At 73.9% G+C, this 46312-nt stretch carries 51 protein-coding genes and 5 pseudogenes (1 of these 56 only partly in view); 25 read left to right on the top strand and 31 right to left on the bottom strand.

The window, feature by feature from the left end:
• The 3 genes from QE405_RS20830 to QE405_RS20820 form a co-directional block, all read right to left on the bottom strand.
• Positions 1-963: alkaline phosphatase D family protein (locus tag QE405_RS20830; protein WP_307205380.1), on the bottom strand; the 963-nt coding region annotated here is incomplete at its 3' end.
• A gap of 134 nt (positions 964-1097) precedes the next feature.
• Positions 1098-1988 (bottom strand): diaminopimelate epimerase, encoded by an 891-nt coding sequence (gene dapF, locus QE405_RS20825; protein WP_307205374.1) that lies wholly within the window; start codon positions 1986-1988, stop codon positions 1098-1100.
• Positions 1989-2091: 103 nt separating this feature from the next.
• Positions 2092-2703, bottom strand: a complete 612-nt coding sequence (locus QE405_RS20820; RefSeq protein WP_307205356.1) for a TetR/AcrR family transcriptional regulator — start codon at positions 2701-2703, stop codon at positions 2092-2094.
• A gap of 68 nt (positions 2704-2771) precedes the next feature.
• Between QE405_RS20820 and QE405_RS20815 the strand changes: the two genes are divergently transcribed.
• The 4 genes from QE405_RS20815 to QE405_RS20800 all read left to right on the top strand — a co-directional run bounded on the left by QE405_RS20815 (position 2772) and on the right by QE405_RS20800 (position 4901).
• Positions 2772-3662, top strand: a complete 891-nt coding sequence (locus QE405_RS20815; RefSeq protein WP_307205349.1) for a sterol desaturase family protein — start codon at positions 2772-2774, stop codon at positions 3660-3662.
• Between the two features lie 137 nt (positions 3663-3799).
• Positions 3800-3922: a hypothetical protein gene (locus QE405_RS20810; protein ID WP_307205345.1), complete on the top strand. Its 123-nt coding sequence runs from the start codon at positions 3800-3802 to the stop codon at positions 3920-3922.
• On the top strand, positions 3919-4170 hold the full coding sequence (locus QE405_RS20805; RefSeq protein ID WP_307205338.1) for a hypothetical protein: 252 nt from the start codon (positions 3919-3921) through the stop codon (positions 4168-4170). Before QE405_RS20810 ends, QE405_RS20805 begins: the two co-directional genes overlap by 4 nt.
• Positions 4171-4301: 131 nt before the next feature.
• Complete coding sequence (locus tag QE405_RS20800; protein WP_307205334.1) at positions 4302-4901, top strand: hypothetical protein; 600 nt, start codon at positions 4302-4304, stop codon at positions 4899-4901.
• A 152-nt stretch (positions 4902-5053) separates the two neighbouring features.
• Here QE405_RS20800 and QE405_RS20795 read toward each other — a convergent pair whose 3' ends face one another.
• Both QE405_RS20795 and miaA read right to left on the bottom strand, forming a co-directional pair.
• Positions 5054-5623 carry a dihydrofolate reductase family protein gene (locus QE405_RS20795; RefSeq protein WP_307205329.1) on the bottom strand — a complete coding sequence of 190 codons (570 nt, stop codon included), beginning with the start codon at positions 5621-5623 and terminating at the stop codon, positions 5054-5056.
• Entirely contained in the window at positions 5620-6552 is a 933-nt protein-coding gene (miaA, locus tag QE405_RS20790) for a tRNA (adenosine(37)-N6)-dimethylallyltransferase MiaA (protein ID WP_307205322.1), read from the bottom strand. Before miaA ends, QE405_RS20795 begins: the two co-directional genes overlap by 4 nt.
• A 73-nt stretch (positions 6553-6625) precedes the next feature.
• On the opposite strand from miaA, the gene QE405_RS20785 reads away from it, so the two are divergent.
• From QE405_RS20785 to QE405_RS20760, 6 genes are all read left to right on the top strand, one after another.
• Entirely contained in the window at positions 6626-6892 is a 267-nt protein-coding gene (locus QE405_RS20785) for an antitoxin (RefSeq protein WP_307205317.1), read from the top strand.
• The gene (locus QE405_RS20780; RefSeq protein WP_307205314.1) at positions 6889-7440 is read left to right on the top strand and encodes an NUDIX domain-containing protein; all 552 of its coding nucleotides are present in this window, start codon (positions 6889-6891) and stop codon (positions 7438-7440) included. Before QE405_RS20785 ends, QE405_RS20780 begins: the two co-directional genes overlap by 4 nt.
• 47 nt (positions 7441-7487) lie before the next feature.
• Entirely contained in the window at positions 7488-7751 is a 264-nt protein-coding gene (locus QE405_RS20775) for a hypothetical protein (protein WP_307205313.1), read from the top strand.
• 58 nt (positions 7752-7809) lie between these two features.
• Positions 7810-8553 (top strand): GntR family transcriptional regulator, encoded by a 744-nt coding sequence (locus tag QE405_RS20770; RefSeq protein WP_307205311.1) that lies wholly within the window; start codon positions 7810-7812, stop codon positions 8551-8553.
• A gap of 95 nt (positions 8554-8648) precedes the next feature.
• A complete protein-coding gene (locus QE405_RS20765) occupies positions 8649-10199 on the top strand; it encodes an NCS1 family nucleobase:cation symporter-1 (RefSeq protein ID WP_307205309.1) in 1551 nt (516 codons plus the stop codon).
• Complete coding sequence (locus QE405_RS20760; protein ID WP_307205307.1) at positions 10196-10927, top strand: aspartate/glutamate racemase family protein; 732 nt, start codon at positions 10196-10198, stop codon at positions 10925-10927. The genes QE405_RS20765 and QE405_RS20760 overlap by 4 nt, the downstream gene beginning before the upstream one ends.
• Here QE405_RS20760 and QE405_RS20755 read toward each other — a convergent pair.
• Genes QE405_RS20755 through QE405_RS20735 form a run of 5 tightly spaced genes read right to left on the bottom strand, consistent with a single transcriptional unit; the run spans position 10903 to position 16788 of the window.
• The gene (locus QE405_RS20755) at positions 10903-12096 is read right to left on the bottom strand and encodes a 4-hydroxybenzoate 3-monooxygenase (RefSeq protein ID WP_307205305.1); all 1194 of its coding nucleotides are present in this window, start codon (positions 12094-12096) and stop codon (positions 10903-10905) included. The genes QE405_RS20760 and QE405_RS20755 overlap by 25 nt on opposite strands.
• Positions 12093-12986, bottom strand: a complete 894-nt coding sequence (locus QE405_RS20750) for a TIGR03619 family F420-dependent LLM class oxidoreductase (RefSeq protein WP_307205303.1) — start codon at positions 12984-12986, stop codon at positions 12093-12095. The genes QE405_RS20755 and QE405_RS20750 overlap by 4 nt, the downstream gene beginning before the upstream one ends.
• A 4-nt stretch (positions 12987-12990) precedes the next feature.
• Positions 12991-14052 carry an ABC transporter permease gene (locus QE405_RS20745; RefSeq protein WP_307205301.1) on the bottom strand — a complete coding sequence of 354 codons (1062 nt, stop codon included), beginning with the start codon at positions 14050-14052 and terminating at the stop codon, positions 12991-12993.
• Positions 14045-15688 (bottom strand): sugar ABC transporter ATP-binding protein, encoded by a 1644-nt coding sequence (locus QE405_RS20740; RefSeq protein WP_307205299.1) that lies wholly within the window; start codon positions 15686-15688, stop codon positions 14045-14047. The genes QE405_RS20745 and QE405_RS20740 overlap by 8 nt, the downstream gene beginning before the upstream one ends.
• Positions 15688-16788, bottom strand: coding sequence for a sugar ABC transporter substrate-binding protein (locus QE405_RS20735; protein WP_307205297.1), 1101 nt, complete (start codon positions 16786-16788; stop codon positions 15688-15690). Before QE405_RS20735 ends, QE405_RS20740 begins: the two co-directional genes overlap by 1 nt.
• Positions 16789-17138: 350 nt before the next feature.
• Between QE405_RS20735 and QE405_RS20730 the strand changes: the two genes are divergently transcribed.
• From QE405_RS20730 to QE405_RS20710, 5 genes and pseudogenes are all read left to right on the top strand, one after another.
• Positions 17139-17906, top strand: coding sequence for an SDR family NAD(P)-dependent oxidoreductase (locus tag QE405_RS20730; RefSeq protein WP_307205295.1), 768 nt, complete (start codon positions 17139-17141; stop codon positions 17904-17906).
• 133 nt (positions 17907-18039) lie between these two features.
• Positions 18040-19188 (top strand): serine hydrolase domain-containing protein, encoded by a 1149-nt coding sequence (locus tag QE405_RS20725; RefSeq protein WP_307205293.1) that lies wholly within the window; start codon positions 18040-18042, stop codon positions 19186-19188.
• Positions 19189-19191: 3 nt separating this feature from the next.
• A pseudogene (locus tag QE405_RS20720) lies at positions 19192-19335 on the top strand (SDR family NAD(P)-dependent oxidoreductase); the annotation flags it as partial.
• A 40-nt stretch (positions 19336-19375) separates the two neighbouring features.
• Positions 19376-20107 carry an SDR family oxidoreductase gene (locus QE405_RS20715; protein ID WP_307205974.1) on the top strand — a complete coding sequence of 244 codons (732 nt, stop codon included), beginning with the start codon at positions 19376-19378 and terminating at the stop codon, positions 20105-20107.
• A 10-nt stretch (positions 20108-20117) separates the two neighbouring features.
• Entirely contained in the window at positions 20118-20888 is a 771-nt protein-coding gene (locus tag QE405_RS20710) for an IclR family transcriptional regulator (RefSeq protein ID WP_307205291.1), read from the top strand.
• A 16-nt stretch (positions 20889-20904) separates the two neighbouring features.
• Here QE405_RS20710 and miaB read toward each other — a convergent pair whose 3' ends face one another.
• Positions 20905-22416: a tRNA (N6-isopentenyl adenosine(37)-C2)-methylthiotransferase MiaB gene (gene miaB / locus QE405_RS20705; protein ID WP_307205289.1), complete on the bottom strand. Its 1512-nt coding sequence runs from the start codon at positions 22414-22416 to the stop codon at positions 20905-20907.
• Positions 22417-22566: 150 nt separating this feature from the next.
• On the opposite strand from miaB, the gene QE405_RS20700 reads away from it, so the two are divergent.
• The 4 genes from QE405_RS20700 to QE405_RS20685 all read left to right on the top strand — a co-directional run bounded on the left by QE405_RS20700 (position 22567) and on the right by QE405_RS20685 (position 25986).
• The gene (locus QE405_RS20700; RefSeq protein WP_373459476.1) at positions 22567-23343 is read left to right on the top strand and encodes an amino acid ABC transporter ATP-binding protein; all 777 of its coding nucleotides are present in this window, start codon (positions 22567-22569) and stop codon (positions 23341-23343) included.
• Between the two features lie 102 nt (positions 23344-23445).
• Entirely contained in the window at positions 23446-24351 is a 906-nt protein-coding gene (locus tag QE405_RS20695) for a transporter substrate-binding domain-containing protein (RefSeq protein ID WP_307205287.1), read from the top strand.
• Between the two features lie 88 nt (positions 24352-24439).
• Positions 24440-25138 (top strand): amino acid ABC transporter permease, encoded by a 699-nt coding sequence (locus QE405_RS20690; protein WP_307205283.1) that lies wholly within the window; start codon positions 24440-24442, stop codon positions 25136-25138.
• The gene (locus QE405_RS20685; protein ID WP_307205280.1) at positions 25135-25986 is read left to right on the top strand and encodes an amino acid ABC transporter permease; all 852 of its coding nucleotides are present in this window, start codon (positions 25135-25137) and stop codon (positions 25984-25986) included. Before QE405_RS20690 ends, QE405_RS20685 begins: the two co-directional genes overlap by 4 nt.
• 28 nt (positions 25987-26014) lie before the next feature.
• Here the strand turns inward: QE405_RS20685 and QE405_RS20680 are convergent, their stop codons facing one another.
• From QE405_RS20680 to QE405_RS20670, 3 genes and pseudogenes are all read right to left on the bottom strand, one after another.
• A complete protein-coding gene (locus QE405_RS20680; RefSeq protein WP_307205266.1) occupies positions 26015-26494 on the bottom strand; it encodes a hotdog fold domain-containing protein in 480 nt (159 codons plus the stop codon).
• A 10-nt stretch (positions 26495-26504) separates the two neighbouring features.
• Complete coding sequence (locus QE405_RS20675; protein WP_307205982.1) at positions 26505-26846, bottom strand: hypothetical protein; 342 nt, start codon at positions 26844-26846, stop codon at positions 26505-26507.
• Between the two features lie 52 nt (positions 26847-26898).
• Positions 26899-27315, bottom strand: a pseudogene (locus tag QE405_RS20670) (methyltransferase domain-containing protein); the annotation flags it as partial.
• A 64-nt stretch (positions 27316-27379) separates the two neighbouring features.
• Between QE405_RS20670 and QE405_RS20665 the strand changes: the two are divergent.
• Positions 27380-27865, top strand: a complete 486-nt coding sequence (locus QE405_RS20665) for a MarR family winged helix-turn-helix transcriptional regulator (RefSeq protein WP_307205259.1) — start codon at positions 27380-27382, stop codon at positions 27863-27865.
• Between the two features lie 325 nt (positions 27866-28190).
• On the opposite strand, the gene QE405_RS20660 is transcribed toward QE405_RS20665, so the two are convergent.
• From QE405_RS20660 to rsmI, 8 genes and pseudogenes are all read right to left on the bottom strand, one after another.
• Positions 28191-29993 (bottom strand): ABC-F family ATP-binding cassette domain-containing protein, encoded by a 1803-nt coding sequence (locus QE405_RS20660; RefSeq protein WP_307205252.1) that lies wholly within the window; start codon positions 29991-29993, stop codon positions 28191-28193.
• Positions 29993-30946 carry a 4-(cytidine 5'-diphospho)-2-C-methyl-D-erythritol kinase gene (locus QE405_RS20655; protein ID WP_307205250.1) on the bottom strand — a complete coding sequence of 318 codons (954 nt, stop codon included), beginning with the start codon at positions 30944-30946 and terminating at the stop codon, positions 29993-29995. Before QE405_RS20655 ends, QE405_RS20660 begins: the two co-directional genes overlap by 1 nt.
• Complete coding sequence (gene rsmA, locus QE405_RS20650; protein WP_307205248.1) at positions 30943-31872, bottom strand: 16S rRNA (adenine(1518)-N(6)/adenine(1519)-N(6))-dimethyltransferase RsmA; 930 nt, start codon at positions 31870-31872, stop codon at positions 30943-30945. Before rsmA ends, QE405_RS20655 begins: the two co-directional genes overlap by 4 nt.
• A gap of 107 nt (positions 31873-31979) precedes the next feature.
• Positions 31980-32219, bottom strand: a pseudogene (locus QE405_RS21045) (transglycosylase family protein); the annotation flags it as partial.
• Positions 32220-32324: 105 nt separating this feature from the next.
• Positions 32325-33038: pseudogene (locus QE405_RS21040) on the bottom strand (ubiquitin-like domain-containing protein); the annotation flags it as partial.
• Between the two features lie 462 nt (positions 33039-33500).
• Positions 33501-34418: a TatD family hydrolase gene (locus QE405_RS20640; protein ID WP_307205244.1), complete on the bottom strand. Its 918-nt coding sequence runs from the start codon at positions 34416-34418 to the stop codon at positions 33501-33503.
• The gene (locus tag QE405_RS20635; protein ID WP_307205242.1) at positions 34415-35269 is read right to left on the bottom strand and encodes an alpha/beta fold hydrolase; all 855 of its coding nucleotides are present in this window, start codon (positions 35267-35269) and stop codon (positions 34415-34417) included. The genes QE405_RS20640 and QE405_RS20635 overlap by 4 nt, the downstream gene beginning before the upstream one ends.
• A 34-nt stretch (positions 35270-35303) precedes the next feature.
• Positions 35304-36150 (bottom strand): annotated as a pseudogene (gene rsmI, locus QE405_RS20630) (16S rRNA (cytidine(1402)-2'-O)-methyltransferase).
• Positions 36151-36174: 24 nt separating this feature from the next.
• Here rsmI and QE405_RS20625 point away from each other — a divergent pair.
• Positions 36175-37908: a dolichyl-phosphate-mannose--protein mannosyltransferase gene (locus QE405_RS20625; RefSeq protein ID WP_307205240.1), complete on the top strand. Its 1734-nt coding sequence runs from the start codon at positions 36175-36177 to the stop codon at positions 37906-37908.
• A 58-nt stretch (positions 37909-37966) separates the two neighbouring features.
• Here the strand turns inward: QE405_RS20625 and QE405_RS20620 are convergent, their stop codons facing one another.
• Entirely contained in the window at positions 37967-39007 is a 1041-nt protein-coding gene (locus QE405_RS20620) for an SDR family NAD(P)-dependent oxidoreductase (protein ID WP_307205238.1), read from the bottom strand.
• 119 nt (positions 39008-39126) lie between these two features.
• On the opposite strand from QE405_RS20620, the gene QE405_RS20615 reads away from it, so the two are divergent.
• Positions 39127-39537 carry a pyridoxamine 5'-phosphate oxidase family protein gene (locus QE405_RS20615; protein WP_307205236.1) on the top strand — a complete coding sequence of 137 codons (411 nt, stop codon included), beginning with the start codon at positions 39127-39129 and terminating at the stop codon, positions 39535-39537.
• Between the two features lie 94 nt (positions 39538-39631).
• Here QE405_RS20615 and QE405_RS20610 read toward each other — a convergent pair whose 3' ends face one another.
• A complete protein-coding gene (locus tag QE405_RS20610; protein ID WP_307205234.1) occupies positions 39632-40168 on the bottom strand; it encodes a Dps family protein in 537 nt (178 codons plus the stop codon).
• 100 nt (positions 40169-40268) lie between these two features.
• A complete protein-coding gene (locus tag QE405_RS20605; protein WP_307205232.1) occupies positions 40269-40868 on the bottom strand; it encodes a TetR/AcrR family transcriptional regulator in 600 nt (199 codons plus the stop codon).
• Positions 40869-41034: 166 nt separating this feature from the next.
• On the opposite strand from QE405_RS20605, the gene QE405_RS20600 reads away from it, so the two are divergent.
• On the top strand, positions 41035-42312 hold the full coding sequence (locus QE405_RS20600; RefSeq protein WP_444939693.1) for an MFS transporter: 1278 nt from the start codon (positions 41035-41037) through the stop codon (positions 42310-42312).
• A gap of 63 nt (positions 42313-42375) precedes the next feature.
• Positions 42376-42654 (top strand): HU family DNA-binding protein, encoded by a 279-nt coding sequence (locus tag QE405_RS20595; protein WP_307205220.1) that lies wholly within the window; start codon positions 42376-42378, stop codon positions 42652-42654.
• 112 nt (positions 42655-42766) lie between these two features.
• Here QE405_RS20595 and QE405_RS20590 read toward each other — a convergent pair whose 3' ends face one another.
• The 6 genes from QE405_RS20590 to QE405_RS20565 all read right to left on the bottom strand — a co-directional run bounded on the left by QE405_RS20590 (position 42767) and on the right by QE405_RS20565 (position 46095).
• Positions 42767-43339, bottom strand: coding sequence for a hypothetical protein (locus QE405_RS20590; protein ID WP_307205205.1), 573 nt, complete (start codon positions 43337-43339; stop codon positions 42767-42769).
• A gap of 117 nt (positions 43340-43456) precedes the next feature.
• Positions 43457-44245, bottom strand: coding sequence for an enoyl-CoA hydratase/isomerase family protein (locus QE405_RS20585; protein ID WP_307205196.1), 789 nt, complete (start codon positions 44243-44245; stop codon positions 43457-43459).
• 96 nt (positions 44246-44341) lie between these two features.
• On the bottom strand, positions 44342-44464 hold the full coding sequence (gene ykgO / locus QE405_RS20580) for a type B 50S ribosomal protein L36 (protein WP_023645249.1): 123 nt from the start codon (positions 44462-44464) through the stop codon (positions 44342-44344).
• A 25-nt stretch (positions 44465-44489) separates the two neighbouring features.
• Positions 44490-44681 (bottom strand): 50S ribosomal protein L32, encoded by a 192-nt coding sequence (rpmF, locus tag QE405_RS20575; protein WP_307205185.1) that lies wholly within the window; start codon positions 44679-44681, stop codon positions 44490-44492.
• A gap of 35 nt (positions 44682-44716) precedes the next feature.
• A complete protein-coding gene (locus tag QE405_RS20570; RefSeq protein ID WP_307205184.1) occupies positions 44717-45820 on the bottom strand; it encodes a CobW family GTP-binding protein in 1104 nt (367 codons plus the stop codon).
• Entirely contained in the window at positions 45817-46095 is a 279-nt protein-coding gene (locus QE405_RS20565) for a type B 50S ribosomal protein L31 (protein WP_307205963.1), read from the bottom strand. Before QE405_RS20565 ends, QE405_RS20570 begins: the two co-directional genes overlap by 4 nt.
• Positions 46096-46159: 64 nt before the next feature.
• Between QE405_RS20565 and rpmB the strand changes: the two genes are divergently transcribed.
• A protein-coding gene (gene rpmB, locus QE405_RS20560) for a 50S ribosomal protein L28 (protein WP_307205181.1) crosses the window boundary here: on the top strand, positions 46160-46312 show its 5' portion. 84 nt of this gene lie beyond the right edge of the window; only the first 153 of its 237 coding nucleotides appear in the window; its start codon is at positions 46160-46162; its stop codon lies off the right edge, out of view.

Here is a 46312-nt window from a genome sequence, read left to right as displayed (position 1 = left end):
CGCGCCGCGGGGCACCTTGCGGTAGAGCCCCTTCTCGGCGAAGCCGGTCGAGCCGCGGCCGAGGAGGTGGGCCTCGCCGATCGGCATGTACTCCTGGAACGCCTGGCGACCCATCCGCGCGAGCACGTCGACGCGGCGCTCGTCGGTGTAGCGGAACGTCGTCGTCTCGTCGTTCAGGATCTCGCCGGGGTACCAGTTGTTCGTCGTCTCGTGGTCGTCCCACTGGGAGATCACGGGCGTGGTGGCGTGCAGGCGCCGCACGTTCTCGTCGAGCAGGACATAGCGGTAGCGCCCGCGGAACTCCGCCAGGGTCTGCGCGGGCCGCTGCACGTGCTCCGTCACCACGTTGCGCCACACCGACCCGTCGACCTCCACCATCGTGTCGGTGATCGGCTCGTCGGCGTAGATGTTGTCGCCGCAGTGGATGAAGACGTCGGGGCGGAGGTCGGCGACCGCGCCGTACGCGAAGAGCCCGCCGGCGTCGGGACTGATGCCGTAGCCCTGCCCGCAGGTGTCGCCCGACCACGCGAAGGTCGTGCGGGCCGGGGTGGCCGACGGTGTGGTGAAGCTGACGTGCGTCGGGTCGCTCTCCGTGCCGTCGGGGCCGGCGAACCAGAGGTCGGCCTCGTAGTCGCGGCCCGGCTCGAGGCCGGCGAGGGAGACCCGGGCGGTGAAGTCGGTGTCCGCGGTGCCGGCCGGACCGACCCGGGTGCCGATCACGCGCCCGCCGCTGCGCAGGCGCACCTGGAGCTGGCCCGGCGCCTCGCCGCGCGCCCAGAGCACCCCCGACGTCGGCGTCACGTCACCGGTCTGCGCGTGGGTGAGGGCGTCGCGGCTGCGCACGAGCCCGGGGGTGCTGCGCGGCACCGGCCGGCTCGTGACCCGCGCCTGCACCGCGTCGCCGTCGATGGGCGGCCGCCCGAGGAGCACACCTCCCGCCACACCACCGCCCAGGGCGAGCACGCCCCGACGCTTGACGACCGACTGCCCGAGAAGCCGTGACCTCGACACGACCGGCAGCCCACCGGCCGGGGGTGAACCCCGGGTGTCGCGGGGACCTCACCGCCCCGGCGGACGGCTGAACGCCCCTCGCGGGCTCAGCCCAGCGCCGTGAAGCCCTCGGCGACGATCTCCGCGGGACCGGTCAGCACGACGTCGCCGGCGGGGGTCCACGTGAGGTCGAGCTCGCCGCCCGGCACGTCGACGCGGTAGACGACGGGCTCGGCCGGCGGCGTGCCGTCGGCCGGCACGGCGCCGTCGGCCAGCGCGCTCGCGACCATCACCGCGGCCGCACCGGTGCCGCACGACAGCGTCTCCCCCGAGCCGCGCTCGTGGACCCGCATCGCCACGTGCCGCTCGCCGCGGCGCACGACGAACTCGACGTTGACGCCGGTCGGGTAGACCTCCGCGTCGTACGCCGGCTCGCTCAGCAGCGACCCCGCCTCCGCGAGGTCGTCGACGAACGCGACCGCGTGCGGGTTGCCCATGTCGACGCCCGTGGTCGGCAGCGTCGCGCCGGTGTCGCGGACGGTCACCTCCGACGCGGGCAGGGGGCGGGGCGCGCCCACCGAGGCGCTGATCCGCCCGTCCGGCTCCACCGCGACGGAGAGCACGCCGGCCCGGGTGGCGATCCGGAGGGGCGTCGTGGCGTCCGCACCCTCGCGGTCGACGAGCCAGCGGGCGAAGACGCGGATGCCGTTGCCGCACATCTCGGCGATCGAGCCGTCGGCGTTGCGGTAGTCCATGAACCACTCCGCCTCGTCCCGCGCCGCCACCGCGGCGGGGTCGGCGGTAGCGGCGGTGCGCACGACCCGGAGGATCCCATCGCCGCCGATCCCGGCCCGGCGGTCGGTCAGCCGCTGCACGCCCGCGGCGTCGATGTCCTCGTGCCGGTCGCCCTCGGCGTCCGGGAGGATGACGAAGTCGTTCTGGGTGCCGTGGCCCTTGGCGAAGGGGTACGGCGCGTGCGAGCGGGTCACGGCGCCCATGGTCCCACGGGCCCGGGGGTCGGACCAGCGAGGTGCGCGGCCACGCGACGTCCCGCTCGTGCAGCCCGTCCCGGTCCTTCTCCCGCGCCGCCGGCGGTCGCGCTCAGCGCACGCCGAGGAGTGCCCCGACCACCCGTTCGGCGCGGGCGACGACCGCGGCGCCGTCCTCGTCGGGGTGGTCGGCCCACCAGCGCATGACGGTGTCGAGGATGCCCACCCACACCTGCACCATGAGGTCAAGGTCGGCCGGGTCCGCGTCGCCCGCGAGGCGCAGCATCTCCCCCACGCCCTCGACCGCCCGCTCGTGGAGGCGAGCGGTGTGGCGGCGACCGACCTCGGCGGCCGGACCGGTGGTCGGGGCCGTCGGGTCGAAGAGCACCCGCCACAGGTGGGGCCGACCGTCCAGCGCGGCGGCCAGGCCGGCCACCGTGAGGAGGCCGCGCTCGAGCCCGACGGCCCCGAGGGCGGCACTGCGCTCGACCTCGTCGGCGACGACGGCTCCGGCGAGGTCGACGCACGCGGCGTACAGGCCCTCCTTGGAGCCGAAGTAGCTGTAGACCATCGGCTTCGAGATCCCCGCCCCCCGGGCGATGACCGCGACGGAGGCGGCGGCGTAGCCGACGCGACCCAGCTCGGCGAGGGCGACCTCGAGGATCTGGGCCTCGCGCTCGGCCCGCGGCACGCCCTTGGTGCCGGTGCGCGGAGCGGACGTCATGCCGCCACCCTAGCCACCGGAACTGACCCGGGGGTAAGTTACCTCGAGGTCATATCCCGGAGGTGGCAATGCAGGACGTGCTGGACCCCCTGAAGAACCCCGTCACGTGGGCGGCGCCGTTCTTCGTGCTGACGATCCTCGTGGAGCTGGCGGCGCTGCGCTGGCTCGACCACGACGACAACGTGACGGGCTACGCCCTCAAGGACGCCCGCACGTCGATCTCGATGGGCGTCGTCTCGCTCGTCTTCCTCACGCTGTTCAAGGTCGTCTCGTTCGTCGGCTTCGTCGCGGTCTACGCCTACGTGGCGCCGTTCCACCTGCCGACGGACACGTGGTGGTACTGGGTGCTCGTCGTGCTCGGCGTCGACCTCGGGTACTACGGGCACCACCGCTTCAGCCACCGCGTGCGCATCGCCTGGGCCGGCCACCAGGCCCACCACTCCAGCGAGTTCATGAACTTCGGCACGGCGCTGCGCCAGAAGTGGAACCCCTGGTTCGAGTTCTTCTTCTGGCTCCCGCTGCCGCTGCTCGGGTTCGCGCCGTGGACGTTGTACGTCGCGTTCGGCCTCAACCTCGTCTACCAGTTCTACGTGCACACCGAGCTGGTCGGGAAGCTGCCGCGGCCGGTCGAGCTCGTGATGAACACGCCGTCCCACCACCGGGTGCACCACGGCTCCGACCCCGAGTACCTCGACAAGAACTACGGCGGCATCCTCATCGTCTGGGACCGGCTGTTCGGCACGTTCGCCGAGGAGCACCGGCGCCCGCGCTACGGGCTCACCACCAAGGTCGAGACGTTCGACCTGCTCGAGCTGCAGTACGGGCACTACCGGGAGATCTGGGCCGACGTGCGCGGCGCCCGCACGTGGCGCGAGCGGTGGGGGTACGTCGCGGGACCGCCCGGCTGGACCCCCGAGCACGGCACGCCGACGGCGGCCGAGCGGGCGGCGCAGCCGTAGTCGGCGCACGACGGCACCGTGGAGGAGCCGCGGTGAAGGCTTGCTTCGCCTGCCGACGACGAGCCGACCTGCCTACTCTCAGGGTTCGACGACGGTTCCCGTGAAGCCGCCGGGGGGGTGGGATCAGGGAGGCCGAGGTGTTCGTTCTGAGCCTGCTGCTCGAGGGCGTGATGCGTGACCGGGCGGACACCGTTGTCGCACTGATCCTGGTGCCCGTCGTGTTCCCGGCGATCTCGACCTGGAAGGGGACCAGGACATGAGCAGCTGGAAGCCACCGCCGATGTGGAGCCCGGGCCGCGAGTGGGTCCGACTCCAGATCCTCGTCCTCACGAGCGCACTCGCCTTCACGCTCGGTGTCGCCCTCCTGTGCCTCGTGACCGGTCGGGGCGGCAGGGCGCTGCAGCTCTTCGCCTTCTGCGTCATATTCGTACCTGGTCTGCTGATCTCCTGGCAGCAGTGGCGCAGTCTTCCGACGAGGCCGTCCGATCAGCGCGGCCGTGAGGCGTGACCGAACCCGCCCCCGTGTGGTTCACGTACGGCGCCGCCGCATGACCCCGTGAGGAACCGGCTCAGGCTCACACCGCGTCGTACGGACGAGTTCGACCCCACGTCCGCACGACCCCGGGAGACGAAGAGGCCATGAGCGACCGACACCCAGCCGACGATCCACCGATCGCTCCGGGACGTCCGCACGGGACCGTGGCCGCAGGTGCCCCGGTCACCGCCGGGGACACCTCTCGACGCTGGCACCGCTCGGTGTGGGTGGGGGCCCTGGCCACCGCTCTCGTCGTGGCCGGCGGGGCGATCGCACTCCGGGTCGTCGACCTCGGAAGCACTCGCGACGGAGCTGCCGATGGCGCTGCCGACCGCACCACTACGGCCCGACCCGGCGCGGGGGCGACGTACGCGCTCACGGTGCGCACCGCGGTGGTGACCGACGCCCCGATCGCGTACGACGAGGGTGCGCTGATCAAGATCGCTCTCGATCCGACGACACCAGGGGTCGCGACGCCCCGGCACCGGGGCCCAGCCGATGTGGATTCACCCGCTGCCTGGACCGACCTGGCTGCTGGTTCGTACGTCATGACCGTCGCGACGCGGCCCTGCCACGGCAACTGCAGCATGCTCGACCCCGCGATGGACGCCTGCCACAGCACCGTGGACCTCGATGCGGACGCCGAGGTGCTCGTGTCCATCGAGTGGGGCCGTCCCTGCGTCATCGCCGAGTCGGGTCCGTAGCCCGTCGGGTGGCCGAGCGGGCGGCCCAGCCGTAGGCCGGGGTTCACGACAGCGGAGAACGGGTCCCAGAACCGGCCCCGGAGGCCCTCCAGGCTCACGTTCTCCGCCCGGGGCGTCCTCCACAGGCCGCCCAGGCTTGCCCGCCCGCCCCGTCAGCGCACGACGTCGTACGTCGCGACGACGAAGTCGCGGTTGCGTCCGGTCTCGCGCAGCGCGAGCTCGAGCCGTCGCGGCAGCACGGGGGCGCCCGACCCGAGCGTGCACGGCGCGTAGGAGAGCACGACGTGGTCGAGCAGCCCCAGGTCGGCGACCCGGCCCGCGAGCTCGCCACCACCGACGACCCAGACCCCCGTGCGTGCGAGGGCCGCCGCGGCGGCCACGGCCTCGACGTGCACGGCGCGCAGGGCGGCGTCGTCGTCCGCGGCCACGAAGCGGATGTCCGCGCCCGCCCACGCCTCGGGCCGTCCCGCGGCCAGCTCGTCGCCCCGGTGCGTCAGGACCCAGGTCGGCACCGCGTAGGACCACGGCTCTCCCCCGCCGTGCTCGACGAGCCACCCGTAGGTGGACGCACCCATGAGCAGCGCCCCCACGTCGGCCAGGAACGCGGCGTTGCTCCCCACCCCGTCGGGGTCGATGTCCCGGCTCAGCAGCCAGTCGAGCGCGTGGTCCTCGGTGGCGATGAAGCCGTCGAGGCTGGACGCGGTGTAGTAGGTGGTGGTCACGGTGCCGTCCTCCCGTCGAGCGCCCGCACCGCGGCGACCGCGCGGTCCACCCGGTCGGGCGCGTCCCAGTCGACCCACGCGATCCGCGGGTCCTTGCCGAACCACGACTCCTGGCGCCGCGCGAAGCGGCGGGTCGCGATGATCGTGCGCTCCCGGGCCTCCGCCTCGGTGAGCTCGCCGGCGAGGTGCGCCGCGACCTCCCGGTAGCCGATCGCCCGCGCCGCCGTCAGCCCCTCACCGAGGCCCGCGGCCAGCAGCCGCTCCACCTCCGCGACCAACCCGGCGGCGAACATCAGGTCCACCCGCAGCGCGATGCGGGCGTCGAGCGTCGGGCGGTCGATGCGCACCCCGACCTGCACCGACCGGTCGTCGACGTACTCCAGCACCGGCAGCGACGCGCTGAACGGCCGGCCGGTCAGCTCGACCACCTCGAGCGCGCGCACGACCCGCCGCCCGTTCTCCGGGAGGATGCCCGCGGCCGCCTCGGGGTCGACCTCGGCCAGCCGCGCGTGGAGCGCCGCGGACCCGACCCGGGCGAGCTCCGCGTCGTACGCGGCCCGCAGGGCGGGGTCCGTCCCCGGGAAGTCGAAGCGGTCGAGCACCGCCCGCGTGTAGAGCGCCGACCCGCCGACGAGCACCGGCACCCGCCCACGCGACCGGATCTCGGCGATCACCTCGCGCGCCTGCCCCTGGAACGTCGCGACGCTGGCCGGCTCGGTGACGTCGAGGAGGTCCATCAGGTGGTGCGGGACGCCCCGCCGCTCGGCCACGGGGAGCTTCGCGGTGCCGACGTCCATGCCGCGGTAGAGCTGCATCGCGTCGGTGTTGACCACCTCGCCGCCCAGCCGCTCGGCGAGCGCGAGGGACAGCTCGGTCTTGCCGGCGGCCGTGGGGCCGACGACGGCGACGATCGGCGGGCGTTCGCTCACCCTGGCTATCCTTCCAGCCACCGCTCCTGACCACCGACAGCTGTCCCGGAGACCCCGGGCGAGGAGGCACCAGATGGGATTCAGCGACAAGCTCAAGGGCGTGCTGGGCCAGGCCCGCACCCAGGCGTCGAGCGCCGTCGACAAGCACGGCGACAAGATCACCGGCGGCATCGACAAGGCCGCGGCGTTCGCCGACAAGAAGACCAAGGGCAAGTACTCGGACAAGATCGCCAAGGGCACCGTCAAGGCCAAGGAGGGCCTCGAGAAGCTCGACGGCAAGAACGACGGCGACACCGGCCCCGCGGGCCCCACGGGCACCGGCCCCCGCACCCCCCGGTGACGACGAGCGCCCCGGACACGATCCGGGGCCGCTTCGCGGTGGTCCCCGCGGCGTACGTCGTGTGCGTGCGCCCGGGGGCTCCCGACGGCTCCGGCGCGGTCGAGGTGCTGCTGCAGCTGCGCAGCGGCACCGGCTTCATGGACGACCACTGGGCCGCCGGGGCGGCGGGGCACGTCGAGAAGGGCGAGACCGCGTACGACGCGGCGCGGCGCGAGGCGGCCGAGGAGCTCGGCATCGACCCCGAGCTGACCTTCCTCACGACGATGCAGCGGCGCGCCCCCGGCCCCGCGGTGTCGCCGGCCATCGACGAGCGCGTCGACTTCTTCTTCGCCGCCACCGCGTGGGCCGGCGAGCCGCGGGTGATGGAGGGCGCGAAGTGCGCCGACCTGCGCTGGTTCCCCCTCGACGCGCTGCCCGACCCGGTGGTGCCCCACGAGCTGACGGTGCTGCAGGCGCTCGCCGCGTCGCCCGCGGGCTCGGACGTGGGGCGGCTGGCTACGGTGGGCGCTGGGCTCGCGCCGTACACCACGTTCGGCTTCGAGGCCTGAGCCCGACACTGCGACGACCCACCCCCACGCCCCGAGGAGGAGCCCCGATGAGCGACCCCGGACCCCAGCCCGAGCCCACCATCGAGCCCGCCGAGCCCAACCCGGGCGGTCCCGACGCGGCGCCGGGCGACCGCTACGAGAGCGCCGAGCCGCTGGTGGCCGACCCCGACCCCGAGCTCAACCCGGGGGTCGAGGACCACCTGCCCGACGAGGTCACCGCGCCCGACGACAAGCAGCAGGAGCCGACCGAGGGCGACGACGACCGCGAGCCGTCCGAGGACGCCGACGCCGAGTCGGAGCCGCCGGCCTGAGCCGGAGGTCCCGTCGCGGCGTAACCGAGCCGCAACACCCGCCTGCGAGCATCGCGGGATGACCCCGCCCGCCGACCGCGCGAGCCACAGCCCGCGGCGGCGCTCGGTCTTCACGTCCCGCCTCACCCGCACCGGGCCCGACGGTCCGGCGCGCGTGCTCGACGACGTGCGCGACGCGATCCTCCGGGGTGACGAGCCGCCGGGCACGGTGATCCCGATCGACGCCGTCGCCCGCTTCTTCGGGGTCAGCACGATCCCGGTGCGGGAGGCGCTCAAGGTGCTCTCGGGCGAGGGACTGGTCGAGCACACGCCCCACGTGGGCTACAGCGTCGCCAAGCTGACCTACCCCGAGTTCCGCGAGCTCTACGACGTGCGGCAGGCGCTGGAGAGCTCCGCGCTCCGCGCCGCCGTGCGGCACGCGACCGAGGACGACGTCGCCCTGGTCTCCTCCGTGCACGCCGAGATGGACGCCGCTCTCGCGGCGCAGGACGAGCGGGCCTACCACCTCGCCTCGCGGCGGTTCCACCTGCTGCTCATCGAGCCGTCGGGAATGCAGCGGCTGGTGCACATGTACGCCGCGGCGTGGAACATGACCGAGCCGGCGCGCCCGATGGCACGGGTGCCGGCGGCCGGGCGCGCGACGTTCGTGCACGACCACGCGGCGATGCTCGCGGCGTACGTCGCGCGTGACGCGGACCTGGTGGTGGCCCGTTCGGACGCTCACTACGACCACCTGCGGGAGGGCATCGCCACGTTCGCCGACGACCCGGACGTCTTCCGGGTGCCGTCGAGCGATATATGACTCCCGTGACACGGCAGTCACCACGACGACGGACCCGCGGAACATCCCGCTCCTAGCGTCCGTGGGCATCACCGCCCACCCGCTCGGAGACACCGATGACCGGTCTCGCGAACAACAAGCTGCCCCATGACGTCGTGGAGGCGGCCGGATACCCACCCGGCGCCGGTGTGCCGGGACGCGACTACGACCCCCGCCTGACGAACGAGGACCTCGCTCCGCTGCAGGACCAGAAGTGGTCCATGTACAACTTCTTCGCCTTCTGGATGAGCGACGTCCACAGTGTCGGCGGCTACGTCACGGCGGGCGCGCTGTTCGCGCTCGGGCTGACGAGCTGGCAGGTCTTCGTGGCCCTCATCGTCGGCATCGTGCTCGTGCAGTTCTTCTGCAACCTGGTCGCGAAGCCGAGCCAGGTCGCGGCGGTGCCCTACCCGGTGATCAGCCGCGCCAGCTTCGGCGTGCTGGGGGCGAACATCCCGGCCATCATCCGGGGCCTCATCGCGGTGGCCTGGTACGGCGTGCAGACCTTCCTCGCGGCCGGCTCCCTCACCATCGTCATCCTCAAGGTGTTCCCCGGCCTCACCGAGCTCGCCACCGACGCCTACTCGTTCCTCGGCCTCTCGCTGCTGGGCTACGTCAGCTTCGCCATCCTCTGGGTGGCCCAGGCGCTCGTGTTCTGGCGAGGCATGGAGTCGATCCGGAAGTTCATCGACTTCTGCGGCCCGGCGGTCTACGTCGCGATGTTCGCGCTCTGCGGCTACATGCTCGTCCGCGCCGACTTCGACATCAGCTTCTCGCTGTCCGACCAGCAGCTCAGCACGGGTGAGCAGGTCACCGCGATGCTCGGCGCGATCGCGCTCGTCGTCTCCTACTTCTCCGGCCCGATGCTGAACTTCGGCGACTTCTCGCGCTACGGCAAGTCGTTCGAGGCCGTGAAGCGCGGCAACTTCTGGGGCCTGCCGGTCAACTTCGTCGTCTTCTCCCTGCTGGTGGTGCTGACGGCGTCGGCGACCATCCCGGTCTTCGGCCAGCTCATCACCGACCCGGTGCACACGGTGGAGGCGATCGACACCTACACCGCGGTGCTGCTCGGCGGTCTCACCTTCGTCATCGCCACGGTCGGCATCAACATCGTCGCGAACTTCATCAGCCCGGCGTTCGACTTCTCCAACGTCGCGCCGCAGAAGATCTCGTGGCGCATGGGCGGCATGATCGCCGCCGTCGGCTCGGTGCTGCTGACCCCGTGGAACTGGTACTCCAACCCCGAGGCCATCTTCTGGACCCTCGGCATCCTCGGCGCGCTCATCGGCCCCCTGTTCGGCATCCTCATCGCCGACTACTACCTGGTGCGCCGGCAGCACGTCGTGGTCGACGACCTCTTCACCCTCGAGCAGGACGGGGCGTACTACTACGCCAAGGGCTACAACCCGGCCGCCGTCATCACGGTCGCGGCGACCGGCGCCGTCGCCGTGCTGTCCGTCGTGGTCCCGAAGCTCACCGGGGTGCTGACCTGGCTGCCCGACTACAGCTGGTTCCTCGGCTGCGGGCTCGGCTTCGTGGTCTACCTGGTCCTGGCCTGGACGTTCGGCGTGAGCGACGCAGCCGCCCGCACGAAGGCCCTCCACGCGGGCGCGGGGACCCCGGCGTGACGCAGCCCGACCTGGTGGTGCAGGTCACGAACCCGAACTCCACGGGCTCGATGACCGACCTGATCGGGCGGAGCGCCCGGGCCGTCGCCGGCCCGGGCGTCTCCGTCGTCGCCGTCGGCTCCCCCGACGGGCCGGCCTGCATCGAGACGGCCGTCGACGAGGTCCACGCCGCGCCGGGGGTGCTGCGGATGGTCGCGGACGGCGAGCTGCGGGGCGTCGACGGGCACGTGATCGCCTGCTTCGGGGACCCCGGCCTCGACGCGGCCCGCCTGGTGGCCCGCGGACCCGTCGTCGGCATCGCGGAGGCCGCCATGCGGTCGGCGACCTTCCTCGGGCGCCGCTTCTCCGTGGTCACCACGGCCGCGACCGCCGTGCCGGGGATCGAGGACCTGGCGTTCCGGTACGGCGTGGCCGGAGCCTGCGCGGGCGTGCACGCCTCCGGCGTCGGCGTGCTGGAGCTGGGGACGGATCCCGCGGCGTACGACCGCGTGCTGGCCGCCGCCCGCGCGGCGGTGGCCGCGGACCGCTCCGACGTGGTGGTGCTCGGGTGCGCCGGGATGGCGGACTGGGCGGCGCGGCTCGGGGAGGACCTCGGCCGGCCCGTCGTCGACGGGGTGGCCGCCGCCGTGGGCACCGTCGTCGCGCTCGTGCGCTCGGGCGCCCCCACGACGGTCGGCGGGAGGGCGGTCGCCGGAGCGTCGCCTCAGCCGTTCGGCCAGCCGGTGTAGCCCTCGGCGAGGTAGGCCGCCCCGTGCGGGGAGGCCACGATGCCGCGCAGCTCACCGAGCTGCCGGAGCTCGTCGAACTCGCTCGCGCCGTCCACCCGGTGCAGCATCGTCGTCATCCAGTAGGAGAAGTGCTGCGCCCGCCAGACCCTGCGCAGGGCCTGGTCGGAGTAGACGTCCAGCGCGTCCTCGTCGCCCTTGCGCAGCGACCGCTCGACCGCCTCGGCGAGCAGGCGCACGTCGGACAGCGCCAGGTTGAGGCCCTTGGCTCCCGTCGGCGGCACCGTGTGGGCGGCGTCGCCGGCGAGGGCGAGGCGTCCGTGCGTCATGGGCGTCTGCACGAAGCTGCGGAAGGGCAGCACGGTGCGCTCGATGACGGGTCCGTGCTGGAGCGGGAAGCCGTCGTGGCCGGCCAGGCGCGCGTCGAGCTCGGCCCAGATCCGGTCGTCCGACCACGCCGCCGCGTCCTCCCCCGGGTCGCACTGGAAGTACATCCGCTGCACGACGTCGGTGCGTTGGCTGATGAGGGCGAAGCCGCGCTCCGAGCGCGCGTAGATCAGCTCCGGCGCGCTCGGCGGGGCCTCCACGAGGACCCCGAACCACGCGAAGGGGTACTCGCGGAAGTGCTGCCGGCGCCCGGCCACGAGCGCCCGGCAGATGCTGCGCGAGCCGTCCGCGCCGACGACGAGGTCGGCGACCACCCGTCGGGGGCGGTCCTCGGCGTCGACGAACGTGACGGTGGGCTCGGGCGCGGGGCCGTCCGTCCCCGACACCGCGGTGTCCCGGACCCCGTAGTGCAGGTCCCCGCCGTCGCGCACGCGCGCCGCGTGCAGGTCGACGAAGACCTCCGTCTGGGGGTAGAGCCAGCAGGAGGCGCCCACGAGCGCGGAGAAGTCGACGCGGTGGCTGAGCCCCCCGAAGCGCAGGTCGATGCCCTCGTGCTCGTGGCCCTCCCGCAGCACCCGGTCGGACACCCCGGAGTCGACGAGGAGGCGGACGCTGTCGCGCTCGAGGATGCCGGCCCGGTGGGTGCCCGCGATGTCCGCGACCCGCCGGTGGTCGACCACGACGCTGTCGATCCCCGCCAGGTGGAGCAGGTGGGACAGCATGAGGCCGGCGGGACCGCCGCCGACGATGGCGACCTCCGTGCGGGTGGTGCTGTGCTCGTTCATGAGGCCCTCGCTGTGGTGGGGGCGGCCTCCCGCGGCGACCCGGCCCGCAGCCCGAGGGCACGAGCGAGGCCCGCCAGGGCCGCCAGGTGGTCGTCGACGGACCGGAGCCCGCGCGACATGGTGTCGACGCTGACGTGCGTGGCGCCTGCGGCCGCCCACGCCCCGATCGCGTCGGCCGTCCGGTGGACGTCGTCGTCCAGCACGAGGCGGCCTTCCATCCCGAGCGCCGCGGGGTCACGTCCCGCGGACTCGGCGGCCCGGTCGACGAGCGCGCGCGCCGCGTCGAGGTCGGGCCCGGGCTGCACCTGCGGCAGCCACCCGTCGCCCAGTCGGCCGATCCGGTCGTACGCCGCGGGGCTCGAGCCCCCGAACCAGATCGGCACCGGCGCCGCGGGACGCGGGCTGAGCCCGACCTCCCGCCCGCCGAGCTCGACGAGCGGCTCGCTCCACAGCGCGCGCAGCAGGCGCACCTGGTCGTCGAGCCGCCGGCCACGGTCGCCGAAGGAGGCGCCCAGGGCGTCGTACTCGGCGCGGTTCCACCCCACGCCCACGCCCAGGCGCAGGCGTCCCCCGCTCAGCAGGGACACCTCCGCTGCCTGCTTCGCGACGAGCGGCGCCTGCCGCTGGGGCAGGACCAGCACGCCGGTGACCAGCTCGAGGCGGCACACGGCCGCCGCGAACCCGAGGAGCACCAGCGGCTCGTGGTAGTCGTTGCCCGCGTCGTACGGCCCCGGCTCGGCGCCCGGCGCCGGCCGCTCGCCGAGCACGTGCTCGTAGGCGAGCACGTGGGCGAACCCGAGGTCGTCGAGCGTCGTCAGGTAGTGCCGCACGACCGCGGGGTCGGTGCCGAGCTCCCGCTGGGGGAGCACCGCCCCCACCCGGATCGTCACGACGTCACCGACGCCGGTTGCGTGCGTAGGCGTCGAGCGCGACCGCACCGACGATGATGAAGCCGGTGATGACGGACTCGACGTTGATGTCGAACCCGCGGGACTGCGAGACGTTGCGGATGATCGCGATGATCAGCAGGCCCACGGCCGTGCGCCACACCGCACCCTCGCCGCCGAAGAGCGACGTGCCGCCGATGACCACCGCCGCGATCGCGTCCAGCGCGATCGTGCTGCCGATGTCGGCCTGGCCGACCTGCAGCCGCGAGGCGATGACGCACCCGGCGACGCCGGCGCACGCACCGACGAGGACGTAGGCGCTGGTCTTGAGCAGGCCGACGGGCAGGCCGGCGAGGCGGGCCGCCTCGGCGTTGCCACCCACCGCGTAGAGCGAGCGGCCGTAGACGGTCCGCGAGAGCACGAACCCGCCCACGAGGAACACCAGGGCCAGCACCAGGATGGCCACCGGGACCCCGGCCACCTTGCCCATGCCCAGCCACTCGAAGCCCGGCTCGTTGTTGAGGATGGGCGACGAGTCGGAGTAGAGGAACGCGGCGCCGCCGAAGACCGAGGCCGTGCCGAGCGTCGCCACGAAGGGGTTGACCTTGAGGACGGTCACGAGCAGCCCGTTGACGAGCCCCGCCGTGGCACCGATGGCGACGGCCAGCACGAAGGCCAGCTCCATCGGCAGGGAGAGGGCGAGCTGGGCGAAGAACACCGAGCAGCCGGCGTAGATCGCCCCGACGCTGAGGTCGAAGCCGCCCGAGATCATCACGAACGTCATGCCGACGGCCACGATGCCGATCGTCGCGTTCTGGGCCAGGACGTTCTGCATGTTGCCCCAGGACGTGAAGCCCGGGTACGTCCACTCGGCCCAGCCGACGAGGAGGACGAGCAGCCAGACCATGCCGTACTTGAAGGCGAGGTCGGAGAAGCTGCGGCGACGCCGGCGGGGGGACGGCGCGGCGCCGTCACCCCCCGAGGGCGCGCCGGTCGAGCCGGCGGTCGGGGGCAGCGCGTCGCCGCCGGTGGACGTGCCGGGGCGCAGGGCGGCGGTCAGGTCAGACATGGGTCTCCTCCACGTGGAATGCGGCGTACAAGATGTCGGCGACGGTGTCCTCGACGCTGCGCGCCGCCAGGTCGATGGGGTGCTCGGCGACCACGCGGCCGCTCGACATGACGAAGACGCGCGTGCAGCTCGTCGCGACCTCCTCGAGCTCGGAGGAGACGAGCAGGACGCCCATGCCCTCCGCGGCCAGGCCCTGCAGGGTCGCGAGGATCTCGGCCTTCGCGCCCACGTCGATGCCGCGGGTCGGCTCGTCGGCGAGCAGGAAGCGGGGGCGTCGGTGTCCCCAGCGGGCCAGCAGCAGCTTCTGCTGGTTGCCCCCGGAGAGGTTGCGCGCCGGCTCGTCGAGGCGGCGCACGTCGAACCCGTAGCCCGCGGCCGACTCCCCGGCCGCACGGCGCATCCGCCGCATCGACACGACCGAGGCGGTCGCGACCGCCCCCAGGTCGGAGAGCGTCACGTTCTCCATCGCCGACATGCCGAGCACGAGCCCCTGGGTCTTGCGGTCCTCGGGCAGCAGGGCGATGCCGTGCCGCAGCGCCTGGCGCACCGTGCGGGGCCAGGGCACCTGGCGCCCGTCGATCCACAGCTCGCCCCGCGCCCGGCGGTCGAGACCGGCGAGGGCGCGGAGCACCGAGGAGCGGCCGGCGCCGACGAGACCGCCGATGCCGACCATCTCGCCGCCGCGGACCTCGAACGAGACGCCCTCCCGCGAGCCGGACACGAAGAGGTCCCGGACCCGCAGCCCCGGCTCCTCCGTCGCGGGCGACGACGAGGTCCGGGCGGCCGCGCCCGCGGGATGCCGCGGTGCGGTCGGGACGAGGGGCGCGGACGCCTCGGCCGTCGTGGCCGCGACCTCGGCGAGGGCGGCCTCGGCCGACCGGCCCAGCATCTCGTCGACGAGGGACTGCTTGGTCCACGTCGATGTCGGTCGGCTGGCCCGCAGCCGGCCGTCGCGGAAGACGGTCACGTCGTCGCTGATCGCCAGCACCTCGTCGAGGGCGTGCGAGACGAAGACCATCGTCACGCCCTGGTCGCGCAGGTCGCGCATGAGGGCGAAGAGGGCCTCGCGCTCGCTCGGGCCGAGCGGCGCGGTCGGCTCGTCGAAGAAGATCACCCGCGCCTCGGCGTCGAGGGCACGCATGATCTCGAGCAGCTGCTGCTGCGCCACCGACAGGTCCCGGGCGATCGCGTCGGGCGGCACGTGGACGCCGAGACGGGCCGAGAGCTCGTCGTACCGGCGCCGCATGGCGCGCTCGTCGAGCAACCCGCCCCGCGAGCGCGGCCGGGAGACGAAGACGTTCGCCATCGCCGTCAGCTGCGGGATGATCGTCAGCTCCTGGTAGATCGCGGCGATGCCGGCCTGGCGCGCCGCGCGGGGGCTGCCGAGGGAGACGCGCTCCCCGAAGACCTCGAACTCGCCCGACGTGGGCTCGATCCGGCCCGCGAGGATGCCGAGCAACGTCGACTTCCCGGCGCCGTTCTGGCCGACCAGCGCGTGCACCGTGCCGGCCGTGATCGTCACGTCGATCCCGGCCAGGGCGACGGCGGCGCCGAACGTGCGGCCCACCCCGTGGGTGCGGATGGCCGCCGCGTGCGCGGTCGCCGGGGCGAGGGTCGAGGCCTCCGGGGTGCCCATCAGGACTCCGGCTCGAAGTCGGCCGCGGTGTCCTCGGTGATCACGAAGAAGCCCGTCTCGGGGTCGGCACCCTCGGGCAGCGGCGCGCCGCTGTTCGGGTAGAAGCGCTCGACCTCCTCGCCCGCGAAGGCCTGGCCCAGGACCTCGACGGCCTTGCGGACGATGGTGCGGGGATACTCCGGCGCGGTGGCCTCGATCGTCCCGGCGGCGAGCTGCTCGAAGGAGTACTCCGACGAGCCCTTGTCGTAGATCTTCACGTCGCCCTGGAGGCCGGCGGCCTCGACCGCCTGCACGGCGCCCTGCGTCAGGGTGACGTACGCCGAGAAGATGATGGTGGCGTCGGGGTGCGCCTGCAGCAGCGAGGTGGCCTTCTCGTTGCCGTCCGGGATCGAGTAGTCGGTGTTCGCCTCGCCGACGATCTCGAGCTCCGGGTGCTCCGCCGTGACCTTCTCGATCGCGGCGTCGAGGTTGATGGTGATGCCGATGTTGTCGGGGCCCTTGAGGACGACCATCTTCTGCTCGCCCGGGTTCTCCGCGATCACGTACTCGAGGTAGTCGGTCCAGTAGTCGACGGTGTCGACGCCGCCCAGGTAGGTGAGCGTGCCGGGCTGCCACAGCTCCTCGCCCTCGTTGGTCGTGCGGCCGCACAGCGCCGTCGTCATCGCGACGACGACGATGTCGTTCTCGGGGGCCACCTGGGAGGCGACGTTGCAGTTGAGGTTCGAGTCGAGCGAGGGCAGCAGGATCGCGTTGTACTGCCCGCCCTGCACGATGTTGGTCAGCGCGTTGAACTGGGTGGTCGGGTCGAACTTCCCGTCGAAGACGGTGTAGGTCGCGCCGTCGATGTCGGCGACCGCGTCCTCGACCTCGTCGATCTGCGCCTGCAGGTAGCTGTTGTTGGTGCCGGGGAGCACCACGGCGATCCGCGGCGGGCCCGAGACGGTGACCGTCTGGTCGCCGAGGTCGATCTCGACCTGCTCGCCACCCGAGGCGGCCGCACCCGTCGTGCCGGGACCGCGGCTGCAGCCGGCGACGAGCGTGCAGGTCGCCAGGACCGCGAGGCCGGCGGCCGCGGGCTTGCGGAGTCGTGCGTGCGTCATCGTGTTGCCTTTCTGGTGGTGGTGCGGGGCCGCCGAGCCACGTCCGGGGGTCGGGCCGGCGGCGCCCGTGGGCCGCAGCACCCCGAGTGCTGAGGGGTCCCGGTGGGCCGGGGGGCCGGCGGCGGCGTGCTGCTGCTGTCGGCCGGGTGAAGGATGGGCAGGCCGCGATCGGCTTGGCACGCGTCCACTTCCGTCTGACGGAAGCCCGGTGTGGCTCCCGTCACGCCCGTCGCCGAAGGTTCGGGGGTCGGCGGCACGACGTCGCCCGACCCTGCACGACGGCCCGCGACACCGCGCGGCACCGAGGCGGGAGACCACCGCGGAGCAGCCGCGAGAAGGAGACCAACGACATGGCCGAGCAGCCGGGGACCGTCGTCGTGACGGGCGCAGCGAGCGGCATCGGAGAGGCGACCGTGCGGCTCCTGCACGCCCGGGGCCACGCCGTCGTGCTCGTCGACCGCGACGCCGCGGGACTCGACCGGGTCGCCGCCGACCTGGGGGGCGACCGGCTCCGCGTCGTCCCGGCGGACGTGGCGGCGGAGGCCGACGTGGCGGCCTACGACCGTGCGGCGGTCGAGGCCTTCGGCCGGTACGACGGCGTGTTCCTCAACGCGGCCGTGCCCGGGCGGTTCGCGAGCCTGGCCGACACCGAGGTCGAGGAGTTCGACCGCGTCGTGGCGGTCGACCTGCGGGGCGTCTTCCTCGGGCTGCGCGCGGCCCTGCGGCACTTCGCCTCGCGTCCCGGGGGCGGTCGGATCGTCACGACCTCCTCGGTCGCCGGGCTCACCGCGGGCACCGGCCTGGCGGCGTACACCGGCGCCAAGCACGGGGTGATCGGCCTGACCCGCGTCGCCGCCGTGGAGGGGGCGCCGCTCGGCGTCCGTGCCAACTGCCTGGCCCCCGGCATGACCGACACCCCCCTCCAGGCGCCCCTCAAGGAGTTCCACGGCGAGAGCGGCGCCGGCGCGATGGTCGCCGGCGTCCCCCTGGGACGCCTCGGCCAGCCGAGCGAGGCGGCCGAGCTGGCGTGCTTCCTCCTCGGCCCCGAGGCCGGCTACCTCACCGGCGCCGTGATCCCGATCGACGGCGGCGCCCTCGCCGCCAGCCCGCTGGGCTGACCCGCCCACCCCACCCCACGTCCGACACGTCCGACACGTCCGACCAGGAGACGACATGACCCTTACCGCACCCCCCGCCGCACCCGACCGGACGCCGCCCGCGAGCCCCGCCCCCCGCGGCACCACCAGCGGCATGAGCAACCGCCAGCTGCACCGCCTGACCTCGGCGATCGAGGCCGACATCGAGCGCGGGCTCTACCACGGCGCCGTCGTGAAGATCGCCCGTCACGGCGAGGTCGTGCTCGACACCGCGCTCGGCAGCACCGACGTCACCGCCGGGCGCCACGCGAGCCGCAGCGACGTGTTCCGCGTGCTCTCGGTGTCGAAGGCGCTGACGAACACCCTCGTCTACAACGCGATCGACCGCGGCCTGCTGTCGTTCAACACCCGCGTCGTCGACGTGATCCCCGAGTTCCTGGGGCACGACCGCTTCCTGGCCGCCAACAAGGAGCGCGTGACCCTCGGTCACCTCCTGACCCACCGCGCCGGGATGGTGGTCACCCCCGAGCCGCTGCCCTACCGCCGCCTCGGCGACCTCAGCGACGTGGTTGCCGCCATCTGCGAGCTGCCCCTGGCCGCCGTGCCCGGCAGCGTCGTCAACTACTCCCCCGCGCTCAACCACGCGCTCATGGGCGAGATGTGCCGCCGGGTCAACGGCGACGCCCGCTTCAGCGACTCGATGCAGCGCGAGGTGCTGGACCCGCTCGGCATGACCGACACCGCCTTCGGCCTGCCCGAGCGGCTCGCGTCCCGGATCGTCCCGATCCGCGCGGTCTTCGGCGAGGAGGGCTGGCTGACGGCCTCCGACCTCGAGATCCTCAACGAGGTGATCGACGGCGACGCCGAGATGCCGTGGGTCGGCTCCGTCACGACCGCGCACGACCTGTTCCTGCTGGCGGAGATGTACCGCCGCAACGGCCTCGACGAGTCCGGCGAGCCGCTGCTCTCGCGGGCCGTGATCGACAAGGTCACCCGGGTGCAGACCGGCGACGAGCCCAACGACCTCTACCGCCGCATCGCGGAGGCTCGCGGCTGGGAGGTCGGCCCGGGCAACCTCGGGTTCGGGTTCGCGCTGTCCGGCACGGGCGTGGCCCCCTCGTTCTTCGGCACGATGACGTCCCCGCGGACCTTCGGCAACTACGGCGCCGGCTCGACGCTCTTCTGGGTCGACCCCGAGAACGACGTCACGTTCGTCTGCCTCACGGCGGGCGCCATGGAGGAGGGCGACAACGTCCTGCGCTTCCAGCGGCTGTCCGACCTCGCGATCTCCGCGGTGGTGTGAGCCGTGCGTGAGCTCGACGGGCGGTCCGCCCTCGTCACCGGGGGCGCGAGCGGCATCGGTCTGGCCATCGCCGCCGCGCTCCTCGGGGAGGGCATGTCCGTGGCGGTCGCCGACCACAGCGAGGAGCACCTCGCCGAGGCCGAGCGCCTCCTCGGCGCGGCGGCGCCCCCGCCCGGGAGCCGTCGTCCTGCACCGGTTGGACGTGACGGACCGTCCCGGCTTCGCCGCGGTCGCGGACCGGGTCGAGGAGCAGCTGGGCGGGATCGACCTGCTGGTCAACAACGCGGGCGTCGGGCTCTCGGCCCCCATGAGCACGGCCGGTTTCGACGACTGGGACCGCATGCTGGCCGTCAACCTGGGCGGCGTCGTGAACGGCGTCGTCACCGTGGTGCCCCGGATCCGGCGCCACGGTCGTGGCGGCCACGTGGTCAACACCGCGTCCATGGCGGGGCTGATCCCGATGCTCGACGCGGGAGGGATCTACACGACGACCAAGTTCGCGGTGCGCGGGCTGAGCGCCTCGCTGCGCCTCGCGCTGGCGCCCGACCGCATCGGCGTCACCTGCCTGTGCCCGGGGCTGACCCGCACCCGCATCCTCGACCCGGTCGGCGGGGCCGACGCCCCGGCAGGTACGCCGACCTTCGACGCCACCCGGGACCCGGTGAACGCCGAGTTCGCGCTCGCGCAGGGGAGCGCCATGGACCCGGCCGTGCTGGCGGCCTGCGTCGTGGACGCCGTCCGCGCGAACGACGCCTACGTCATCGCGCACGCCGAGTTCGACGACGAGCTCGACGCGCTGCACGCCGAGGTGCTCGCCGCGGTGCGGCACGACGTGCCCGTCGCGCCCGGTCGCCGCGCGGTCGAGGAGCGCCGCCGGGCCCTCGTCGACGAGGTCAAAAACAGCATCGCGACCGGGTGATCCTGGCACGATGACCGGTGTGACCCAGGTCTCCTCTCCCCCGGATGCGCCGGGCCGCGGCACCGTCACCATGCGGGCGCTGTCGCTGCTGGGCGCCTTCGACGAGCGCCACCGCCGCCTGACGCTCACGGAGATGGCCGGGCGCGCGGGGCTCCCCGTGCCCACGGCCCACCGGCTGGTGGCGGACCTGGTCGCCTGGGGTGCGCTGACGAGGGACCCCGAGGGCCGCTACGTGGTGGGACGTCGCCTGTGGGACCTCGGGATGCTCTCGCCCGTGCAGCGCGGCCTGCGCGACGTGGCGTCGCCCTACCTGCACGACCTCTACGGGACGACGCGGGCGACCGTGCACCTCGCCGTGCGCGAGCGCCACCACGCGCTCTACCTCGACCGGTTGGCCGGACACTCCTCCGTGCCCGTCGTCAGCTCGGTCGGGGGGCGCCTGCCCCTGCACGCGACCGGGGTCGGCAAGGTGCTGCTCGCGCACGCCCCCGAGCAGGTGCGCGAGGAGGTGATGGCCTCGTTGCAGCGCCTGACCGCCTACACGATCACCCAGCCGGCCCGGCTGCGCACGCAGCTCGACCAGGTGGAGCGCAACGGCTACGCCGTGACCTACGAGGAGATGACGCTCGGCGCATGCTCCCTGGCGGTGCCCGTGCGACGCCACGGCACGGTCGTCGCCTCGATCGGCATCGTGCTGCCGCGCCTCGAGGCCAACCACGCGCGCCACGTCACGGCGCTGGAGGTCACTGCCCGCGGGATCGGGCGCGGGCTCGAGCGCTGAGCGGCGGCTGACCGCCTCAGCGCACCGCGCACGCGTCGACGACGACCGGCAGCGGCGCCGGCTGGCCGACGGTCGGCATGCCGAGCGAGACGCCCGTGGGCGCGGGCGGCTCGGCCGTGCGGCGCTCCCACGCGTCGCCGGCCCGCGTGCGGCGCACCGCCAGCACGGGCCCGTCGGCGACGAGGTGGTGGGGCGCGCCGTACGTGACCTCGACCTCGACCATGTCGCCGGGCCGCGGCACCTGGCCGTCGACGAGCGAGAAGTCGGCGGCGAAGTGCACGAGCCGGTTGTCGGGGGCACGGCCGGACAGGCGGGAGGTCGCGGCGTCCTTGCGGCCCTCGCCCTCGGCGACCATCAGCTGGAGGCGGCGGCCCTCGAGGCGCCGGTTCTCCTCCCACGCGATCTCGTTGACGAGCGCGACGAGGCGCTCGTAGCGCTCCTGCACGACCGCCTTGGGGATCTGGTCCTCCATGGTGGCGGCGGGGGTGCCGGGGCGGGTGGAGTACTGGAACGTGAACGCGCCGGAGAAGCGCGACGCGCGGACCACGTGGAGGGTGTCCTCGAAGTCCGCCTCGGTCTCGCCGGGGAAGCCCACGATGATGTCGGTGGTGATCGCGGCGTCGGGGATCGCGGCGCGGACCCGCTCGATGATGCCGAGGAACTTCCTCTGCCGGTAGGACCGACGCATCGCCTTGAGCACCGTGTCGGAGCCCGACTGCAGCGGCATGTGGAGCGACGGCATGACGTTGGGCGTCTCCGCCATCGCCTCGATGACGTCGTCGGTGAACTCGGCCGGGTGGGGCGAGGTGAACCGCACGCGCTCGAGGCCCTCGATCTCGCCACAGGCCCGCAGCAGTTTCGAGAACGCCTGGCGGTCGCCGAACTCGACGCCGTACGCGTTGACGTTCTGCCCCAGCAGCGTCACCTCGGTGACGCCCTCCGCGACGAGCGCCTCGATCTCGGCGAGCACGTCGCCGGGCCGCCGGTCCTTCTCCTTGCCGCGCAGGCTCGGCACGATGCAGAAGGTGCAGGTGTTGTTGCAGCCGACCGAGATCGACACCCACGCGGCGTAGGCCGACTCCCGCTTCGTCGGCAGCGTCGAGGGGAAGACGTCGAGGCTCTCGAGGATCTCGACCTGCGCCTCCTCCGCCACCCGCGCCCGCTCGAGCAGCACGGGGAGCGACCCGATGTTGTGGGTGCCGAAGACGACGTCGACCCAGGGGGCCTTGCGGGTGATCTCGCCGCGGTCCTTCTGCGCGAGGCAGCCGCCGACGGCGATCTGCATGCCCGGCCGGCGCGCCTTCACCGGCGCGAGGTGGCCGAGGTTGCCGTAGAGCTTGTTGTCGGCGTTCTCCCGCACGGCGCAGGTGTTGAGCACGACGACATCGGCGTCCTCGCCGGCCGGGGCCTTCACCATGCCGGCGTCCTCGAGCAGGCCGGTCAGGCGCTCGGAGTCGTGCACGTTCATCTGGCAGCCGAACGTGCGGACGTCGTAGGTGCGCGGGGCGGGCGTGGCGGTCTCAGGCATGACCGTCCCAGGGTACGGCGCGGAACGGCCCCCCGCCGAGTCGGGAATGCCCGCCGTACCCCGACCTACGGTCACGAATAGATCCCGATTGGCACCAACGGACCAGGGAGACTGGCCCGAAAGGACCATGCGGCACTAGGTTCCCGCGGCATGACGACGCTGGAGAAGGGCCCGGCGCCGGCGGGCCAGGGCGAGCCCCTGGTCGTGCTGTCGGGCGTGCAGAAGTGGTTCGGCCAGCTCCACGTGCTGCAGGACATCGAGCTGACGGTGCACCGCGGCGAGGTCGTCGTGGTCATCGGCCCGTCGGGCTCGGGCAAGTCGACGCTGTGCCGCACCATCAACCGCCTGGAGACGGTCGGCGAGGGCACCATCACGCTCGACGGCCAGCCGCTCCCCCAGGAGGGCAAGGCGCTGGCGAACCTGCGGGCCGAGGTCGGCATGGTGTTCCAGAGCTTCAACCTCTTCGCCCACAAGACCATCCTCGAGAACGTGACGCTGGGCCCCGTCAAGGTGCGCGGCCAGTCGAGGGCCGACGCCGAGCGCAAGGCCCGCGAGCTCCTCGACCGGGTGGGCGTCGGCCACCAGGCGGACAAGTACCCCGCCCAGCTCTCCGGCGGCCAGCAGCAGCGCGTCGCCATCGCCCGCGCGCTGGCGATGGAGCCCAAGGTCATGCTCTTCGACGAGCCGACCTCGGCCCTCGACCCGGAGATGATCAAGGAGGTCCTCGACGTCATGGTCAGCCTCGCGCAGGGCGGCATGACGATGATCGTGGTCACCCACGAGATGGGCTTCGCCCGCACGGCCGCCGACCGCGTCGTGTTCATGGCCGACGGCCAGATCGTCGAGGAGAACACCCCCGAGGAGTTCTTCACCAACCCGCAGAGCGAGCGGGCCCGCGACTTCCTCGGCAAGATCCTCAAGCACTGACCTGCGCCTGACCTGCACCTGACCTGATCCGGCGCATTCCCGCGCCGCGACCCACCCACCGGATCGATCTGCTCCCCACCGAGGGGGAGCGAGGAGGAACAGATGCGACTCAAGAGGATGATGGCCGCGGCTTCGGGCGTGGTGCTCGCCGCGTCCCTGGCCGCCTGTGGCGACGCCGGCAGCGACGACGACGCCGTGGGCGGTGCCGACACCACCGTCGAGGCCGACGACGACTGCGACGGCAAGTTCGAGGAGGGCTCGCGCATGGCCGAGCTCGCCGACGCGGGCGAGATCAACGTGGGCGTGCGCTTCGACCAGCCGGGCCTCGGCTTCAAGGGCACCAACGACGACCTGCCGCGCGGCTTCGACGTCGCGATCGCGAAGCTGCTGATCGCCGACCTGTGCATCGACCCGGACGACACCAGCAAGGTGACCTACGAGGAGACCATCTCCGACAACCGCGAGCCCTACCTGCAGTCGGGCCGCGTCGACCTGGTCGCCGCGTCGTACTCCATCACCGACGCCCGCCGCGAGCTGGTCGGCCAGACGGGTCCCTACTTCGTCACCGGCCAGCAGGTGCTGGTGCCCGAGGACAGCGACGTCGAGTCGATCGAGGACCTCCAGGGCGAGGAGGTCTGCTCGGCGTCCGGCTCGACCTCGCTCGAGAACGTCACCGAGGCCGGCGCGGTCGGCGTCCCCGCGGACACCTACAGCCTCTGCGCCGAGCAGGTCGCGGACGGCACCGTGCCCGCGATGTCGACGGACGGCTCGATCCTGCTGGGCCTCGCGGCGCAGTACGACGGCGCGCTGAAGGTCGTCGGTCCGGAGTTCTCCGAGGAGCGCATCGGCATCGGCTACAGCCTCGAGCGGCCCGAGATGTGCGAGTGGATCAACGGCGTGCTCGAGGAGTCCTTCGAGGACGGCTCGTGGGCGGACGCCTTCGAGGAGACCCTCGGCGCCTCGGGTGCCGAGACCCCCGAGCCCCCGACGCTCGACTCCTGCTCCTGATCCACCTCCCCCCGCGGCCACTGGCCCGGGACGGCGCCCTGCCGTCCCGGGCCGGTGGGCGCCGAGGCCCTGACCCCCGAGGAGCCGCATGACCGCGATCACCGAGAACTACCAGGCGATCGTCATCAGCTTCGTCACCGCGATCCTGCTGTTCGTCGTCTCCGGCATCGGCTCGCTCGTGCTCGGCACCTTCCTGGCCGCCCTGCGGGTGGGACCGGTCGCCGTCATGCGCCGGGCCGCCGGCGTCTACGTCACGTCCGTGCGCAACATCCCGCTGCTGGTCGTGCTGCTGTTCCTCTACTACGCGGGACCGAAGATCGGTGTGACCTTCCGGTTCGTCGACATCGTCGTCCCCACCGGGTGGGGCGACATCCGCATGACCAACGCGTTCGCGACGGCCGTGGTCGGCCTGACGCTCTACACGTCGTGCTTCGTCTGCGAGGCCATCCGCTCCGGCATCAACGCCGTGCCGGTGGGCCAGGCCGAGGCGGCCCGGGCGATCGGCCTGCCGTTCTCCGGCGTCATGCGCCAGGTCGTGCTGCCCCAGGCGTTCCGCGCCGCGCTGCCGCCGCTGGCGAGCACCCAGATCGCCCTGCTGAAGAACACGACGGTGGCGATCGCCATCACGGTGCTCGAGACGGCCTACCAGCTCAAGCAGCTCACCGACGCCAACCCCGGCGACCGGTGGTGGCTGCTCGCCGTGTTCGCCGGCGGCTTCGTGCTGCTCGTCGAGGTCGTGTCCTTCGCCAGCAACCGCATGGAACGACGTTGGAGGGTCGCGCGATGAGCACGAGTGTCCTGTTCGACGCCCCCGGTCCGAAGACCGTCCGGCGGCACCGTCTCTACACGGTCCTGACCGTCGTCGGCCTCCTCGCCCTCCTGGGGCTGGTGGGCTGGCGCCTCGCCTCGAGCGGTCAGCTCGAGGGCGACAAGTGGGAGGTCTTCGTGACCCCCGCCTACCTGGAGCGCATCCTCGTCGACGGCGTCCTCGAGACGCTGAAGATGGCCGCCGGCGGGATCGTGGGCGCCGTGGTGCTCGGCCTCGTGCTCGGCATCGGCAAGCTGTCGGACCACGCCGTCGTGCGGGTCCCGTCGTGGGCGCTCGTGGAGTTCTTCCGCGCGGTCCCCGTGCTGATGCTGATGATCTTCTTCTTCTCGGTCTACGGCATCTACAACGGCGACTCCGGCCCGTTCTGGTGCGTCGTCTGGGCGCTGTCGCTCTACAACGGCGCCGTGCTCGCCGAGGTGTTCCGCGCGGGCATCCTGGCGGTGCCGGCCGGGCAGGCGGAAGCGGCGTACGCCATCGGCATGCGCAAGACCCAGGTCGTCTGGATCATCCTGCTGCCCCAGGCCGTGAGGATCATGATCCCGGCGATCATCAGCCAGTGCGTGGTGACGCTGAAGGACACGAGCCTCGGCTACGCGATCGCGGCGCCGGGCCTGACCGCGCTGGCGCGGCCGCTCTACCTGGAGTTCCAGAACCACGTGCCCGTGTTCCTCGTGATCGCGGCCATCTACCTCGTGCTCAACCTGCTGCTCACCGCGCTGGCCAACGTCGTGCAGCGACGCTTCGTCGGCGAGAAGAAGCAGCTGGAGGTGTCGGCCGTGGGGACGGCCGACCAGCGCACCGTCTGAGCGGTCGCCGGGTGACGCCGGAGGGGCCTCAGCGCTTCTTCGGCGTCACCCAGAGCCGGATCACGCCCTCGATGACGACCTCGCCGTCGGCCCGCACGCCGCGCACGCGCACCGGCAGGTCCGGGTCGTCGCCCGTCCACTGCTCCGGGTCGGTCTCGGCGATGCAGCGGATGTCGCTGTCGGCCTTCGCCGTGTAGGCCACGTCCATCCCCTTGGGGATCCAGCGCTTGTCCGCCGGGATCGTGGCCTCCGCGAGCGCACCCATGGCGGCCTCGAGGCCGTTGCACAGTGCGATCGCGTGCACCGTGCCGATGTGGTTGTGCACGCCGCGCCGCTTCGGGATGAGCAGCTCCGCGTAGTTGGGCCGCAGCTCGGTGAACCGCGGCCGGATAGTCGCGAAGTAGGGCGCCTTCTGCGCGAACGCCAGCGAGAACACCCGCTTCCCCACGACGGACCCGACGACGGGCAGCTGCGTGGTCTGCTTCCAGAGGTTCAGCACGGCGGACATGACGCGAACCTTACTGCTCGGTAACCACGCCGTCCACACGCCGCGCGACGACGAAGACCCGCCGGAACGGGAGCACGACGGCGGGCTCCCCGCCGACCTCCGTGGTGGGGTACGCCGCCCGCAGGAGCTCCCCCAGCTCCGCCCGGAACCGTGCGCGCAGGTCGGGCGGCAGCGCCTCGAGCGTGGGCCGGGCCCCGGTCGAGCCGATCCAGGTCAGCACCGGGTCCACCCCGCGGAGCACGTGCAGGTAGGTGGTCTCCCAGGCGTCGACCTCCGCACCCGCGGCCGCCAGCACGCCGAGGTAGGTGGCGGCGTCGTGCGCCGCCGGGTCGGCCACGCCGGCGGTGAACATGGCGTACGGGCGCGGTCCCCGCCAGCTCGCGCCGCAGCACGTGGCTCGGCTCGTCGACGTTGCCCGGCACCGAGAACGCGAGCGCGCCCCCGGGCGCCACCTGCGCGAGCAGGCCCGGCAGGAGCTCGAGGTGCCCCGGCACCCACTGGTACGTCGCGTTGGAGAGCAGCACGTCGACGGGGGCCGGAGCGGTCCAGGTGCGGACGTCGCCGAGCTCAAAGGAGAGGCCCGGCACGTCGGCGTGGTCGCGCCGGGCGCGCTCGAGCATCTCGGGCGAGGAGTCGACACCGACGACGGTGGCCTCGGGCCAGCGGCGCCCGAGCAGCGCGGTGAGGTTGCCGGGCCCGCACCCGAGGTCGACGACGCGCCGCACCCGATCGGCCTCGACGGCGATGCGGGCCAACAGCTCGCCGTACGGGCGGCCGCGCTCGTCGGCGTAGGTCAGGTAGTCGCTCGGGTCCCAGGCCATGCCGACCACGGTCCACCCCAAACATCTTGATGTCAAGATTCTCGATCGCGGCTACGATGCCGCCATGCGGGACGAGGTGGACGACCTGGTGGAGGCGTGGGCGCGCGAGCGTCCCGACCTCGACCTCGGTCCCGTCGAGGTGTTCAGCCGGATCAGCCGGCTCTCCAAGCACCTCGACCTCGCCCGGCGCCGGGCCTTCGCGGAGCACGGCATCGAGACGTGGGAGTTCGACGTGCTGGCGGCGCTGCGTCGCGCGGGCGAGCCCTACGAGCTCTCCCCCGGCCGCCTCCTGCGCGAGACGCTCGTGACGAGCGGGACGATGACCAACCGCGTCGACCGCCTCGTCGCCCGCGGCCTCGTGGAGCGCCTGCCCGACCCCCACGACCGCCGCGGCGTGCTCGTGCGGCTCGCCGCCGAGGGCAGGACCGCGGTCGACAACGCCTTCGCCGCGCTGGTCGACGCCGAGGCCGCGCTGCTCGCCGAGCTCCCCGCACCCGAGCGCGACGCCCTCGCCGGACTGCTCCGGGAGCTCATGCGGCCGTTCCGCTGAGGGTCGCTGCGTCGGGGGTTGCTCCGGTCCGGGTGGGTCCGGGTGGGTCCGGGCCGGTCCCGAAATGGGACCTTGGTGCGCCTCGCTGGCCGCCGGTCCGGCCCCAGCCGCACATTTCGCGCCTCGGCGAGCCCGGCTAGCCAGTTACCGCACCGGCAGGCTCGGCCCGGGTGGGTCCGGGTGGGTCCGGGTGGGTTCGGGCCGGTCCCGAAATGGGACCTTGGTGCGCCTCGCTGGCCGACGGCCCCGCACCAGCCGCACATTTCGCGCCCCAGCCAGCCCAGCCCGGGCCCAGCCAGCCCAGCCAGCCCGGACCCAGCCAGCCTCAGCCCAGCAGCTCGGCGGCCTCGAGCCACTCGAGCTCGAGCTCGTCGCGCTCGTCGGCCAGCGCCTGCAGGCGCGTCCCGATGTCGGCGAGCCGCTCGTAGTCGGCCGCGTGCTCGACCGCCTCGGCGTTGAGCGCCGCCTCGTCGGCGGCGATGCGCGCGAGGCGCTTCTCCACCCGCGCGACGGTCTTCCGCGCGGCACGCTCCTCGGCGCTACCGGACTTCGCACCGCGGGCAGGGGCACCGGCCGAGGGAGCACCGGCCGAGGGAGCAGCAGGAGAGTCGGGCACCGCGCCCTTCGCCGACGTCGACGCGGCCCGCCGCTCGAGGTACTCGTCCACGCCCCGCGGCAGCATGGACAGCTGCCCGTCGCCGAGCAGCGCCCAGACGGAGTCGGTCGCCCGCTCGAGGAAGTACCGGTCGTGGCTCACCACGAGCAGCGTGCCGGGCCAGCCGTCGAGGAAGTCCTCGAGCACCTGGAGGGTCTCGATGTCGAGGTCGTTGGTGGGCTCGTCGAGGAGCAGCACGTTGGGCTCCTCGAGCAGCAGGCAGAGCAGCTGGAAGCGCCGGCGCTCCCCACCGGAGAGGTCCCCGATCCGCGCGGTGAGCCGGTCGCCGGTGAACCCGAACCGCTCGAGCAGGGACGTCGCGGTGATCTCGCCGTCGGCCGTCGTGGTGACCCGGCGGATCGACTCCACCGTCGGCAGCACGCGGGCGGTCGGGTCGAGGTCGTCGAGCTGCTGGGTGAGGTGGGCGAGCGCGACCGTGCGGCCGGTCTTCACCTTGCCCGCGTCGGGAGCGAGCGCCCCCGCGACGAGCGAGAGCACCGAGGTCTTGCCGGCACCGTTGACACCGACGATGCCGACCCGGTCGCCCGGCCCGAGCCGCCAGGTGGCGTCGCGGAGCAGCACCCGGTCGCCCCGGCGGAGGTCGACGTGCTCGAGGTCGACGACGTCCTTGCCGAGCCGCTGGGTCGCGAACTTCTGGAGCGCCAGGGAGTCGCGCGGCGGCGGCTCGTCCTCGATGAGGGCGTTGGCGGCGTCGATGCGGAACTTGGGCTTCGACGTACGCGCGGGGGCACCCCGCCGCAGCCACGCCAGCTCCTTGCGGGCGAGGTTCGCGCGCCGCGACTCGACCGCGGCGGCCACGCGGGCGCGCTCGGCGCGGGCGAGGGTGAACGCGGCGTACCCGCCCTCGTAGACGTCCACCACCCCGTCGTGGACCTCCCAGGTCCACTGGCAGACGGCGTCGAGGAACCAGCGGTCGTGGGTGACGACGAGCAGCGCGGACGACAGCCCGGCGACGTGCTGCGCGAGCCAGGCGACGGCCTCGACGTCGAGGTGGTTGGTGGGCTCGTCGAGCACGAGCAGGTCGTGCTGGTCGAGCAGCAGCGCGGCCAGCGCGCACCGCCGCCGCTCGCCGCCGGAGAGCCCCGCGACGGGACGGTCGAGCTCGACGCCGGCGAGGAGCACCTCGACGACCTCGCGGGTCGTGGCGTCGGCGGCCCACTCGTGGTCGGCCCTGCCGGCGAGCACCGCCTCGCGCACGGAGTGGGTGTCGTCGAGCCGGTCCCCCTGGTGCAGGTGCCCGACGAGGAGGCCGCGCGTCTGCGACACGCGGCCGCTGTCCGGCTCCTCGGTGCCCGTGAAGACGTTGAGCAGCGTCGACTTGCCGTCGCCGTTGCGGCCGACGACGCCGATCCGCTGGCCCTCGCCGATGCCGAGCGAGACCTCCGACAGCAGCGGTCGCACACCGAAGGACTTCGAGACCTTCTCGAGGTTGACGAGGTTGGGGGCGGCCATCAGACGTACTCCACACGATGGGCACCGGCCACCGGGCCGGTGGCGACGAGCACGACGTCGTACGACGCCTGCAGGCGCGCGGCGACCTCCCGCGCCTCGTCGGGCGAGCCGCAGAGGAAGACGCAGGTGGGGCCCGAGCCGGAGACGATGCCCCGCAGCGCCCCGGCGGCCTCGCCGTCGGCCAGCACGTCGGCCAGCTCGGGACGCAGGTCGAGCGCGGGGGCCTGGAGGTCGTTGTGCAGCACCGCGGCGAGCGTGACCGGGTCCTGCGAGGCGAGGGCCGCGATGACGCGGTCGGGCACGACGACGGACTCCTCCGCGTCGGGCCGCATCCGGTCGAAGTGCTGGTAGACGCTCGGGGTCGACAGGCCCAGCGCCTGCGGGACGACGACCCACCACCAGGCGGCGTCGGCGATGGCGGGGTCGCTGTAGGGCGTGACCTGCTCCCCGCGCCCGACCCCGGCCGCGGTGCCCCCGAGCAGGGAGAACGGGACGTCGCTGCCCAGCTCCGCGGCGATCGCGAGGAGCGCCTCGTCGGGCGTGCCCAGGTCGTGGAGGCGGTCCAGCGCCACGAGCGCGGCGGCCGCGTCCGCGGACCCGCCCGCGAGCCCGCCGGCCACGGGCACGGCCTTGGCGATCTCGACGTCGGCCCGCAGCGTGCGTCCGTGGTGGGCGCCGAGGAGCTGCGCGGCCCGGTGCACCAGGTTGGTGCCCGGGGCGAGCGGTACGGCGCCGGCGTCGACGTGGTCGGCGGCGTGCAGCGCGAGCCGGACCGGGTTCGTGCCGGAGCCGCCCGGCCGCGCGGTCAGGTCGTCGTAGAGCCCGATCGCCTGGTAGACGGTCGCCACGGGGTGAAAACCGTCGGGGCGGGCCGCGCCGACGGCGAGGTAGAGGTTGATCTTGGCGGGCGCGCGCACCGTGACCGCCGTCGTCGCTCGGCTGCGGCTGCTCACGCGCGGCTCCTGCGGCTCGGTCCGGCCGCACCGGCGGGCGCCAGCGCGCCGGTCGCGACGAGCGCGTCGGTGAGGGCCGCGAACTGCTCGACCTCGAGCTGCTCCCCGCGCACCGTGGCGGCCAGCCCGGCCTGGGCGAACGCCGCCTCGAGCCGCTCCGCCGCGCCCTCGCCGGACGCCGACGTCATCGGTCGCAGCGCCGCCCGCAGCGTCTTGCGGCGCTGGGCGAAGGCGGCGTCGACGACGCGGAACACGTCCTCGCGGGTGGCGACGGCCGCCGGGGGCTCCCGCCGCGTCCAGGCCACGAGGCCCGAGTCGACGTTGGGCGCGGGCCAGAAGACGTTGCGTCCGATGGCGCCGGCGCGGCGCACGTCGGCATACCAGGCCGCCTTCACCGACGGCACGCCGTAGGTGCGCGAGCCGGGCCCGGCCGCGAGCCGGTCGGCGACCTCGGACTGCACCATGACGAGCCCGCGCTCCAGCGACGGCAGGAGCGCCATGAGGTGGAGCAGCACCGGGACGGACACGTTGTAGGGCAGGTTCGCGACGAGCGCGGTGGGCGGCGGTCCGGGGACCTCCTCGACCCGCATCGCGTCGGCCAGCACCACCTCGAGGGTGTCGGCCTGCGCGGGCGCGTGCTCCGCGATGGTGGCCGGCAGCCGCTCGGCGAGCAACGGGTCGACCTCGACGGCGACGACGCGGCGTACGGCGCCCAGCAGCGCCAGCGTGAGCGAGCCCAGGCCGGGACCGACCTCGACCACCACGTCCTCGGGCCCCACGCCGGACTCGCGCACGATGCGGCGCACCGTGTTGGGGTCGATGACGAAGTTCTGGCCGCGCTGCTTCGTGGGCCGCAGGTCGAGCTCCGCGGCGAGCCGACGGACGTCGGCGGCGCTGAGGAGGCGGGGCTCGCCGGGGTCGGTCACGGGGCTCACCCTACTGACGCCGGATGCGGACGAGCCGCCGCGGTCGCCCGGTCGGGCGTCCACGGCGGCTCGTCGGTCGTGCCGGGGTCGTGCGGTGGAGCGGGTGATCAGCGCGGCAGGCCGAGCTTGCTCGCGCAGCCGGGCCACGCGCCGTACCCACCGCGGTCGTCGCGCACCTTGGTGGCGATGCGGATCTGCTCGGACCGGCTGTTCTCGTGCGGGTAGCCCGAGCCGCCGTAGGCGCGCCAGGTCTGCAGGTTGAACTGCAGGCCGCCGTAGTAGCCGTTGCCCGTGTTGATGGCCCAGTTGCCGCCCGACTCGCACTGCGCGAGGCGGTCCCAGTCGGTCGAGCCGGACTCGAAGTTGCTGCCACCGGCGGGGGCGGACGAACCGGACGAGCCGGACGAGCCGGACGAGGTGGACGGCTCCGGCTCGGGCTCCTTGGTGCCCACGCGGATGCGCTCGGTGACGGGGGCCGTCGTGACCTCGCGGGAGAGCTCGGTGCGCTCGACGGTGCTGCCGTTGCGGAAGACGACGCGGTAGGTCACGTCGGCGGCGCCGTCGCGGCCCTCCTGCTCGATCTCGCGCTCGCCCTTCTCCAGGGTCGCGTCGTTGACCTCGACGGTGTCGTAGGGCACGCGCTGGCCCTCGACGGTCGCCTCCTGCGCGGTCCAGCGGACCACGGTGATGGTCTGGCCGTCGGTGACGGTGCTGTCGAGCGCCGGGTCGACGGCGTCGGTCTCGGAGACCTCCACCCCCATCTGCTCGAGCACGTCCGCGACGGTCGTCGCCGCGACGCGCTCCTGCACCGGGTCGTCGAGGCCGACGACGACGGTGAGCGTCTTCGGGGTGACCAGCTCGAGGGCGAGGCCCTCGCGGTCGATCGACGCGCTGCGGCTCACCGAGACGGTGGCGGCGTCGTCGACGCCGAGCTCCGTCAGGGCGGCGTCGACGTTGGTCGCCAGCACCCAGCGGGTCTGGGACTCGCCGTCGACGGTCAGCTCGAGCGGCCGCGCGTAGCGGACGTCGACCTTGGTGCCGTCCTCGACGGACTCGTCGACGCTGGGGACGACGCGGTCGCGCTCCCCGACGTCGATCGACTCCGACTCGAGGACGTCGCCCACCGTGCCTCCGAAGACGGTGACCGTGCGCTCCTGCCCGTCCACCGAGAGGGTGACGGACTTGCCGAGCGCGGCGTAGCCGGCGGTGGTGCCAGCCACCGCCAGCACCACGACCGCGACCAGCGCGATGACGAACCCCCGACTGCGGACGAGCCGGGCGAGATCGCCTCGGCTGCCCAGGACACTGTTGAGCTGCACGCTTCTCCGAACGACGTGGTTCCCGGTTCACGAGCGTCGGCGCACCGCTGGGCCGCGACGTGCCACCGGCGAGCAGGCCGCAGGGGTCTCCTGCCGCGCCTCGTCGGGAACCGTCGGGATCCAGTCGGGTCGACTGAGGAAGTAGCGGGGATCGGAACGCGGTTGTCTGTCCGCGCCCGGCCCGCGAGCCGCACCCTGCGCCGGTCGGTGTGGATGCCCGATCCCGGCTGACAAGACCCCGACCGTAGCCGAGATCGGAGGAGCCTCCAATCCCCCGTGCACAGGGTCACGTCCCTCCCCCGGCCGAGCTCACCCGCTCGTGCGGCCCCAGGAGCCCCCGAACGCACGCTCGGTCGAGGCGTCCACCGCGGCGCACAGCTCGCCCAGGTCCTCGCCCCGCACCTCGGCCATGACGCGCATCGTCAGCGGCACGAGGTACGACGCGTTGGGGCGCCCGCGGTAGGGCACGGGCGTCAGGTACGGCGCGTCCGTCTCCACCAGCACCCGGTCCTGGGGCGTCACGGCGAGCGCCTCGCGCAGCGGCTCGGCGTTCTTGAAGGTGACCGTGCCCGCGAAGGAGAGGTGCGCACCCCGGTCGAGGCAGGCGCGCGCGAAGTCGGCGTCCCCGGAGAAGCAGTGCATCACCCAGCGGTCGGGCGCGCCCTCGGCGTCGAGCACGTCGAGCACGGCCGCGTGCGCGTCGCGGTCGTGGATGACGAGCGTCTTGTCGAGCCGCTTGGCGATCGCGATGTGGCGGGCGAAGCTCTCGCGCTGCGCGTCGGCGCCGTCGGGACCGGTGCGGAAGAAGTCGAGCCCCGTCTCCCCCACCGCCCGCACGTCGGCGTGTGCCCCCGCCAGCCGCTCGATCTCGTCGAGCGCCTCGTCGAGCCGGCCGGCCGCGGCCAGGCGCGGCGCCTCGTTGGGGTGGAGTGCCACCCCGGCGACGAGCGCGTCGTACCGCTCCGCCGCGGCGACCGCCCACCGCGCCCCCTCGAGGTCGCAGCCGATCTGCACGATGCGGGGGACGTTCACGGCCGCGCTCGCCGCGAGCGCGGCGTCGACCTCCACCCACGCCCCGTCCGGGCCGTCGGCGATGTCGAGGTGGCAGTGGTTGTCGACGACCGGGTGCGGGAGCGGCTCCGGGGCCGGGGGGCGGGAGCGGTCACGGCGTGAGCCCTGCTCGGTGGCCGCGGCCCGCGAGCGGGTGGGTCGGTCGGGGTCGGTCACCCGACGCTCCCCACGCGCTCCAGCACCGCCTCGGCCAGGGCCTCCGGAGCGTGCTCGGGCACCCAGTGGCTCACGCCCTGCAGGACGACGAGCTCGTACGGCGCGTCCACGTAGTCCGCCGCCAGCTCCACGCCGGCGCGGTCGACCGCCGTGTCACCGTCGCTCCACACGAGGGTCGTGGGCACCCGGACGCGCGCCGAGAACGAGCCGCGGGCGGCCAGCGGCAGCGCCCGGTAGTAGCTGATGGCGCCCGGGAACGCGCCGTGGTCGAGGATCTCGGTGCGGAACCGGGCCACGTCCTCCTTCGTCATGCCGGCCGAGCGCAGCACGCGCTCGAGGGCCTCCGGCCGGCGGCCGGCCAGCAGCTCGGGGAAGAAGGGCAGCTGGAAGGCGCCGATGTACCACGACTTCAGCAGCTGCGGCCCCCGCAGCCCGCCGCGCACGAAGGCGCCCGTGGGCGGCACCGAGACGGCGGTGAAGGTGCGCAGGCGGTCGGGGTACGCCGCGGCGACGCCCCACCCGATCACCGCGCCCCAGTCGTGGCCGACGAGGTGGACGCGCTCGCCCGCCGGGCCGAGCGCGTCGAGCAGCGCCCGGACGTCGCCCGCCAGGTGCTGCACGGTGTAGTCGCGCCGGCGGGTCGGACGCGCACCGGGCGAGTAGCCCCGCTGGTCGGGCGCGACGGTGCGGTAGCCGTGCGCGTGCAGGAGGGGGGCCACGCGGCGCCAGGAGGAGGCCCGCTGCGGGAACCCGTGGAGGAGCACGACGACGTCCCCGTCGATCGGGCCCGAGTCCTCGACGTCGAAGGTCAGGCCCTCGTGGACGAACGACGTGACGCGCGCGGGAGGCATGGGGCCGACCCTAGCGGGGGCGCGGATCGACCGGTCACCCCTTGTGCACCACGTCGTACACGACGCGCTTGGGCACGCCGGCGGCGTCGGCGACGTCGCGGATGGCGTCCTTGCGCGTCGCGCCCGCGGCCTCGGCCTCGGCCACGGCGGCCCGCAGGCTGTCCGGGTCGGAGGCGACGGACGCACCGGGCGTGGCGCCCTGCACGACGAGCGTCACCTCCCCGCGCACCCCCTCGGCGGCCCAGGAGACCAACGAGGCGAGGCCGCCGCGGCGTACCTCCTCGTGGGTCTTCGTCAGCTCCCGGCAGACGGCGGCGGGGCGGTCGTCGCCGAACGCCTCCGCGAGCGCCGCGAGCGCCGCGTGGGTGCGGTGCGGCGCCTCGAAGAACACCATCGTGCGCTCCTCGCGGGCGAGCGCGGCGAGGCGGCGGCCCCGCTCGCCCGCCTTGCGCGGCAGGAAGCCCTCGAAGCAGAAGCGGTCGACGGGCAGCCCGGAGACGGCGAGCGCGGTGAGCACGGCGGACGGGCCCGGCACGGCGGTGACGGGCACGTCGGCCTCGACGCAGGCGGCCACGAGCCGGTAGCCCCGGGTCGGACACGCTCGGCATCCCCGCGTCGGTCACCAGCAGCACGCGCTCGCCGGCGAGCAGCGCCTCGAGCAGCACGGGGGTGCGGGCGGTCTCGTTGCCCTCGAAGTAGGACACCACCCGCCCGGTCAGCTCCACCCCGAGGTCGGTGGTCAGGCGCCGCAGCCGGCGCGTGTCCTCCGCGGCGACCACATCGGCCCGGGCGAGCTCCGCGACGAGGCGCGGGGGCGCGTCGTCCCGGCGCCCGATCGGGGTACCCGCCAGCACCAGCACGCCGCTCCCGTCTCCGCTCACGCCCCGATCGTAGAGTTCACCCCCGTGACCTCGCCGATCCTCGCCCGCGCCAGGGAGCGGGCGGGACGAGCCGTGGCCCCGCCCGCGGTCACCCGCGCGCTCGCCGGCTGGTCGACGCGCTGGGGCGGCTGGCTGCCGGCGCTCGGCGTATTCGCGTTGGCGCTCGGGATGCGGCTGTGGCACCTCGGCACGCCGCGGGAGTTCTCCTTCGACGAGACCTACTACGCGAAGCACGCCTGGTCGCTGCTCAACCTGGGCTACGTGCGGGACTACCCGGACGACGCCAACGACCGGATCCTCGGCGGCGACCTCGACGCGTGGTCCGACGAGCCCGAGCTGATCGTGCACCCCGAGGTCGGCAAGTGGGCGATCGCGCTCGGCATCCGGCTCTTCGGCATGGACCCCTTCGGCTGGCGCTTCTCCGCCGCCGTGGCGGGCGCCCTGCTCGTGCTCGTGCTGTGCCGCCTCGTGCGCCGCATGACCGGCTCGACGATGCTCGGGCTCGTGGCCGGGGTCCTCCTGGCCTTCGACGGCATGCACTTCGTGCTGTCGCGCCTCGCACTGCTCGACATCTTCCTGGCCCTCTTCATCACCTGCGGCGTCGCCTGCGTCGTCAACGACCGCTTCTGGCTGCGCGCGCGGCTCGCGCACCTCGTGCCGGAGCGGCCCGACGACCCCACCGCCCGGCTCGACCCGCTCGACGGCACGGCCCGCTGGGCCGCCTGGGGTCCGGTACGACGCCTGCTCTGGCGCCCGTGGCTGCTCACGGGCGGCGTCATGTGGGGCCTGGCCGTCGGCACGAAGTGGACGGCGCTCTACCCGCTCGCCGCCTTCGGCGTCCTCGTGTGGGTCTGGAGCGCCGGCGCGCGCCGGATGTTCGGCGTACGCCGCTCCCTCCTCCGCGCCGCCCTCACCGACGGGCTGCCGGCGTTCGGCTACCTCGTGCTGGTCGCGTTCGCGACGTACGTGCTCAGCTGGACCGGCTGGCTCATCCACGCCGACCAGGAGGAGGCGGCGTTCTCCTCGACGCAGTACACGCAGTTCGTGGCGCCCGCCGCGGACTGCGACGGCCAGGCGGAGACCGACCCCTCGAAGCGCTGGCCGACCGCGACCGAGCCGGACGCCTCGGGCCTCGGCGAGGTGGTGCAGTCGCTGCGGTCGCTCTGGTACTACCACGAGGACGTCTACACGTTCCACACGCAGTACCCCCCCCTGAACTGCTCCACCCACCCCTACCAGTCCGACCCGCGCGGCTGGCTGCTGCTCAACCGGCCCGTCGGCGTCCACGCCGAGAACGACATCGCACCCGGGGCCCAGGGCTGCGACGCGGCACCGGACTCGTCCTGCCTGCGCCAGGTGCTCATCCTCGGCACGCCGGTGCTGTGGTGGTCCGGCGCGGTCGCGCTCGCCTTCGCGGCCCTCATGTGGCTGGGCGCCCGCGACTGGCGCTACGGCGTCGCCGTCGTCGGCGCGCTCTCGACGTGGGTGCCGTGGTTCTTCAACGACGACCGCCCGATCTTCATCTTCTACGCGATGGCGATCCTGCCGTTCATCGTCATCGCCCTCACGCTCGCGCTGGGGCAGCTGATCGGCCGGTCCCGCGTGCCCACACCGCGCCGCACGGTCGGTGTCGTCGTGGCGGGTGCCGTCGTCGTGCTGGTGATCGTGAACTTCGCGTGGTTCTACCCGATCTACACCGCCGAGCTCCTCACCCGTGGCGAGTGGCTCGACCGGATCTGGTTCGACCGCTGGATCTAATCGCGCGTCGTGGCCCCAGCGGGCCATTTTCCGTGGCGCTGGGGCCACGACGCGGGGTTCAGTCGAGGCCCGCGTTCTCCTGCACCCAGTCCCACAGCGCACGGCGGTCGGCCGCCGACGGGCGGGTACGCCGCAGGAGCGACGTCGGTCGCACGCGGCGGTCGTGCCAGAGCGCGCCCGACGGCGGCGCGGGCTCCACGGCCCCGAGCCACACGGCGGTGTCGGCACCCCCGGCCGCGTCGCGCAGCACCGGCCCGGTCAGCTTGTGGAAGCCCGGCAGCGAGTCGACGACCCCCGGCGTGTCGGCCCAGCCGGGGTGCATCGCCGCGACGCTGACGTGCTCCGGGGCCCAGCGCGCGGTGAGCGACGGCAGCAGCTCGACCTGGGCGCGCTTGGACCGCGCGTACGCCGTCGTCCCCGAGTAGTCCGCGGGCGCCGCGTCGTACTCCAGGTCGTCGACCCGGAGCGCCTGCGCATACATGCCGCCCGACGTCACGAAGACCACCCGCGCGCCGCTCGGGGCCGGGTCGTCGGGGTCGGCCGCGTCGGACGACGCCGCGAGGCGGTCGCGGAGCAGGTCGGTGAGCAGCACCGGCCCCAGCACGTGGACGGCCATGGACAGCTCGTGGCCCTGCGGCGAGAGCGTGCGCTCCGGCGGCATGACCCCGGCGTTGTGCACGAGCACGTCGAGCGTGCGGCCGTCGAGGGCGGCGTCGATCGCGGCGGCCGCGCGGCGTACGTCGTCGAGGTCGCCCACGTCGCAGCGGTCGACCACGAGGTCGGCGCCCGGCACCCGCTCCAGCAGCTCGGCGCGCACCTGCTCGCCCTTCTCGACGTTCCGCACCATGAGCCGCACGGACGCGCCGAGGCGGGCCAGCCCCTCGGCGGTGGCGAGGCCGAGGCCGGACGTGGCGCCCGTGACCGCGGCGATCCGCCCGCGCAGGGCGTCGGGGGCCGGGTCGGCGGGCCACGTCGGGAGACGACGCCGCAGCCCCAGCCCGAGCTTCGTGTAGCCGGGCGCGATCGTGCGGTCGAGGACGGTGTCGAGACCCCGGGCGAGGGTCGTCGCGAGCGGGGCCTGGCCGGTCCGGTGTGCCATGACCCGAGCCTAGGCGGGCGGTCCCACCCCGTCGGGCGAGCAGCGGATCGCTAGGGTCGACGCGCGGCCAGCCCGCCGCACCCCCGCCGTCCTGCTCGTCCCCCGCGATCGGAGCCCCCGTGCCGTCCTGGACCCCCGACTGGAGCGCCGTCCCCGACGGCCTCGCCACGTTCTTCGCCGAGCGCCACCTCGCGACACTCACGACGCTGCGCCCCGACGGCCGCCCGCACGTGGTGCCGGTCGGCGTCGGCATCGACGCGGAGCGCGGCTGTGCGTGGGTGATCACGTTCGACGGCGCCCGCAAGGCGCGGAACGTGCAGGCCAGCCCCGGCGGACCGGTCGCCGTGTGCCACGTCGACGGCGCCCGGTGGGTCACGCTCGAGGGCACCGCCACCGCGACCACCGAGCCCGACGACGTGGCGCGGGCCGTGGAGCGGTACGCCGCGCGCTACCGCCAGCCGAAGGAGCGCGCCGACCGGGTCGCGCTGCGCATCGACGTGACGCGCGTGCTGCACTCGGCGCGCCTCTGACCTCCGGGTCCCGGGGACGGCACGAGCCGGCCCCCCTGCTCCGCCACAGAGGACAGGGGGGCCGGCTCGTCGCGCGACGTCGGTCGCGCGAGGGTCACTCGTTGATGCTGGCCGGCTCGCTCGCGTTGGCGGTGCGGTTCTCGGCGTCGATCATCCACGCGAGCTGCTCGAGGCGCTCGATGATGGTGTGGAGGATGTCGGCCGTGGTGGGGTCCTCGGCGTCGACGTCGTCGTGGATGCGTCGGGCCGTGCCCGAGACCGCGTAGATCGAGGCGGTGATGAGGTCCACGCACTGCGCGGTGTCGACCTCGGTCGCCGGGAACTCCGGCAGGCTCGACTGGGTCGCGACGCGGGCGGCCCGGCCGTCCACCGTCACGTAGATCGCGCGCATGCGCTCGGCCACCGTGTCGGAGAACTCGCGGGCGGCGTCGACGACCTCGTCGAGCTGCAGGTGGAGGTCGCGGAAGTTCTTGCCCACGACGTTCCAGTGGGCCTGCTTGCCCACGAGGTGCAGGTCGATGAGGTCGGCGCTCAGCGCCTGCAGGTGGTCGGCGAGCTGCTGCGAGGCGGTGAAGCGCGGGCTGGCCTTGTGGGTCGCGGCGGGCGTCGTGGTCTGGATCGTGTCGCTCATGGCGATCTCCTCTCCTGGGGGGTCGTGGTGCCGGCTCGAGCCGGCGACAGCACCTACATAACCACCTTTTCTGGAACCGTTCCAGACAGGAAAGGCTCCCCTAAACGTCGGCGGGGCGGGCGACCGCGGCCCAGGCGAACCGAGCGGCACGCTGCCAGGAGGCGGGAGCGGCGTCGCCGGTCTCGGACAGGCGGGAGGCCATGCCGAGCACGAGGAGGGCCAGGTCGTCGAGCGTGACGTCCGGAGCGACGAGGCCGGCCCCGACGGCGCGGTCGAGCGCGACGGACCACCGGCCCATCAGCTCTTCCCGGGCCAGCCGCATGCGGTCGTCGAAGTCGCCGCTCCACAGGGCGTCGAGCGCGAACTTGTCCCGCCGGAACCTGTCCAGCAGCTCGGCGAGCAGCAGGCGCAGCGTGTCGTCGCGGTCGTCCTGGAGGTAGGCCGCGACGTCCGCCGACCAGGTCTCCATCCACCGACCCGCGACCTCGCTCAGCAGGTCGGCCTTGGTCGGGAAGTGCCGGAACACCGTGGCGTTCCCGACCTCGGCGCGCCGCGCGACGTCGGCGACGGTGGCGTCGAGGCCCTTCTCCGCGAAGACCTCGACCGCGGCGTCCGAGACCCGCGCGCGGTTGCGCGTGGCGTCGGCACGGGGTCGACGCGGCGCGGGTCCCGGGGGGTGCGGTGATGTCTGGGCGGGCACGGCGCGGAGTCTAGGGCGCCGGACGCCGTGGTGGCGGACGCCTCCACCGCGCGGCCTCACGCAGGACGCAACATGCCCGTAACATGGGGACAGCTCAGGGTTCGGGCGCGTCTTGGAGGTGGGTACGGCGCGCAGCCTCGTCCTGCCCGGAGCCTTCATGTCACCGATGCACTCCTATCGCCGCCTGGTCAGCCTGACCAGTCCCACCTACGTCCTCGTCGCCTTCGTCGCGCGGGTCCCCCTCGCCATGTCCCAGATCGGCACGCTGCTCCTCGTGGCGGCCGAGACCGGCAGCTACGGCGCAGGTGGCGCGACCGCCGGCGCCCTCGCGGTCGCGAACGCCGTCGGCGCCCCCGTCGCGGGCAGCCTGGCGGACCGCTGGGGACAGCGCCCCGTGGTGCTCGTCCAGTCCGTCGTGGGCGCGGTCGGGCTCGTCGCCCTCGTGCTGTGCGCGACGGGCGGCGCCCCCCTCACCACCCTCCTCGTCGTCGCCGCGCTCGCCGGCGCGGCACTCCCCCAGGTCGGGCCCCTCGCCCGCGTGCGCTGGCGCCCGCTGACCGCCGGGGAGGCCCAGCAGGGCCGCCTCGTGGCAACCGCCTTCTCCTACGAGGGGGCCGCCGACGAGGCCTCCTTCGTGCTCGGCCCCGCCGTCGTGGGCCTGCTGGCCGCCCTCGTGGACCCGGCCGGCGCGCTCGTCGTCGCCGCGGTGACGCTGGGCGTGTTCGGCACCGCGTTCGGGCTCCACGGCTCCGCCCCGCGGGGCACGGGCCGTCGCTTCGGTGGCACCTCCGCCCCGCTCCTCACCGCCACGGTCCTCGTGCTGCTCGGCGCCCAGACGCTGCTCGGCATGGTGTTCGGCTCGATCCAGACCGGTTCGACCGCCGTCGCGACGGACGCCGGGATGCCCGGCGCGGCGGGCCTCGTGCACGCGCTGCTGGGCGTCGGCAGCGTCACCGCCGCGCTCACCTACGCCTACCTGCCCGACCGGTTCACGCTCGGCCGGCGCCTGCTCGTGGCCGCGGCCGCGCTCGCCGTGCTCAGCGCGCCGCTGCTGCTCGCCGACACCCTGCCGGCCGTCGCCGCCGTCACGCTCGTGCTCGGCTTCGCCGTGGCGCCCTACATGATCACCACCTTCACGCTCGCCGAGCGGGTCGTCCCCGTCGCGCGGGTCGCGACGGCGATGACGCTGCTGGCCGGTGCGACGGGCCTCGGGTACGCCGCGGGCGCCGCCCTCGCCGGCCGCCTGGCCGACCTGGCCCGAGCCGGGTCGATCGACCTCGGGGCGCCCACCGCGGCGTACGTCGTCACCGTCGGGTCCGGCGTCGCCGCCCTCCTGCTCGCGGGGGCAGCGGCCTGGCGTCGTACGCTCGTCGCGGAGGTCCCCGACGGGGACCCGGAGCCCGCGTCCGCTCCCGACACGCCAGCAATCACGGCGGTTCGGTAGCGTGCTGCGGGGTTTTCCCCGCTACGGTCGCTCTGACCGCACGTTCTCGACAAGGAGTCACACATGAACAAGAAGGAGCTCGTCGACCAGGTCGCCGCGGCCACCGGCCAGAGCAAGGGCGACGCTGAGTCGGCTGCGAACGCCGTGTTCGACGCGATCGCCAAGGCGCTCGCCGCGGGCGACAAGGTCGCCGTCGCCGGCTTCGGCACCTTCGAGACCCGCGAGCGCGCGGCCCGCACGGGCCGCAACCCGCAGACGGGCGAGGAGATCCAGATCGCCGCGAGCACGACGCCGGCGTTCAAGGCCGCCGCGGCCCTGAAGAAGCAGGTCTCCGGCTCCTGATCACGGAGACCTGACGCCGGCTCCTCGACGAGGGACCGGCCCAGGAAACGCGACGAGGGCGTCCGATCCACTGGATCGGACGCCCTCGCTGCGTCTGCGGAGACCCGGGCGCTCAGCCCTCGGTGCTCTCCGTCTCGGCGGGCTGCGCCGGCTCCTCGGTGAGGCCGGGCGTGGGCTCCTCGGAGTAGAGCGGCGTGCCCTCGGCGTCGCAGGTGGCGCTGACGGTCTCGAGCGCGCTGATCCACTGGTCGTCGGCCGCCTCGAGCGCCCCCGCGTCACCCTCGACGGGCGGGCCCTCGATCGTGACCTCCTCGCCCGGCTCCAGGTCGGTCGGGAAGTTGCTCGGGTCCGCCGCGAAGTCGTTGACGTCCGACTCGTCGACGTTCGCCGCCGCCTCGGCCCGCGCCTCGGCCGCGTCCGCGAGCGGGGTGAGCGCGTCGGCGGTCTCCTCGTCGGCGTTGTCGACGAAGTCCCGCAGGTCGGCCGCGAGCCGGGTGTAGTCCGTCTCGCCCGGGTCCTCGGCCGGGCTCACGATCTCGCCGACGGCGGGGCACGCCTCGGCGAGGTTCTCCGGGAGGTCGGGGGCGGCGTCGTCGCCGTCGCCGTCGTCGCCGCTGCAGGCGCTCACCGTGAGCGCCACCGCGCCCACGAGCGCCGCGATCCTGGTGCCTCTACTGGCGCGCATCCGCGTCGTACCTCCACGAGATCTGGGTGAGCGACCCGACCGGGCCACGACCGAGGGTAGTCGAGCGCGTGGCGCGCGTTCCCCAGACGAGGCATCAGCCCCCGCATCAGCCCCGTATCAGCCCCCGAACACCGGCGGCCGCTTGGCGAGGAACGCGGAGACGCCCTCCCGCCCCTCGGGGCCGCCCGCCTGGGCGCGGATGCCCAGCGCCTCGGCGCGCAGCCGGGTCTCCGGGGCCGGCTCGGCGGCCTGGCGGAGCAGCCGCTTCGTGGTCGCCTGGGCGCCCGCCGCACCGGCGGCGAGGCGGCCGGCGATCTCCTCGGTCGCGGCCTCCAGCTCGGTGTCCTCGACGACGCGGGCCACGAGGCCGGCGGCCTGGGCCTCCTCGGCGCCGAGGCGGTCGTTGAGCAGGGCGAGGCGCAGCGCGCGGTGCAGCCCGAGCGTGTGCACGAGCATCGACGAGCCGCCGTCGGGGCTCAGGCCGGCCCGCGTGTAGGCGAGCGTGAAGCTCGCCGACCGCGCCGCGAGCACGATGTCGGCGGCGGCCACGAGCGGGAAGCCGGCCCCGGCGGCGGCGCCCTGCACCGCGGCGACGACGATCGCGTCGGAGCGCACGAGCTCGCTGACGGCGCGGTGCAGGCCGTCGGCGAGGTCGTCGATGTAGGCCGCCATGTCGTCGGCGCCGCCGAACTGCGCGAGGTCGCCGCCGACGCTGAAGAAGCGGCCCCGGGCCGCGAGCACGACGACGCGCGCGCCGTCGGCGTTCACCCGACGGGCGGCGGCGAGCAGCTGCTCCAGCGACGCGGTGTGGATCGGGTTGCCGGCGGCGGCGTCGTCGAGGGTGATGCGGGCGATGCCGGACTCGGCGTCGTACGCGTAGGCCACATGGGTCTGCTCAGCGCTCATGGCACCGGAGTCTCCCGCACCGGAGCGTCCGGCCGACCACCGGGCCGACCGAACGCTCCGTCTGTCACCGTGTCCGTGGTCGGACCGGCGACGCCGTCAGCCCTGGCGGGCCTTCAGCCGGGGGTTCTGCTTGTTGATGACGTACGTGCGGCCACGGCGCCGCACGACCTGCGAGCCGGGCTGGTTCTTCAGCGACCGCAGCGAGTTGCGGACCTTCATCGCGTTCCTCCTCTCGGGCGTTGTCTCAGGCCTTGCGGGTCGGTCGGCCGGTGGCGGGGTCGACCAGGCCGCGCTGCACGGCGCGGACCAGCGGCCGGGGCACGGCGTGCACCTCGCCGCCGACGACCACGGGCACGAGGTCGGCCGGCGTCGCCTTCCACTGCGAACGGCGGTGGCGGGTGTTGCTGCGCGACATGCGTCGCTTGGGGACGGCCACGGTTCTCTCCTTCTCCTTGCGTCAGGGGTGGGCGCTCAGGCGACCCGGCGGATCGGACCGAGCCACGGCTCGAACCCGTCCTCCGCGGTGGTCCAGCGGATGCCCGGACCGACGGCGGCGGCCGGCACGAGCAGGGACTCGAACGTGGCGGGCAGGTGCGCGGGACGCTCGCCGACGCCGACGAAGGTGAGGTGCGTACGCCGCGGCCGCGGCCCCCACGCCTCCCCGTCGCCGATGGAGAGGTGGCCGCCGGCGCCCTCCCAGAGCAGCGCCCGGTCAGGGCGCGTCGGCAGCCAGAAGCAGCCGCGGGTGCGCCAGGGGCCCGCCGCGAGCGACTCGAGGTCCTCCACGAGCCGGTCGGGGTGGAACGGCAGGTCGGCGCGGAGCTCCAGCGACCACACGCCCGGGCCGGGGGCCGCGACGAACGGCACCTCCCGCACGTGGGACCCCCAGGCCACGGTCCGCCCGTGCCGGTGCGGCGGCTGCGCCACGAGGGACGCCGCCTCGAGCCGGGTGGCGTCCTCCACCACGGGCACGTCGGGGCGTGCCAGCGTGCGCACGAGCGTCGCGGCCACGTCCGGCTCCCCCGAGCGGTCCTCGTCCTCGGTCGGGGGGCCCGTCAGCACCACGACGTCGGCGTGCTCGACCATCGCGCAGGCCACGTCGCCGATGCCGCGGTCGTCGTCCTCGGACGTGCCGCGGCCCCGGTCGGCGAGGGTGTCGTCGCCGAGGAGGTCCTCGACGACCGCACCGTGGTCGAGGGCGGTCACGACGGCGGCGACCCGGAGCCGGCGCGCGAGCCGGGGGTCGCGGGCGAGCACCGTGCACACCTGGTCCGCCTCCGCGCCGACCGGCAGCTGCACCACGATCGAGTGCCACCGCCCGTCGCGGGCGAGCCGGTCGAGCGTGGGCAGCACGTCCTCGCGCAGCGCGCAGCTGACGCAGGCGTGCTCGAGCTCGGTCTCCTCGTGCTCCACCACCCCGTTCAGGTCCGAGACCACGCGCTCGAGCACGCCACGGGCGACGTCGATGCGGTGCCTCACGGCGACCGCCCGGGGCGCGTCCCAGAGCAGACCCAGCTGTGCGGCCGCCATCGCGTCCGGGTCGACACCGGTCACGAGCAGCACGGCGGCCCTCACGAGGCGGGCTCCGTGCCGCGGGGGGCGGCAGCCGCGCCGTACCGACGCCGGAAGGCCTCCACCCGGCCCTCCGTGTCGAGGACGCGACCCTTGCCGGTCCACCAGGGGTGGCTGGCCGAGGAGACGTCGACGTCGACGACGGGGTAGGTCACGCCGTCCACCTCGGTCGTCTCGCCGGTGGTGCGCGCCAGCGTCGAGCGCGTCAGCAGCGTCCAACCGGCCGAGCGGTCGCGGAAGACCACCGGTCCGTAGTCGGGGTGGATGCCCTGCTTCATCAGGATGCTCACTTTCGTGTCTAGAATGAGAACCGTTATCAAGTCTGCCACGGAAGGAAACCCGATGTCACGTGTGTGCCAGGTGACGGGACGGGAGCCGGGATTCGGCCACCACGTCTCGCACTCCCACCGCCGGACCAAGCGACGGTTCGACGTCAACATCCAGACGAAGCGCTACTACGTGCCGACGCTCGGGCGCAGCGTGAAGCTGCGCGTC

Origin of the sequence: Nocardioides zeae, assembly GCF_030818655.1 — a bacterium.
Classification (GTDB): Bacteria; Actinomycetota; Actinomycetes; order Propionibacteriales; family Nocardioidaceae; genus Nocardioides; species Nocardioides zeae_A.
Note: the sequence above shows the minus strand (reverse complement) of the source record. Positions and strands in the feature narration are given on the sequence as shown.

Excerpts from the sequence above, each read along its gene's own strand:
- QE405_RS20800 (WP_307205334.1), top strand. The coding sequence starts at position 4,302 with ATGAGCGACCGACACCCAGCCGACGATCCACCGATCGCTCCGGGACGT.
- QE405_RS20590 (WP_307205205.1), bottom strand. The coding sequence starts at position 43,339 with ATGCGCGCCAGTAGAGGCACCAGGATCGCGGCGCTCGTGGGCGCGGTG.
- QE405_RS20785 (WP_307205317.1), top strand. The coding sequence starts at position 6,626 with ATGGGATTCAGCGACAAGCTCAAGGGCGTGCTGGGCCAGGCCCGCACC.
- QE405_RS20565 (WP_307205963.1), bottom strand. The coding sequence starts at position 46,095 with ATGAAGCAGGGCATCCACCCCGACTACGGACCGGTGGTCTTCCGCGAC.
- QE405_RS20675 (WP_307205982.1), bottom strand. The coding sequence starts at position 26,846 with ATGTTCACCGCCGGCGTGGCCGACCCGGCGGCGCACGACGCCGCCACC.
- QE405_RS20745 (WP_307205301.1), bottom strand. The coding sequence starts at position 14,052 with ATGTCTGACCTGACCGCCGCCCTGCGCCCCGGCACGTCCACCGGCGGC.
- QE405_RS20595 (WP_307205220.1), top strand. The coding sequence starts at position 42,376 with ATGAACAAGAAGGAGCTCGTCGACCAGGTCGCCGCGGCCACCGGCCAG.
- QE405_RS20695 (WP_307205287.1), top strand. The coding sequence starts at position 23,446 with ATGCGACTCAAGAGGATGATGGCCGCGGCTTCGGGCGTGGTGCTCGCC.
- QE405_RS20635 (WP_307205242.1), bottom strand. The coding sequence starts at position 35,269 with ATGCCTCCCGCGCGCGTCACGTCGTTCGTCCACGAGGGCCTGACCTTC.
- QE405_RS20725 (WP_307205293.1), top strand. The coding sequence starts at position 18,040 with ATGAGCAACCGCCAGCTGCACCGCCTGACCTCGGCGATCGAGGCCGAC.
- QE405_RS20815 (WP_307205349.1), top strand. The coding sequence starts at position 2,772 with ATGCAGGACGTGCTGGACCCCCTGAAGAACCCCGTCACGTGGGCGGCG.
- QE405_RS20660 (WP_307205252.1), bottom strand. The coding sequence starts at position 29,993 with ATGGCCGCCCCCAACCTCGTCAACCTCGAGAAGGTCTCGAAGTCCTTC.
- QE405_RS20680 (WP_307205266.1), bottom strand. The coding sequence starts at position 26,494 with ATGTCCGCCGTGCTGAACCTCTGGAAGCAGACCACGCAGCTGCCCGTC.
- QE405_RS20610 (WP_307205234.1), bottom strand. The coding sequence starts at position 40,168 with ATGAGCGACACGATCCAGACCACGACGCCCGCCGCGACCCACAAGGCC.
- QE405_RS20805 (WP_307205338.1), top strand. The coding sequence starts at position 3,919 with ATGAGCAGCTGGAAGCCACCGCCGATGTGGAGCCCGGGCCGCGAGTGG.
- QE405_RS20765 (WP_307205309.1), top strand. The coding sequence starts at position 8,649 with ATGACCGGTCTCGCGAACAACAAGCTGCCCCATGACGTCGTGGAGGCG.
- QE405_RS20620 (WP_307205238.1), bottom strand. The coding sequence starts at position 39,007 with ATGGCACACCGGACCGGCCAGGCCCCGCTCGCGACGACCCTCGCCCGG.
- QE405_RS20600 (WP_444939693.1), top strand. The coding sequence starts at position 41,035 with ATGCACTCCTATCGCCGCCTGGTCAGCCTGACCAGTCCCACCTACGTC.
- QE405_RS20755 (WP_307205305.1), bottom strand. The coding sequence starts at position 12,096 with ATGAACGAGCACAGCACCACCCGCACGGAGGTCGCCATCGTCGGCGGC.
- QE405_RS20770 (WP_307205311.1), top strand. The coding sequence starts at position 7,810 with ATGACCCCGCCCGCCGACCGCGCGAGCCACAGCCCGCGGCGGCGCTCG.
- QE405_RS20665 (WP_307205259.1), top strand. The coding sequence starts at position 27,380 with ATGCGGGACGAGGTGGACGACCTGGTGGAGGCGTGGGCGCGCGAGCGT.
- miaB (WP_307205289.1), bottom strand. The coding sequence starts at position 22,416 with ATGCCTGAGACCGCCACGCCCGCCCCGCGCACCTACGACGTCCGCACG.
- QE405_RS20730 (WP_307205295.1), top strand. The coding sequence starts at position 17,139 with ATGGCCGAGCAGCCGGGGACCGTCGTCGTGACGGGCGCAGCGAGCGGC.
- QE405_RS20820 (WP_307205356.1), bottom strand. The coding sequence starts at position 2,703 with ATGACGTCCGCTCCGCGCACCGGCACCAAGGGCGTGCCGCGGGCCGAG.
- QE405_RS20585 (WP_307205196.1), bottom strand. The coding sequence starts at position 44,245 with ATGAGCGCTGAGCAGACCCATGTGGCCTACGCGTACGACGCCGAGTCC.
- QE405_RS20740 (WP_307205299.1), bottom strand. The coding sequence starts at position 15,688 with ATGGGCACCCCGGAGGCCTCGACCCTCGCCCCGGCGACCGCGCACGCG.
- QE405_RS20710 (WP_307205291.1), top strand. The coding sequence starts at position 20,118 with ATGACCGGTGTGACCCAGGTCTCCTCTCCCCCGGATGCGCCGGGCCGC.
- dapF (WP_307205374.1), bottom strand. The coding sequence starts at position 1,988 with ATGGGCGCCGTGACCCGCTCGCACGCGCCGTACCCCTTCGCCAAGGGC.
- QE405_RS20690 (WP_307205283.1), top strand. The coding sequence starts at position 24,440 with ATGACCGCGATCACCGAGAACTACCAGGCGATCGTCATCAGCTTCGTC.
- QE405_RS20775 (WP_307205313.1), top strand. The coding sequence starts at position 7,488 with ATGAGCGACCCCGGACCCCAGCCCGAGCCCACCATCGAGCCCGCCGAG.
- ykgO (WP_023645249.1), bottom strand. The coding sequence starts at position 44,464 with ATGAAGGTCCGCAACTCGCTGCGGTCGCTGAAGAACCAGCCCGGCTCG.
- QE405_RS20700 (WP_373459476.1), top strand. The coding sequence starts at position 22,567 with ATGACGACGCTGGAGAAGGGCCCGGCGCCGGCGGGCCAGGGCGAGCCC.
- QE405_RS20685 (WP_307205280.1), top strand. The coding sequence starts at position 25,135 with ATGAGCACGAGTGTCCTGTTCGACGCCCCCGGTCCGAAGACCGTCCGG.
- QE405_RS20735 (WP_307205297.1), bottom strand. The coding sequence starts at position 16,788 with ATGACGCACGCACGACTCCGCAAGCCCGCGGCCGCCGGCCTCGCGGTC.